This window comes from Nocardia sp. bgisy118 (assembly GCF_057708605.1).
Map to the genome: position 1 here is coordinate 224,988 of NZ_JBYISM010000002.1, position 55,085 is coordinate 280,072.

General features: G+C 68.9%; 57 protein-coding genes (2 of these 57 cut by a window edge). 29 read left to right on the forward strand and 28 right to left on the reverse strand.

Annotation, left to right across the window (positions count from 1 at the left end; genetic code table 11):
* Positions 1 to 763, reverse strand: partial view of a UTP--glucose-1-phosphate uridylyltransferase gene (locus AC3EO7_RS03320; protein WP_431964983.1) — the 5' portion only. The gene continues 194 nt to the left of window position 1, outside the view; only the first 763 of its 957 coding nucleotides appear in the window; it begins with the start codon at positions 761 to 763; the stop codon falls past the left edge of the window.
* Between the two features lie 78 nt (positions 764 to 841).
* Here AC3EO7_RS03320 and AC3EO7_RS03325 point away from each other — a divergent pair, with 78 nt between their 5' ends.
* From AC3EO7_RS03325 to mscL, 4 genes are all read left to right on the forward strand, one after another.
* A complete protein-coding gene (locus tag AC3EO7_RS03325) occupies positions 842 to 1,438 on the forward strand; it encodes a 5-formyltetrahydrofolate cyclo-ligase (protein WP_431964985.1) in 597 nt (198 codons plus the stop codon).
* A 68-nt stretch (positions 1,439 to 1,506) separates the two neighbouring features.
* On the forward strand, positions 1,507 to 1,800 hold the full coding sequence (locus AC3EO7_RS03330; RefSeq protein ID WP_431964987.1) for an FmdB family zinc ribbon protein: 294 nt from the start codon (positions 1,507 to 1,509) through the stop codon (positions 1,798 to 1,800).
* A gap of 103 nt (positions 1,801 to 1,903) precedes the next feature.
* On the forward strand, positions 1,904 to 2,572 hold the full coding sequence (locus AC3EO7_RS03335) for an SAF domain-containing protein (protein ID WP_431964989.1): 669 nt from the start codon (positions 1,904 to 1,906) through the stop codon (positions 2,570 to 2,572).
* Between the two features lie 145 nt (positions 2,573 to 2,717).
* Complete coding sequence (gene mscL, locus AC3EO7_RS03340) at positions 2,718 to 3,125, forward strand: large conductance mechanosensitive channel protein MscL (protein ID WP_431964991.1); 408 nt, start codon at positions 2,718 to 2,720, stop codon at positions 3,123 to 3,125.
* Between the two features lie 278 nt (positions 3,126 to 3,403).
* Here the strand turns inward: mscL and AC3EO7_RS03345 are convergent, their stop codons facing one another.
* From AC3EO7_RS03345 to AC3EO7_RS03370, 6 genes are all read right to left on the reverse strand, one after another.
* Positions 3,404 to 4,075 (reverse strand): MspA family porin, encoded by a 672-nt coding sequence (locus AC3EO7_RS03345; RefSeq protein WP_431964993.1) that lies wholly within the window; start codon positions 4,073 to 4,075, stop codon positions 3,404 to 3,406.
* 135 nt (positions 4,076 to 4,210) lie between these two features.
* Positions 4,211 to 4,885, reverse strand: a complete 675-nt coding sequence (locus AC3EO7_RS03350; protein WP_431964995.1) for an MspA family porin — start codon at positions 4,883 to 4,885, stop codon at positions 4,211 to 4,213.
* Positions 4,886 to 5,586: 701 nt separating this feature from the next.
* On the reverse strand, positions 5,587 to 6,156 hold the full coding sequence (locus tag AC3EO7_RS03355; RefSeq protein ID WP_431964997.1) for a MogA/MoaB family molybdenum cofactor biosynthesis protein: 570 nt from the start codon (positions 6,154 to 6,156) through the stop codon (positions 5,587 to 5,589).
* Entirely contained in the window at positions 6,153 to 7,568 is a 1,416-nt protein-coding gene (locus tag AC3EO7_RS03360; RefSeq protein ID WP_435590419.1) for a S1C family serine protease, read from the reverse strand. Before AC3EO7_RS03360 ends, AC3EO7_RS03355 begins: the two co-directional genes overlap by 4 nt.
* A 72-nt stretch (positions 7,569 to 7,640) precedes the next feature.
* Positions 7,641 to 9,125: a HAMP domain-containing sensor histidine kinase gene (locus tag AC3EO7_RS03365; protein WP_431965001.1), complete on the reverse strand. Its 1,485-nt coding sequence runs from the start codon at positions 9,123 to 9,125 to the stop codon at positions 7,641 to 7,643.
* A gap of 11 nt (positions 9,126 to 9,136) precedes the next feature.
* Positions 9,137 to 9,823, reverse strand: coding sequence for a response regulator transcription factor (locus AC3EO7_RS03370; RefSeq protein WP_431965003.1), 687 nt, complete (start codon positions 9,821 to 9,823; stop codon positions 9,137 to 9,139).
* Between the two features lie 356 nt (positions 9,824 to 10,179).
* Here AC3EO7_RS03370 and AC3EO7_RS03375 point away from each other — a divergent pair, with 356 nt between their 5' ends.
* The 7 genes from AC3EO7_RS03375 to AC3EO7_RS03405 all read left to right on the forward strand — a co-directional run bounded on the left by AC3EO7_RS03375 (position 10,180) and on the right by AC3EO7_RS03405 (position 16,728).
* Complete coding sequence (locus AC3EO7_RS03375) at positions 10,180 to 12,822, forward strand: sensor histidine kinase (protein WP_435590420.1); 2,643 nt, start codon at positions 10,180 to 10,182, stop codon at positions 12,820 to 12,822.
* The gene (locus tag AC3EO7_RS03380; RefSeq protein WP_431965007.1) at positions 12,819 to 13,229 is read left to right on the forward strand and encodes a roadblock/LC7 domain-containing protein; all 411 of its coding nucleotides are present in this window, start codon (positions 12,819 to 12,821) and stop codon (positions 13,227 to 13,229) included. Before AC3EO7_RS03375 ends, AC3EO7_RS03380 begins: the two co-directional genes overlap by 4 nt.
* An 8-nt stretch (positions 13,230 to 13,237) precedes the next feature.
* On the forward strand, positions 13,238 to 13,612 hold the full coding sequence (locus AC3EO7_RS03385) for a DUF742 domain-containing protein (protein WP_357452063.1): 375 nt from the start codon (positions 13,238 to 13,240) through the stop codon (positions 13,610 to 13,612).
* Between the two features lie 25 nt (positions 13,613 to 13,637).
* Positions 13,638 to 14,222, forward strand: coding sequence for a GTP-binding protein (locus AC3EO7_RS03390; protein ID WP_357452060.1), 585 nt, complete (start codon positions 13,638 to 13,640; stop codon positions 14,220 to 14,222).
* An 11-nt stretch (positions 14,223 to 14,233) separates the two neighbouring features.
* Positions 14,234 to 14,995: an MHYT domain-containing protein gene (locus AC3EO7_RS03395; protein WP_431965010.1), complete on the forward strand. Its 762-nt coding sequence runs from the start codon at positions 14,234 to 14,236 to the stop codon at positions 14,993 to 14,995.
* 41 nt (positions 14,996 to 15,036) lie between these two features.
* Entirely contained in the window at positions 15,037 to 16,077 is a 1,041-nt protein-coding gene (locus tag AC3EO7_RS03400) for a DUF1906 domain-containing protein (RefSeq protein WP_435590421.1), read from the forward strand.
* 429 nt (positions 16,078 to 16,506) lie between these two features.
* A complete protein-coding gene (locus AC3EO7_RS03405; protein ID WP_431965014.1) occupies positions 16,507 to 16,728 on the forward strand; it encodes a hypothetical protein in 222 nt (73 codons plus the stop codon).
* Between the two features lie 98 nt (positions 16,729 to 16,826).
* Here the strand turns inward: AC3EO7_RS03405 and rpmF are convergent, their stop codons facing one another.
* The 3 genes from rpmF to mrf are packed head-to-tail and all read right to left on the reverse strand — an operon-like array spanning position 16,827 to position 18,587.
* On the reverse strand, positions 16,827 to 17,000 hold the full coding sequence (rpmF, locus tag AC3EO7_RS03410) for a 50S ribosomal protein L32 (RefSeq protein ID WP_431965016.1): 174 nt from the start codon (positions 16,998 to 17,000) through the stop codon (positions 16,827 to 16,829).
* Position 17,001: 1 nt separating this feature from the next.
* The gene (locus tag AC3EO7_RS03415) at positions 17,002 to 17,268 is read right to left on the reverse strand and encodes a type B 50S ribosomal protein L31 (protein WP_431965018.1); all 267 of its coding nucleotides are present in this window, start codon (positions 17,266 to 17,268) and stop codon (positions 17,002 to 17,004) included.
* Positions 17,265 to 18,587: a ribosome hibernation factor-recruiting GTPase MRF gene (gene mrf / locus AC3EO7_RS03420; RefSeq protein ID WP_431965020.1), complete on the reverse strand. Its 1,323-nt coding sequence runs from the start codon at positions 18,585 to 18,587 to the stop codon at positions 17,265 to 17,267. Before mrf ends, AC3EO7_RS03415 begins: the two co-directional genes overlap by 4 nt.
* Before the next feature lie 141 nt (positions 18,588 to 18,728).
* Between mrf and rpmB the strand changes: the two genes are divergently transcribed.
* The 6 genes from rpmB (at position 18,729) to AC3EO7_RS03450 (ending at position 22,183) form a co-directional block, all read left to right on the forward strand.
* Entirely contained in the window at positions 18,729 to 18,965 is a 237-nt protein-coding gene (gene rpmB, locus AC3EO7_RS03425) for a 50S ribosomal protein L28 (protein WP_431965022.1), read from the forward strand.
* Between the two features lie 9 nt (positions 18,966 to 18,974).
* The gene (gene rpmG, locus AC3EO7_RS03430; RefSeq protein ID WP_067784286.1) at positions 18,975 to 19,145 is read left to right on the forward strand and encodes a 50S ribosomal protein L33; all 171 of its coding nucleotides are present in this window, start codon (positions 18,975 to 18,977) and stop codon (positions 19,143 to 19,145) included.
* Position 19,146: 1 nt separating this feature from the next.
* On the forward strand, positions 19,147 to 19,452 hold the full coding sequence (rpsN, locus tag AC3EO7_RS03435; protein WP_431965025.1) for a 30S ribosomal protein S14: 306 nt from the start codon (positions 19,147 to 19,149) through the stop codon (positions 19,450 to 19,452).
* Positions 19,453 to 19,484: 32 nt separating this feature from the next.
* The gene (gene rpsR, locus AC3EO7_RS03440; protein WP_011211513.1) at positions 19,485 to 19,739 is read left to right on the forward strand and encodes a 30S ribosomal protein S18; all 255 of its coding nucleotides are present in this window, start codon (positions 19,485 to 19,487) and stop codon (positions 19,737 to 19,739) included.
* Between the two features lie 443 nt (positions 19,740 to 20,182).
* Entirely contained in the window at positions 20,183 to 21,151 is a 969-nt protein-coding gene (locus AC3EO7_RS03445; protein WP_431965395.1) for a beta-ketoacyl-ACP synthase 3, read from the forward strand.
* Between the two features lie 39 nt (positions 21,152 to 21,190).
* Positions 21,191 to 22,183 carry an AvrD family protein gene (locus AC3EO7_RS03450; RefSeq protein WP_431965027.1) on the forward strand — a complete coding sequence of 331 codons (993 nt, stop codon included), beginning with the start codon at positions 21,191 to 21,193 and terminating at the stop codon, positions 22,181 to 22,183.
* An 11-nt stretch (positions 22,184 to 22,194) separates the two neighbouring features.
* On the opposite strand, the gene AC3EO7_RS03455 is transcribed toward AC3EO7_RS03450, so the two are convergent.
* Positions 22,195 to 22,773, reverse strand: coding sequence for a TetR/AcrR family transcriptional regulator (locus AC3EO7_RS03455; protein WP_431965029.1), 579 nt, complete (start codon positions 22,771 to 22,773; stop codon positions 22,195 to 22,197).
* 129 nt (positions 22,774 to 22,902) lie between these two features.
* On the opposite strand from AC3EO7_RS03455, the gene AC3EO7_RS03460 reads away from it, so the two are divergent.
* Genes AC3EO7_RS03460 through AC3EO7_RS03475 form a run of 4 tightly spaced genes read left to right on the forward strand, consistent with a single transcriptional unit; the run spans position 22,903 to position 26,667 of the window.
* On the forward strand, positions 22,903 to 23,529 hold the full coding sequence (locus AC3EO7_RS03460) for a hypothetical protein (protein WP_431965031.1): 627 nt from the start codon (positions 22,903 to 22,905) through the stop codon (positions 23,527 to 23,529).
* Between the two features lie 40 nt (positions 23,530 to 23,569).
* Positions 23,570 to 25,174: an MFS transporter gene (locus tag AC3EO7_RS03465; RefSeq protein WP_431965033.1), complete on the forward strand. Its 1,605-nt coding sequence runs from the start codon at positions 23,570 to 23,572 to the stop codon at positions 25,172 to 25,174.
* 2 nt (positions 25,175 to 25,176) lie between these two features.
* Complete coding sequence (locus AC3EO7_RS03470; protein WP_435590422.1) at positions 25,177 to 25,845, forward strand: HAD family hydrolase; 669 nt, start codon at positions 25,177 to 25,179, stop codon at positions 25,843 to 25,845.
* A 33-nt stretch (positions 25,846 to 25,878) separates the two neighbouring features.
* Positions 25,879 to 26,667 (forward strand): AAA family ATPase, encoded by a 789-nt coding sequence (locus AC3EO7_RS03475; protein WP_431965037.1) that lies wholly within the window; start codon positions 25,879 to 25,881, stop codon positions 26,665 to 26,667.
* 120 nt (positions 26,668 to 26,787) lie between these two features.
* On the opposite strand, the gene AC3EO7_RS03480 is transcribed toward AC3EO7_RS03475, so the two are convergent.
* A complete protein-coding gene (locus AC3EO7_RS03480; protein WP_431965397.1) occupies positions 26,788 to 27,366 on the reverse strand; it encodes a LysM peptidoglycan-binding domain-containing protein in 579 nt (192 codons plus the stop codon).
* A gap of 177 nt (positions 27,367 to 27,543) precedes the next feature.
* Here AC3EO7_RS03480 and AC3EO7_RS03485 point away from each other — a divergent pair, with 177 nt between their 5' ends.
* Positions 27,544 to 27,993 (forward strand): hypothetical protein, encoded by a 450-nt coding sequence (locus tag AC3EO7_RS03485; RefSeq protein ID WP_435590423.1) that lies wholly within the window; start codon positions 27,544 to 27,546, stop codon positions 27,991 to 27,993.
* A gap of 7 nt (positions 27,994 to 28,000) precedes the next feature.
* Here AC3EO7_RS03485 and AC3EO7_RS03490 read toward each other — a convergent pair whose 3' ends face one another.
* The 7 genes from AC3EO7_RS03490 to sucC form a co-directional block, all read right to left on the reverse strand.
* Positions 28,001 to 28,888, reverse strand: coding sequence for a TIGR01777 family oxidoreductase (locus tag AC3EO7_RS03490; RefSeq protein ID WP_431965041.1), 888 nt, complete (start codon positions 28,886 to 28,888; stop codon positions 28,001 to 28,003).
* A gap of 183 nt (positions 28,889 to 29,071) precedes the next feature.
* Positions 29,072 to 30,673 carry a bifunctional phosphoribosylaminoimidazolecarboxamide formyltransferase/IMP cyclohydrolase gene (gene purH / locus AC3EO7_RS03495; RefSeq protein ID WP_431965043.1) on the reverse strand — a complete coding sequence of 534 codons (1,602 nt, stop codon included), beginning with the start codon at positions 30,671 to 30,673 and terminating at the stop codon, positions 29,072 to 29,074.
* Positions 30,670 to 31,344: a phosphoribosylglycinamide formyltransferase gene (gene purN, locus AC3EO7_RS03500; protein WP_431965399.1), complete on the reverse strand. Its 675-nt coding sequence runs from the start codon at positions 31,342 to 31,344 to the stop codon at positions 30,670 to 30,672. Before purN ends, purH begins: the two co-directional genes overlap by 4 nt.
* Positions 31,345 to 31,490: 146 nt before the next feature.
* Entirely contained in the window at positions 31,491 to 33,068 is a 1,578-nt protein-coding gene (locus AC3EO7_RS03505) for a cell division protein PerM (RefSeq protein ID WP_435590424.1), read from the reverse strand.
* Between the two features lie 171 nt (positions 33,069 to 33,239).
* Positions 33,240 to 34,277 carry a DUF5336 domain-containing protein gene (locus AC3EO7_RS03510; RefSeq protein WP_435590425.1) on the reverse strand — a complete coding sequence of 346 codons (1,038 nt, stop codon included), beginning with the start codon at positions 34,275 to 34,277 and terminating at the stop codon, positions 33,240 to 33,242.
* Positions 34,278 to 34,443: 166 nt separating this feature from the next.
* Positions 34,444 to 35,358, reverse strand: coding sequence for a succinate--CoA ligase subunit alpha (gene sucD / locus AC3EO7_RS03515; protein ID WP_431965049.1), 915 nt, complete (start codon positions 35,356 to 35,358; stop codon positions 34,444 to 34,446).
* 11 nt (positions 35,359 to 35,369) lie between these two features.
* Entirely contained in the window at positions 35,370 to 36,536 is a 1,167-nt protein-coding gene (gene sucC / locus AC3EO7_RS03520; protein ID WP_431965051.1) for an ADP-forming succinate--CoA ligase subunit beta, read from the reverse strand.
* Between the two features lie 565 nt (positions 36,537 to 37,101).
* Here sucC and AC3EO7_RS03525 point away from each other — a divergent pair.
* Positions 37,102 to 38,406: a M23 family metallopeptidase gene (locus AC3EO7_RS03525; RefSeq protein ID WP_435590426.1), complete on the forward strand. Its 1,305-nt coding sequence runs from the start codon at positions 37,102 to 37,104 to the stop codon at positions 38,404 to 38,406.
* Positions 38,407 to 38,476: 70 nt separating this feature from the next.
* Entirely contained in the window at positions 38,477 to 39,889 is a 1,413-nt protein-coding gene (locus AC3EO7_RS03530; RefSeq protein ID WP_435590427.1) for a DUF1731 domain-containing protein, read from the forward strand.
* Here AC3EO7_RS03530 and AC3EO7_RS03535 read toward each other — a convergent pair.
* Complete coding sequence (locus AC3EO7_RS03535) at positions 39,886 to 40,272, reverse strand: hypothetical protein (protein ID WP_435590492.1); 387 nt, start codon at positions 40,270 to 40,272, stop codon at positions 39,886 to 39,888. The genes AC3EO7_RS03530 and AC3EO7_RS03535 overlap by 4 nt on opposite strands.
* Before the next feature lie 114 nt (positions 40,273 to 40,386).
* The gene (gene pcrA / locus AC3EO7_RS03540; RefSeq protein WP_435590428.1) at positions 40,387 to 43,068 is read right to left on the reverse strand and encodes a DNA helicase PcrA; all 2,682 of its coding nucleotides are present in this window, start codon (positions 43,066 to 43,068) and stop codon (positions 40,387 to 40,389) included.
* A gap of 384 nt (positions 43,069 to 43,452) precedes the next feature.
* On the opposite strand from pcrA, the gene AC3EO7_RS03545 reads away from it, so the two are divergent.
* A complete protein-coding gene (locus tag AC3EO7_RS03545) occupies positions 43,453 to 43,746 on the forward strand; it encodes a chorismate mutase (RefSeq protein WP_357451981.1) in 294 nt (97 codons plus the stop codon).
* Positions 43,747 to 43,879: 133 nt separating this feature from the next.
* Here the strand turns inward: AC3EO7_RS03545 and AC3EO7_RS03550 are convergent, their stop codons facing one another.
* Positions 43,880 to 45,334, reverse strand: a complete 1,455-nt coding sequence (locus AC3EO7_RS03550; RefSeq protein ID WP_435590429.1) for an NAD-dependent succinate-semialdehyde dehydrogenase — start codon at positions 45,332 to 45,334, stop codon at positions 43,880 to 43,882.
* A 120-nt stretch (positions 45,335 to 45,454) separates the two neighbouring features.
* Between AC3EO7_RS03550 and pgi the strand changes: the two genes are divergently transcribed.
* The gene (pgi, locus tag AC3EO7_RS03555) at positions 45,455 to 47,092 is read left to right on the forward strand and encodes a glucose-6-phosphate isomerase (RefSeq protein WP_431965064.1); all 1,638 of its coding nucleotides are present in this window, start codon (positions 45,455 to 45,457) and stop codon (positions 47,090 to 47,092) included.
* A 10-nt stretch (positions 47,093 to 47,102) separates the two neighbouring features.
* On the opposite strand, the gene AC3EO7_RS03560 is transcribed toward pgi, so the two are convergent.
* From AC3EO7_RS03560 to AC3EO7_RS03575, 4 genes are all read right to left on the reverse strand, one after another.
* A complete protein-coding gene (locus tag AC3EO7_RS03560) occupies positions 47,103 to 47,726 on the reverse strand; it encodes a potassium channel family protein (protein WP_435590430.1) in 624 nt (207 codons plus the stop codon).
* Positions 47,727 to 47,803: 77 nt separating this feature from the next.
* Positions 47,804 to 48,475, reverse strand: coding sequence for a nucleoside/nucleotide kinase family protein (locus tag AC3EO7_RS03565; RefSeq protein WP_435590431.1), 672 nt, complete (start codon positions 48,473 to 48,475; stop codon positions 47,804 to 47,806).
* Positions 48,476 to 48,499: 24 nt separating this feature from the next.
* On the reverse strand, positions 48,500 to 50,122 hold the full coding sequence (locus tag AC3EO7_RS03570; protein ID WP_431965070.1) for an acyl-CoA dehydrogenase family protein: 1,623 nt from the start codon (positions 50,120 to 50,122) through the stop codon (positions 48,500 to 48,502).
* Complete coding sequence (locus tag AC3EO7_RS03575) at positions 50,109 to 50,747, reverse strand: TetR/AcrR family transcriptional regulator (protein ID WP_431965072.1); 639 nt, start codon at positions 50,745 to 50,747, stop codon at positions 50,109 to 50,111. The genes AC3EO7_RS03570 and AC3EO7_RS03575 overlap by 14 nt, the downstream gene beginning before the upstream one ends.
* Positions 50,748 to 50,872: 125 nt before the next feature.
* Here AC3EO7_RS03575 and AC3EO7_RS03580 point away from each other — a divergent pair, with 125 nt between their 5' ends.
* Positions 50,873 to 51,634, forward strand: coding sequence for a crotonase/enoyl-CoA hydratase family protein (locus AC3EO7_RS03580; protein ID WP_431965074.1), 762 nt, complete (start codon positions 50,873 to 50,875; stop codon positions 51,632 to 51,634).
* A gap of 2 nt (positions 51,635 to 51,636) precedes the next feature.
* Positions 51,637 to 52,938: a hypothetical protein gene (locus AC3EO7_RS03585; protein WP_435590432.1), complete on the forward strand. Its 1,302-nt coding sequence runs from the start codon at positions 51,637 to 51,639 to the stop codon at positions 52,936 to 52,938.
* An 18-nt stretch (positions 52,939 to 52,956) separates the two neighbouring features.
* On the opposite strand, the gene AC3EO7_RS03590 is transcribed toward AC3EO7_RS03585, so the two are convergent.
* Positions 52,957 to 53,652 (reverse strand): TetR/AcrR family transcriptional regulator, encoded by a 696-nt coding sequence (locus tag AC3EO7_RS03590; RefSeq protein WP_431965078.1) that lies wholly within the window; start codon positions 53,650 to 53,652, stop codon positions 52,957 to 52,959.
* A 60-nt stretch (positions 53,653 to 53,712) separates the two neighbouring features.
* Here AC3EO7_RS03590 and AC3EO7_RS03595 point away from each other — a divergent pair, with 60 nt between their 5' ends.
* Positions 53,713 to 54,390, forward strand: coding sequence for a DUF4386 family protein (locus tag AC3EO7_RS03595; protein ID WP_431965080.1), 678 nt, complete (start codon positions 53,713 to 53,715; stop codon positions 54,388 to 54,390).
* Positions 54,391 to 54,419: 29 nt separating this feature from the next.
* Here AC3EO7_RS03595 and AC3EO7_RS03600 read toward each other — a convergent pair whose 3' ends face one another.
* On the reverse strand, positions 54,420 to 55,085 hold the 3' portion of the coding sequence (locus tag AC3EO7_RS03600; RefSeq protein ID WP_435590433.1) for a pyridoxamine 5'-phosphate oxidase family protein. The gene runs 24 nt beyond the window's last position; 666 of the gene's 690 nt are visible here — the last part of the coding sequence; its start codon lies beyond the right edge, outside the window; its stop codon occupies positions 54,420 to 54,422.

Here is a 55,085-nt window from a genome sequence, read left to right on the forward strand (position 1 = left end):
GCAGCGCGATGGCGTCGGTGAGTTGAAGCTCACCTCCGGCGCCCGGCTCGATCCGCCGCAGGGCGTCGAAGATGGCCCGGTCCAACAGGTATCGGCCCGCGGCCGCGAAGGTGGACGGCGCGTCGGCCAGCGCGGGCTTCTCCACCATTCCGTTGACCCGCAGCACGTTCGGGTTGGTCGCGTCGGGCACCGGCGCGACGTCGAAGACGCCGTACGCGCTGACCTCTTCCTTCGGCACGTCGATGGCGCACAGCACGGTGCCGCCGCGCTTGCGCCGCACCCGGCTCATCACGTCGAGCACGCCGCACGGCAGCACCAGGTCGTCGGGAAGCAGGACCGCGATCGCGTCCTCGTCGTCGTCCAGCACCTGCTCGGCCTGCGCGACCGCGTGACCGAGACCGAGCGGCTCCTCCTGCACCACCGAGGTGACATCCAGCAGGGCAGGAGCCTTGCGCACCTTCTCGAGCAAGTGGAATTTGCCACGCTCGGCGAGGGTGCTCTCCAGCACCAGGTCCTCGACGAAGTGCGCGACGACGCCGTCCTTGCCCGGTGAGGTCACGATCACGAGCCGGTCCGCGCCGGACTCCGCCGCCTCGCTCGCCACCAGTTCGATGCCAGGAGTGTCCACCACCGGCAGCAACTCTTTGGGCACCGTCTTGGTCGCGGGCAGGAAACGGGTCCCGAGCCCGGCCGCTGGCACGACTGCCGTGCGGAAACACGACATCAGTGCACCATCCGCGGACTGTCCTGCCATTGCTGTCATACGCATACCCTATCCATCCATCACACCGCCGACCGTCGTCGCGGCGGCCCGGCACTCGGTGAGCTTATGGTGATCCCCATGGAGATGCCCGGCGAGCGGGACAAACATGCATGGCGTGGCGAAATTCTCGCCCGACGGGCCGCGGTGTCCGCCGACGAACGCGCGAGCGAGGCGCTGGCCCTGGCCGAGGAAGTCGGCAAACTCGAGGTTTCCGGATGGGTGTGCGCCTACGTCCCGGTGCGCGGCGAACCCGGTTCGACCGCCCAGCTGGAGGCCCTTCGGGAGGCGGGTGCGCGCGTGCTGCTGCCGCTCACCGGCGGCGCGGAACCTCTGAACTGGGCCGAGTACACCGGCCGGGACGACCTGCGTAAGGCCCGGTACGGGCTGCTGGAGCCGAGCGGCCCCGCGCTGGGCGCCGACGCCGTCGCGCTGGCCGAGCTGATCCTGATTCCGGCGCTCGCGGTGGACCGGCGCGGCGTCCGGCTCGGGCGCGGGGCCGGGCACTACGACCGCACCCTCGGCGCGGCCCGGCCGGACGCCCGGCTGGTCGCGGTGGTGCGCGACGACGAATTCGTGGAACGGCTGCCCGAAGAACCGCACGACCTGCGGATGGGCTGGGTCCTCACGCCGCGCGGCGGATTACGGCAACTCGGCGGCGATCCGGTCGCGGAATGATCGACCGATTGGCGGCGTTGGCACTGTCAACTGTAGAGTGCCAGTTGACGAACCCTGCGGAGGATCCTGTGCCAACTTATTCATACGCGTGCACCGAGTGCGACAACCGGTTCGACATCGTGCAGTCCTTCACCGACGACGCACTGACGGTCTGCGAGAACTGCTCGGGGAAGCTGCGCAAGCTGTTCAACTCGGTCGGCATCGTGTTCAAGGGCAGTGGTTTCTACCGCACCGACAGCCGCGGCGGCGCGTCCACCGCGAGCGAGCCCGCGAAGTCCGACAGCAGCTCCAGCTCGGCAGGCTCCGACTCCAGCTCTTCCAGCAGCACGAGCTCGACCGCCAGCACGGCCGTCGCCAGCTGATTCCGCGGTAGTCCGAATCCCGGGTTGTCCACAGCCTCCGGTTGATCCACAACCCACCCTTTTCGCGCGCCGCGCGGTGTGATTCTGGCCATAGGATCCGGCCATGACTCGCGCACTCGCCGATCTCGGTCGCGGTAGCCCACTGCGCTTCGCGCTGTCGAACCGCCCGCCCTGGGCCGACGGCCTGCTCGCCCGCCGGGTGCTCGCCGCGGCGCTGACACTGCTGGCGGTCGTCCTGTTCGCACGCGGGAATCCCGGCGCGGTGCGGGCGGAGGTCGTCGTCGCCGGGCGTGATCTGCCGCCGGGCGCGGTGCTCGAGCCCGGTGATCTGAAGACCGTTCCGCGCGAAACGGGCACCCTGCCGGTCGGCGTGGTGCGCGATCCCGCGACGCTGCACGGCGCGACGACGACCGGCGCGATGCGAGCAGGCGAGCTGTTCACCGACCTGCGGGTGATCGGGCCCCGGCTGGCCGAGGTGGCCGTCGGCGCGCGCGATGCGCGCATAGTCCCGGTCCGGCTGGCCGACAGCGCCGTCGCGGAGATCCTGCGCGCCGGCGACCGCGTCGACGTGATCGGCGGCGAGGAGCAACAAGGGCCCGGCGCGCACCCGGCCCGCACCCTGGCGAGCGACGCCGCCGTCGTCCTGGTTTCCCAGCCTGGCGAGCGGCGCGACGCGACCGACAGGGTGGTGCTGGTCGCGATGGATTCCGAGCGCGCCGCGGTGGTGGCCGCGGCCTCCCTGCACACCGCGCTCACGGTGGTCTTCCATTGACAGACCGCCCCCCGCGCGGATTTATTCGCGACGCGAATATGTTCGCCGAACATTAACCGAATGGGTCGACTAGCATCCCCGATACCCGGCACGCAGATTCCGCCGAGTGTGACCGTAGCTGCCTTCCGAAGAGGAGAGATCGGCAATGCTCAAGGGATTCAAGGATTTCATGCTCCGTGGAAACGTCGTCGACCTGGCAGTTGCGGTGATAATCGGCACCGCGTTCGTCGCGATCGTCACCGCGTTCACCAACGGAATCATCAATCCGCTGCTCGCCGTTTTCGGCGGAAGCGACGAAATCGGCCTCGGTTTCTACCTGGTTGCCGACAAACCGGCGACATTCGTTCAGGTCGGCCCGATCATCACCGCGATCATCAATTTCGCCATCATCGCCGCTGTGTTGTATTTCGTGCTGGTGCTGCCCGCGGCGCAGATGAAGAAGCGATTCGGCGGCGACGTGGAAGAACCGCTGAGCGATACCGAGATTCTGGTTCAGATCCGCGATCTGCTGGCCGAGGGACGCGAGAGCGCCGGTGGACGGCACGAATACTGAACCGGGCGGAAGCGAGCCCTCGAGCAGCCGCCCCGGATACCCGCTCCCGTCGGGTCGTCCGGGTTGTCCCCTCCGAACGACACATCCAGCCTAGTCGCGCCCTAATGGACGCATGTCCAGTATCGGCATCGAATCGCCGCTACGGACGACAACGGGCCCGTCGCCGAAGCGACGGGCCCGTTCGTTCGGGTCATCGGGCGCACGACCCGACAGTCGGCGCGGCCCGATGGAGTCCGCCCGCACACCGACGATGATCGGAGCGCGGGCGGAGAGGCACATCAGCCGAGGCTGAACGGCTGGCCCCACAGCGTCACCCAGGTGACGACGTTGTCGGTCTCGACCTCGACGCTGACGAAGGCGCGGGCCTGCGCGTAACCACCGCAGCCCGACAGGCCGATGGTGGAGTCCGCCCAGGTGACCGAGCCGTTGCTGCCCTTGAACTTGTTGCGCTTCTTGTGCGCCTCGTTGCCGAAGTCGTCGGCCTCCTCGATGTCGAGGATGTAGAACGAGGTCGCCTGGCCCGGGCCGAGCGACAGGTTGCCGCCGCTGGTCGCGCCGATGCTCGGGCTCTCACCCTGCCAGTCGCTGCCGGCCTCGACGCCGCCCTCGGCGCCGCCGCCCGCGATGTTCACCTGGCAGCCGACGGTGTAGCCCGGGAAGATCTTGCCGCCGGCTTCCGAGCCGGTGCCGGACACCTCGACCTGAGCCGAACCGGAGACCCACGCGTTGCGGTGCACCGGGGTGGAGCCGAGGGACGGGCTGATGGTGGCGGACTCGCCGACCAAGCGGACCGTCACGACGGTGCCGTCGGACAGGTGCTTGACGATCTGGCCGCCCGGCAGCGGAACGAAGGTGTCGGCGTTGGCAGCGCCGGTGGAGAACAGGCCCATGGCGATGGTGGCGGCGGCACCGACACCGGCCACACGCGCCACGTTCTTACGGTTGATCATTTCGTTGTACCCCTCGAGGGTTGAATTCGCTTCAGCGAGAAGATTGTTCGTTGTTCGATCGGCGGCCTCGAACCGGCGACGATCGCTCGTGCGATCGATCGCGGTCCGCGCTCGCCGCGGTGGACTCGACAGACGTCAGCCGATGCTGAACGGCATCCCGTAGAGGGTGGTCTTCGAGTAGTGGTCACCGATGATCTCGACCACGGTGTAGGCGCGCGCCTGGGCGTAGCCCGCGCAGCCCTGGATCTCGATCTCGGCATCCTGGTACTCGACCGAGTACACGCCCGGCTTCAGGATGTCCTTGTAGTCGATCTGAACGAACTTCACTTCGCCAGGGCCGAGGTTCAGGCCGATGGAGCCGCCCAGGCTGAAGCCGTCGAGGTTGACGCCGCCCGACACGCCCGCGGAGATGGCGTCGTCGGCGATACTGACCTGGCAGCCGACGATGTAGCCGGTGCTCAGCTGGGAAGCGCCGTGGGTCGAGGAGTTGTTGGTGCCGGCGCCACCCGCGGGGCCGTTGTTCGGGCCGACCGTACCCTCGGGGGTCACGGTGACATCGGCGGTGGCGTTGCCCGAGACCCAGACGACGCGACCGGCGCCGTTGGCGGCAAGGGACGGCGAAATCAGGGCGTGCTCACCCGTGCGGGTCAGGGTCACGCCAGGACCCACCTTCTGACCGTCCGGCAACGGCACGAAGGTGTCGGCATTGGCAGCACCGGTCGACAGCAGGCCCATGGCAACGGCCGCGGCGGCGCCGACGCCCGCGACGCGGGCACCGCGACGCAGACCGTTGGTGCGGTTCTCGCTCATACTTCCCCTCATCAGGTTCAAACAGTCAACCTCGACCATCGAGGCTGGACAGTGGTCCATACTCAGGCCCAGCTCAGTTTGTCGCCCCTTTGTTGCCGATATGTAACCGGCTGTTATTTCGGCGCAACGCCCTCACTGGCAAATGGAACCGAGCCGGGTTCCGCCGGATCGACAACATACGTGCCGTATCCGGGCCTGCGGGGGACCTACGTTTGGGTGGCTCGAGGCGAAGATTAAACGGTCGGTAACTGCCTGGCAACGTAAAGAATTGTAAAGAACAATGTGATGTAGATCACTGGTGCTGACATGCCAATATCGCTTGACGTGCATAAATGCAGGCGGGAATGTCGCGCATTCGCCTGAACTGATCGACACGAGTCGCAACGACGCCAACCGCTACTTACGGGACAGGGCCGTATGAATAGCGCAGATCACAGTCCGTAATAGAAAACGGTGAGGAGATAACGCAGGAATATAGTCCTGAAGTACGGACTAAAATAGTAGAAAAGGCGCTCAGCCGTGATGCGGCGGAACCTGGGAGCGCAACCAGTCGTCGGCAGTACCACGGTCGGCCGGATCGTCACCGCGTTCGTCGCGGGTGGTGTCCGGGAGGGTGTCGCCGAAGATCCGCGCCAGACGCGCGGCGTCCCTCGCCCGGCGCGCGGCGGAGCGAGGGACGTCGGAGGAGTCGGCGGCCGGAATTATTCGGCCAATCCGGACAGTTCGCCGATCACTTTGCTGGCGAGCGGCGAGAGGGTTGCCATGCCGTCGCGGATGGCGGCGCGGGTGCCAGGCAGGTTGACCACCAGGGTGCTGCCCGACACGCCCGCCAGCCCGCGCGAGAGCCCGGCGTCCAGCGAGCCGGCGACCCGGCCGGAAGAGCGCAGCGCCTCGCTGATTCCGGGCAGTTCCCGGTCCAGCACCTGGGAGGTCGCCTCCGGCGTCACGTCGCGCGGCGACATCCCGGTACCGCCCACCGAGATGACCAGGTCGACGCCGCCGATCACGGCCGTGTTCAGCGCGTTGCGGATCTCCACCTCATCGGCCGACACCGACACCGACGCGTCGACGAGGAAACCCGCCTCGGTGAGCAGCTCGGTGACCAGCGGGCCGAGCGAGTCCACACCTCCATGCGCCGTTCGATCGTCGACGACCACCACCAGTGCACGCCCCGCCACAGGAGCATCGATTTCCATGGTGCTCACCGTAGCGCCTGTACCGAGCAACCCGGCGGCGGCGCTGGACAATTCCGCGTCACTCAGCCGCCTCATCGGCCACCGTCCGCGGGCACGCCGGTGAGAGTGACCTCGACCGTCTTGGGATTGTTGCCCTGTTCGTCGGTGTAGGTGACCTTCACCTTGTCTCCCGGTTGGTGCGAACGAACGGCGGCGATGAGGGCTTCGCCGGAGTCGATGGACCGGTCGTCCAGCTTGGTGATGACGACGCCCGCCGGGATGCCCGCCTTGGCGGCCGGGCCGTCCGGTGTCGCTTCCAGCACCAGTGCGGCGCTGTCCTGCGGCCGCAGCTTGATGCCGATCTGGGCGTAGGTGGCGTGGCCGCTCTTGATCAGCTGGTCGGCCACGCGGCGGGCCTGGTCCACCGGGATGGCGAAGCCGAGGCCGATCGAACCGCTCTGCTGGCCGCCCATCTCGCCGACGCCGAGGCTGGCGATCGCGGTGTTGATGCCGATCAGCTTGCCGCTGCCGTCCACCAGCGCGCCGCCCGAATTGCCGGGGTTGATGGCGGCGTCGGTCTGGATCGCGTCGATCACCGGCTGCGGGGCGTTGGGGTTCTGGCCGCCCTCGCCGCTGGTCGACACCGGCCGGTTCAGCGCCGAGACGATGCCGGTGGTGACGGTGCCCGCCAGGCCGAGCGGCGAGCCGATGGCGACCACCGGCTGGCCGACCTGGAGATTCGACGAGGTGCCCAGTTCGATCGGGGTCAGGTCGTTCTTGCCCTGCACCTTGATCACCGCGAGATCCGACACCGGGTCGGCGCCGACCAGCGTGGCGGGCGCGCTGCTCCCGTCGGAGAACATGACCTCCATCTTGGCGCCCGCGCCACCGCCGGAGGCCACGTGATTGTTGGTCAGGATCAGGCCGTCGGAGGAGAGCACGACGCCGGAGCCCTCGCCCTGGGCGCGGTTGCTCGCCACCTTGATCATGACGACGCTCGGCAGCACCTTCTGCGCCACCGCCTGGGTCGAGCCCGCCGGCGCGTTGGACGCGTTGCTGACATTGGGCTTCGGCGCGTCCAGCGCATTGGTCACCGATGCCCTGCCGTCGTCGGATCGGGTGACCAGTGCGCCGACCGCACCGCCGACGCCGCCGCTGACCAGTGCGAGCGCCACCGCGCCTGCGACGAGACCGGTGCGGAACGGACGTCGCGGCGGCTGCGGCGGCTGCGCGCCGAAGGCCGCGCCTGGCACGGCGTGCGGGGGCGGCGGCGGGCCGCCGGGAGCCCCGAATCCGTGACCCGATTCGGGGCCGGGGAACGGCTGCGTCCGATGGTGTTCACCGGGATGCTGCTGCGACTGATAGTGGGGCGTCTGGTGCGCCGCGCCGGGTGCGGCCCATGCCGCGTGCTCGGCCGCGCCCGCGGCAGGGAACTGCTCGGTCGGCCGAGGTCCGGAGGCATCCGCCTTCCCCAGCTCCACGTTGCGGTCCTGGAAATCCTCCGTCATGGTTTCTCGTTTCTCCTCACGTCTGCCGACCAGCGTGCCGACGACGGCTTAGAGCCGACTGAGACCGTGCTTTCAGTTCTCCGAGATCTCCTGAGCGGTCGCGGGGCCATCGCCCTCGCCATCGCCCTCGCCCGGTAACACGATACGGATCTGCGCGCCCCCGCGGTCGGACGTGTCGATCGTGATGGTGCCGCCGTGCTTGGTCACCACCTGCTTGACGATGGCCAGGCCGAGCCCCGATCCCGGCATCGATCGGGACGCGGTGGTCCGGTAGAACCGCTCGAACACCAGCTCCCGTTCGTCCGACGGGATGCCGGGGCCCGCGTCGTCCACCGCGAGTTCCAGCAGACCCCGTCCGGTCTCGCGCATGGTGACCAGCACCTGGGCGCCTGCGGGGCTCCACTTGGCGGCGTTGTCGAGCACGTTCAGCACCGCCCGCTCCAGTCCGGCCTCGTGGCCGTAGACGAACCACGGCCGCAGCTCGGCGACGAACTCGATGGACCCGCGCCTGCGCCGGGCGCGCTCCAATGCCCGCTCGGTCACCTCGCCGAGATCGATCCGCTCGTAGACCGTCTCGGGGGCGTCCTCGCGCGCCAGGTCGACCAGATCACCGACGAGGGTGGACAGCTCCTCGATCTGAGCCATCACGTCCTCGCGCAGCTCCGCCATGTCCTCCTCGGGAATCCGTGGCGCGCCCGGCCTGCTGGAGGCGATGAGCAACTCCATGTTGGTGCGCAACGAGGTCAGCGGCGTGCGCAGCTCGTGCCCGGCGTCTGCGACCAGACGCCGCTGGCGGTCGCGTGATTCGGCCAGCGCCCGCAGCATGGTGTTGAAACTGTCGGTGAGCCGAGCCAATTCGTCGTCACCGGTGACCGGGATGGGCGTGAGGTCGTCGGTGCGTGCGACGCGTTCGGTCGCGGCCGTCAGCCTGGCGATGGGTCTGAGCCCGGTGCGGCCCACCGCCGTGCCCGCCGCCGCGGCGAGCACCACGCCGCAGCCGCCGACCACGAACAGCAGCCAGGCGAGCCGGTCGAGCACCTCGCGGGTCGGCTCGAGTCGCTGCGAGATGACCAGCGTCGCACCGGAGTTCGTGCGCACCGCGAGCACGCGTTGATTGCTCACCGTGCGCAACGAGGAGGTCAGCGTGCCGTCGGCGACGGCGAACTCCTGCTCCCCCACCGGCGGAATCGTCTGCTGCGGCGGCATATATGGCTTGTGGTCGGCGAAGATCAACGCGACGCCGACATCGTTGGAGAACAGGCCGGCCAGGATGATCGACTGGAAGCCCATGCTCTCGAAGTTGTTGTCGATCATCGTCGAGGCACGCGCCCGCAATTGCGCGTCGACGTCCGCGTAGAGCGCGCGCGCCACCATCGCGTAGGCGGCGATGGACGTGAACGCGACCGCGATGGCCACCACCGAGGCGGCCAGCAGGGTGACACGCCAGCGCAGCGACACCGAGCGGGTCAGCGGCATCGGCGGCCGCATCTCGTTCGGGTCGGGCGGGCGGTGGCCCAGGGTGGCGATGACGGGTCGCCGGGGAACGCTTCGAGCCATTGTCGCGCGACCTACGGCGGAGTTTCGCGCAGCACGTAACCGACGCCGCGCACGGTGTGGATGAGCCGCGGCTCGCCCTCGGCCTCGGTCTTGCGGCGCAGGTAGCCGATGTAGACCTCGAGCGCGTTGCCCGAGGTCGGGAAGTCGTAGCCCCACACCTCTTCGAGGATGCGGCTGCGGGTGAGCACGCGGCGCGGGTTGGCCATCAGCATTTCCAGCAGCGAGAACTCGGTGCGGGTCAGGCTGATCGAGCGGGCGCCGCGGGCGACCTCGCGGGTCACCGGATCCAGGGACAGGTCCGCGAAGAGCATCGCTTCGGAGGTGTCGCCTTGTTCGGGCGCGCGGCGCCGCAGCAGCGCGCGCAACCGGGCGAGCAATTCCTCGAGAGCGAATGGCTTCGGCAGATAATCGTCGGCTCCGGCATCGAGTCCGGCAACCCTTTCGGAAACCGAATCGCGGGCCGTCAAAACCAGAATCGGAAGATCATCACCGGTGCTGCGCAGCCGTCGGCAAACTTCGAGCCCGTCCAATCTCGGCATCATCACGTCCAGCACGAGTGCGTCCGGACGTTGGACGGTGGCTTTCTCCAGGGCGTCCACACCATCCACCGCGAGATCGACCGAGTAGCCGTTGAAGGTCAGCGACCGACGCAGCGATTCCCGGACGGCGCGATCGTCGTCGACTACCAGAATGCGCATGCCACCAGTTTGACCGCATCGACTGAGAGCCGACTGAGAGGGGATGCCCGACACGCCGCGAACAGCGCTGGAGGGACGACACGCCAGAGCACCACCGATGACCTGGGGCTTTCATCGGCGCGCGCGGATTCCGGTCGTCGCGAGTCTCACTTCAGTACCGAAACTTGTTCTGCTCAGCCATATTAGAGGAATATCAAGTCGAGTGCCCCAGATTGCCGTTACACAGCCAGCACGGTATGTTCCCAGCGGTAAAAACAAGACCTCGAGTTGGTTCATCAGCGGGTTGGTCCCATACTTATGTGAAACAGCCACTAGCCATCCGGGGAAACCGCGCGGAGTGGAGGCGACGGAAGCGGATGGATGCAGCACCGCGTTCCCGGCAATTCAGGCTGTCGAACTGGTCCGTCACCCGCAAGGTCGGGATCGTGCTACTGCTGCCGGTGGTGCTCGCCTCGACGTTCGCGGTTTTGCGAATCAACGACGAGTTGAACACGATCGGCGACCTCGACGCGGCGACCGACCAGGCCAGGATCATCCGGCCGATGCTCGGTTTCGCCTCGGCCACCGAACAACTCGCCGTCACCACGGCGACCACGTGGGAGGACCACACCACCGACGCCGACCTGGACCGCATCGCGGGCCGGTTCGACCAGGCGGCCGCGGATCTCCAGACCTCGCTACGTTCGACGGGCGCGCCGGCCGACGTCGTCAACGAGCTCGACGCGGCGCTCACCGCGGGCCGCGCGATGCGCAACGGCCTGCGCAACAGCTCGCCGGTGGCGATCGGCCAGCAGGCCGACGAGGTCGCAGCCCGCATCGGCAACGCGATCGCGCGTTCGACGTCGCTGGAAGAGATCACCATTCAGCGGTACTTCCTGCAGCTCGGTGTGACCACCAACGCGCGCAGGCTGCACACCCAGCAGTACCTGCTGATCGGTTCGCCCGGCGCGGACCGCAACCCGGCCGTACGCCCCACCGTCTTGATCACCGCGGGTGGTGAGCTGGTGTTGCTGAGCCAGTTCGCCCAGCTGCAGCCGTCTTCGGCGCTCAACGCCAGCGTGCTGATCGACGCGGTGAACGTCCGGCTCGGCGCCTTCAGCCAGAACCTGGGCGACCCAGCGGGCAGCCAGCCGGTCATCGATTCGCTGCGCACCAGTGCCACCGCCTACGACCAGACCACCCTGAACCTGGTCGACACCATCGACGCGCGACTGGCCGACCGGACCGCCGAAGTCCGCGGCATCGTGTTGCGCGATATCGCGATCGTGGTCGCGACACTGCTGGCCGGTCTCGCCCTCGCGCTCGCGGTCGCCCGCTCGCTCGTCGTCCCGATTCGCCGCCTGCGGCACGGCGCACTCCAGGTCGCGCACGTCGACCTGCCCAACGAGCTCGAGGTCGTGCGTTCCGGCAACGCCACGCCGGAGCCGACCCGCGTCGACGTGCACACCACCGAGGAGATCGGCCAGCTGGCCCGCGCCGTCGACGACATCCACAACGCCGCGCTCCATCTCGCCGCCGAGCAGGCGCGTCTGCGCCTCCAGATCGGCAGCATGTTCGAGACCCTCTCGCGCCGCAGCCAGTCGCTCGTCGAGCAGCAGCTGACGCTGATCGAGGAGCTCGAGCACGACGAGGACGACTCCGAGCGCCTGCAGAGCCTGTTCCGCCTCGACCACCTCGCCACCCGCATGCGCCGCAACGGCGACAACCTGCTGGTGCTCGCGGGCACCGCGCTGCGCCGCGGCCACCTGCCGCCGGTGCCGCTGTCGGACATGCTGTGGAGCGCGGTCTCCCAGGTCGAGGACTACCAGCGCGTCGAGATCGGCAGCGCGCCCGACGGCATCGTGCCCGGTGAGCCCGCCGTCGACGTCGAGCACCTGCTGGCCGAGCTCATCGACAACGCGCTGCGCTACTCGCCGCCCACCACCCCGGTGGCGGTCTCGGTTGCGCGCGCGGTGGACGGCGGCTACCTGATCGAGATCATCGACCGCGGTCTCGGCATGTCGGCCGAGGACCTGCAGACGGTCAACGAGCACCTCGCCTCCGGTGGTGAGGTCACCGTCGAAACCGCGCGCCGCATGGGTCTTTTCGTGGTCGGCCGACTTGCCAAGCGGCACAACATCACGGTCAACCTGCGCCGCACCTCGGCGATGGCACAGCAGCCCGGTATCACGGCGAGCGTGCACCTGCCGGGCACCCTGGTCTCGCCGGTGCCGATCAGCGACAAGGCTCCGCAGCTCACCGCGCCGATGCCGCAGGAGAGTTCGCCCGAACCCACCGTGGCGCCGCCGCGGATGCTGGTGCCGGTGCCGAGCCTGGCGCTGCCCGAGCACACCTCGTCGTTCGAGATGAGCGGCACCGGCCTGCCGCAGCGCCGCCCGGCGATCCGGGTGGCCACTCCGGCCGATCGCGCGACGCCGGTGATCGATGCCGAGACCACCGATCCGGGTCGCGGCGGCCCGCTGCCGATGCGGATGCGCAACGAGAACGGCGCGCCCCGCTCCGTGGAGCCGCTCGCGCTGCCCGCGCCCGCACCGGCGCCCGCGCCCGAGGAACCCGTGCACGTCGATGTGTGGGCCGAGACGGCCACCTACGAGGTGCCCGAGCCCGCGGCGCTCGCGAACGCCGCGCAGGCCACGGTCACCGGGCTGCGACCGGTGAACCCGGAGTCCCCGACGCCCATCTACCAGCGCATGGTCTCGGAGTGGTTGGTCGAACCCGCTTCGGCCAATGCCGAGGACGACGGCAACAGTTGGACTTCCCCTGCCGACGTCGGCTGGGCCGCCGCCGCGGAGGCGAGCAACCCGACCAACTCCGGCCGCACCTCCGGCGGCCTGCCCATCCGGCAGCCGGGAGCGCAGCTGGTCCCGGGCGGTCTGGCGCCGGCCAACGAATCCAACACGCGGAATCCTGACGAGATCCGCAATAGCTTGACCAGGCATCTCAGCGGGGTCCGCAGCGGGCGGGCCGACGCCCAGTACAACGACGGAGGGCTTGCATGACCGACAAACCAGGCAACACCACAGACGAGAATCTGAACTGGCTGGTCACCCGCTTCACGCGGGACGTGCCGGGTGTCACCCACGCGGTGCTGGTGTCGGCCGACGGCCTGCTGCAGGCGACCAGCCCGCACCTGCCCTCGGACCGCGCCGAGCAGCTGGCGGCGGTCACCGCGGGTCTGGCGAGCCTGTCCGCAGGCGCCGCGCAGTTGTTCAACGGCGGCAAGGTGATGCAGTCGATCGTCGACATGCAGCGCGGCTACCTGCTTGTGATGACCGTCGGCAACGGATCGCACTTGGCTGTGCTCGCCAACAAGACGCACGACATCGGCCGGATCGGTTATGAGATGGCGCTGCTCGTCGATCGTGTCGGTTCGGTGGTCCAGGCCACCGCCCGGACGGCCGTATAGAGCGTGCGATGTCTACCCCATCCGGCGGGGGGCCGGGCACACCACCCACCCGCGTTCGTCCCTATGCCCTGACCTCGGGGCGTACCGAACCCGCGGTCGACCTTCCCCTGGAGGCGGTCATCGAGACCATCTCCTACACTGCCCATTTCGAATGGCCGGTCGGCGATATCCGCACCGATATCGTGCGGCTCGGCACCGCACGCCTCTCGGTGGCCGAGATATCGGCCCAGCTACAACGGCCGCTCGGACTGGTCCGGGTCGTGATCGGCGATCTCGTCGTCGCCGGGACGCTACGCGTGCATTGGACCCTGAGCGACCAGGCGAGCTACGACGAGCGCCGGTCTTTGATGGAGAGGACTTTGCGTGGACTCCGCGCCCTATAACTCCCAGCCGTACGGTTCGGCACCCATGGACAATCGCACCGCGTCGACGAAAATCGTTGTCGCAGGGGGTTTCGGCGCTGGCAAGACCACCTTCGTCGGCGCGGTGTCGGAGATCGTCCCGCTGCGCACCGAGGCGATGGTGACCGGCTTCTCCGACGGCATCGACGACCTTGCCGCCACGCCGGGCAAGGAGACCACCACGGTCGCCATGGATTTCGGCCGCATCGTGCTGCCGGGGAACCTGACGCTGTACCTGTTCGGCACGCCGGGCCAGCGCCGGTTCTGGTTCATGTGGGACGACTTGATTCGCGGCGCGATCGGCGCGGTGGTGCTCGTCGACACCCGCCGCATCGAGGACAGCTTCGCGGCCGTCGACTTCTTCGAGGCGCGCGGCCTGCCATTCCTGGTGGCGGTCAACCGTTTTCCGGATGCCCCGCGGTTCCCGGTGGGCGAGCTGCGCGAGGCGCTCTCGGTGCGGTCCGGGGTTCCGATCGTCGACATCGACGCGCGCAACGCCATGGAAGTGCGCCAATCCCTCGCCGCGGTCACCGAATACGCGATCCAGCGGCTCGCCGCACAGCAGCACGAGCAGCCCGTCGGACAGGTGTAAGGGTCGCTGTTTTGTCCTACTTCTCCATGGGTTATTGGGTGCTGGGCCTGTCGATCCTGGTGGCCATGGCGGGCGCGCTGATCGGAATGATCTGCATCCGTCAGTCGACCAAATCGGTGACGTCCAAGTTCCGCATGGTCTGGCTGGCCTCGGCCGCGGTCTCGATCGGCGGAATCGGTACCTGGCTGGCGATTTTCGTGACGATGCTCGGTGTCACGCCCTCGGGCGACACCATGATCCGCTACGACGTCGCCCGGCTCACGGGAGCGGCGGTGCTCGCCGTGCTCGCGGTCTTCGGCGGGCTGGTGCTCGCCGGGCGGACGCTGCAGCTGCCCCGCCTGCTCGGCGGCGGTCTGCTGATGGGCCTCGGCACGAGCCTGATGCTGGCCCTGGGTATGAGCGCCGTGCAGGTGCGCGGCGAGCTCGAGTTCGGGCTGTGGCAGGTGCTCGCGGCGGGCGCGCTCGGCATCGTGATCTCGCTCGCCACACTGTGGTTCGTGCTCCGCTCGTGGCCGACGTCCGCGGTGATCGGCGCCTCCGCGCTGTTCGGGTGCGCTGTCGTCGGGATGCACTATCTGCGGATGGCCGGCCTGGAGGTGCGGATCGACCCGCGCGCCGCCCTTCCGGCCGGTGAGGACTTGTTCTCCTTCCTGGTTCCGATGTTCGTCATCGGCATGCTGTCGCTGGCCGTGCCGATCACCGCTGTGCTGGTCGCTCCGGACCGGCGGACGCCTGCCGCGCTGCCGTCTCGGCAGCCCGAGCTGATGCACTGAACCCCGGCCAACCGCGCCGCCGACGTCTTACAGTGGGACACATGCGGTTCGGCCTGGACTATTCCGGTGGACGTCCGGGGGGCGCCGCCATCCGGGCGGCCGGTTTCGACTTCGTGGTGCGCTATCTGACGCCGGGCGGCCCGAGCCTGCCCGGCAAGCTGCTGACGCCCGCCGAGGCCGATGATCTTCGGGCGCACGGTATTTCCATCGTCTCCAACTGGGAGACCACCGCGGCGCGCATGCTGGACGGCTACAACGCGGGCATCGTGGACGCGCGGGCGGGCCTCGCGCAGGTGCTGCGCTGTGGCGGCCGTTCCGACCGGCCCATCTACTTCTCGGCGGATTTCGACGCCACCCCGCAGGACCAGGTGTCGATCAACGCGTATCTGGACGGGGCGGCGACAGTGCTCGGCGGCGCGAATGTCGGGATCTACGGCGGGTATTGGTCGGTGAGCCGGGCGCTGGACGCCGGCAGCGCGATGTGGGTCTGGCAGACGGACGCGTGGTCGGGCGGCAACGTGGAGACCCGGCGCAACATTCACCAGACACTGCGTCAGGTCCGGGTCAACGGCGTGCTCTGCGATGTGAACGTGGCCGAGACAGTGGATTTCGGCCAATGGGATTTCGTACAGGAGGAACCGGACATGACGCCGGAGCAGGATGCGGTGCTGCGCGACATCCAGACCCAGTTGCGCGGCCCCGGCCTCGCCGGGTGGCCGCAGCTGGGCACCGACGCCGACGGCAAGCACCTGACGCTGGTCGACGGGCTCGCCGCGGCGCTGAGCCGCATCGAGGAGATGCAACGCCGTATCGACGAGCTGCAGGGCGACAACGCGGCGCTGCACACCCAGGTCGGCGAATTGCGCACGGAGATCAGTGAACTGGAGGCCACGACCGCCGATCTGGTGGAGGAGGTGCGGCGGCTGGACGAGCATCGCTGGCCGTGGCCGTTCTCCTTGATCGAGGGCCCGGCGGAATTGATCGGCGCGCAGCTGGCGCGACTGGAGTCGCTGCTGCCGGATTTGCCTGGATTGCCGGGACATTCGGACGCGGAGCCGGTCGCACGAAACGGCAAACTCTAGCTCGCCGAACATCCTCGGCGAGAACGGTTTACGAGAGGGAATGGCCGAAATTGGCGATGAGCGGGTTCTTCCAAGAACCGGAAGAACCCGCCCTCTCGGATGAGGGTACCGGTGTGTGAGCACGAAATCATCACTGCACGGAGACTTTTAATACCCCGAAAAACCAACTCCAAGTATGTATTCCACGGCTCAGTTACCTTGTCGCACGCGATAATTCGGAAATAACGCCATGTGATGCACGCCACATTGGTAGCCAGACGGTTGCCGCCGCATAACGATCGCGACACCACCGGGTTCTGCCGCGACTCCGGCGAACGGGCGGCGCGTTCCGCACCCGCCGGAGCGTGGTGCTGGCTATGGTCGCCAGGCACGACGCGGTCGGGCCTGCGTTCGATCGCGGCACATCAGGTTCGACTCGAAGGAGTTCGCATGACCGTCAATGTGGTGCTCGACAAGTCGCTCGACAAGGCCTACGAGAACAAGTCGCTCGCGGAGATCATGTCCGCTCCGCCCTCGGCCCTGGCCGGCCTCACCCCGGAGCACGACAAGGTGCTCGAGGCACTGAAGATCAAGACCATCGCCGACCTCGGCACCAACAAGTACTTCCGGTTGGCCGCGGCGCTCGCCGACCTGGCGGGCAAGGAAGGCTGAGTTCGCCTCGGCGGCAACACGACAACGCGTCGGGCCCGGCGGATCACACCGCAGGGCCCGACGCGTTTGTCTCGCTCGCCGTCGGCGACGGCGCACGTTCAGAGCCGATCCAGGTCGACCAGTCCGCGGCGCACGGCCTGCACCAGCCTGCGCGGCACCTGATGGACCACGCCGCCGACGGTCACCGGCACCAGAGCCGGTGGTGTCGCCTTCCACTGGGCGCGACGGCTGCGGGTGTTGGACCGCGACATCCTCCGCTTGGGCACCGCCATCTCAGGCCTCCCGTCCGGCGCGCACGCGCCTGCCGTACTTGCGCTCGAACTTCTCGACCCGGCCCTGGGTGTCCAGCACGCGGTGCGCGCCGGTCCAGAACGGGTGCGAGTCGGCGGTCACGTCGACCACCAGCAGCGGGTACGCCTTGCCGTCCGCCCACTCGACGGTCCGCGCGCTGGTGGCGGTGGACCTGGTGAGGAACCGCTTGCCGGTGCTCGAGTCCTCGAACACCACCGGGTGATAGTCCGGGTGAATACCTGTCTTCACTTTCCTTCTCCTCTCCGACTCTCGGTCTGCGCGATCTCGTCGACCAGCCCGTCCTCGCACGGGTCGGCATGCCAGTCGCCGAAGGGGTCGTCCCACAGCGCGACCCGCTCGGGCGCCCGCTCGACCAGCCGCAGCTCGTCGTCCTCGACCAGCGCCCAGTGCAGCGCTTGGCGGATCTCGGCGGGATCGGCGTCGTGCGCGAGGATCACCAGCGAGACGTCCCGGTCACCGAAGCGGTCGTCCCAGCGCAACGCCGCGAGCGCCCGCCGGTCCGGATCCGCCCGCGCCACGTCGTCCTCGCCCATCGCGGCCAGCCAGCGGCCCGCGCCGCCGACGCGCAGCCCGCCGCCCGCGGACTCCAGCCACACCACCTCGTCGGGCTGGGTGGCCAGCCAGATCCTGCCGCGCGCCGTCACCACGCCCTCGAAAAGCACGTCGAGGGCGTCGTGCAACCTGCCGGGGTGAAAGGGCCTGCTCGCCGCGAACTCGATGAGGGTGACGCCGTGCTCGGCCACCAGCGGCGGCTGCCCGCGCAGCAGCGGCGCGTGCGCGTCCAAGGTCCGCCCACGGCGCGCCCCTGCCGGGATTCGCCCGAGCAAGGCGGCGACGTCCGCGGCGGCGAGGACGTCCAGGTCGTCGATCCAGGCGACGGGCGCGTCCGGAACCAGGCGGGTCAGCACGGCGGCGAGCCTGGCCTGTTCCATGGCGTCGAGCGCGGGGCCGATGGCCACCACCGCGTCGGCGAAGTCGACCTGGCCGACGGCAAGCTGCGCGACGGTGCGGTCGTCGTCCGCGGCGGCGAGGCCACGCTCGGCGAGGGTCTCGTCACCGGTGGCGTCGGCCAGCCACTGCGTGCTGTCCAGGCAGGCCAGCACCGCCTCGACGCGCACGTCCCGCCCGGCGGGTCCGTCCACCCGGCCGACGACCCCGGTCACCACGACATCGTCGATGGCGCGGCACACCGCCTCGGCCTCGAAGGCCGGATCGAGCGCGAGCACGATGCGCCGCACCGATTCTCGCGCGGCCAGCGTGCACAGCAGCGGAAGCAGATCGGCGCGCAGCGTGCAGGAGACGCAGCCGTGCGCCAGTTCGAGCACGGTGGTCCTGGTGTCCGTCGCGGTGCCGACCGTGCGGCGCACGATGCCCTCGCGCAGCTCGCTCAGCTCGTGGCGCACGACCACGACGCCGTCCCCGCCGAGCAGCGCGGCGGCGACACGGTCCACGCCCGCCGCGGCGCGTCCCGGCAGGCCGGCGACCAGCACCACCGGCGTCCGGCCGTCTGGCCCGGGTGGGAGCAGGGCGGGATCAGGCACTACCACCGAAACCCCTTTCGATAACGATTTTCATTTGCCGTTGCCCAACGCTACAGTGTCGAGCAGCCGTTGTCGAAAATGATTGTCAACTTCCCCGATCTGCCCCGCCGGCTCCGCCGGCCGCCATCCCCGAATGGAGGAAGCCCCATGTCGGCCCACTGCCAGATCACCGGGCGCAAGCCCGGATTCGGCAAGTCCGTGTCGCACTCACACAAGCGGACCAGCCGCCGCTGGAACCCCAACATCCAGCGCAAGACCTACTACCTGCCCAGCGAGGACCGCCGCATCACGCTGAACGTCTCGACCAAGGGCATCAAGACCATCGACCGGGACGGGATCGAGGCGGTCGTCGCTCGCATCCGGGCGCGCGGCGAGAAGATCTGAGGAGCTGCCATGGCCTCGAAATCCACCGACATCCGGCCGATCGTCAAGCTGAAGTCCACGGCGGGCACCGGCTACACCTACGTCACCCGCAAGAACCGGCGCAACGATCCGGACCGCATGGTGCTGAAGAAGTACGACCCGGTGGTGCGCAAGCACGTCGACTTCCGCGAGGAGCGCTGACGTGGCGAAGAAGTCGAAGATCGCCCGCAACGAGCAGCGCAAAGCCGTCGTCGCCCGGTACGCCGCCCGCCGCGCCGAGCTGAAGGAACTCGTCCGCGGACCGGCCACATCGGAGGCCGACCGGGCCGCCGCGCAGGCGGCACTGCAGCGACTGCCCCGCGATGCCAGTCCGGTACGATTACGCAACCGGGACGCTGCGGACGGACGTCCGCGCGGCCACCTCCGGAAGTTCGGTCTCTCCCGTGTGCGTGTGCGCGAGATGGCCCACCGGGGAGAGCTTCCCGGTGTGCACAAATCGAGCTGGTAAGAACCACCGATCCCGTAGAAGGAATCCCTGATATGGCAGTCAAGCGAGCACCGTCGAAGAAGGTCCGCGCGGAACAGGCCCGCCGCCCCAAGAAGAACCCGCTGATCGCCGCGGGGATCGAAACGGTGGACTACAAGGACGTGAACCTGCTGCGCACGTTCATCTCCGATCGCGGCAAGATCCGCAGCAGGCGTGTCACCGGGCTCACCCCGCAGCAGCAGCGCCAGGTCGCCGTCGCGGTGAAGAACGCCCGCGAGATGGCCCTGCTGCCGTTCACCAGCCGGTAGCGCGAGCCCTTCCAGCCTCGACGGCGGGGGCTCGGGTGTGTGACGCACCAGAGCCCCCGCCGTTGTCGTATCCGCCGGTCGTGGTCCGACGAGCCCCCCGAGGCCACACGACGGACAATCCACAGTTATCGATCGAGCGAACCGGCATCAATGGGCCTCAACTCGCACGCCGATCACTTCATCGAGTGAAAATCACTCGATTACCAATAAGTAGTTAATTAATGGCAAGCGCTCGGCAACGGGCCGGGCGATGGCCGGTAATCGAGCCATGTCAATAGTCTATGAAAAAACGTGACCTTCGTCACAGGTGCCTGTTATACAGGCGTTATAGCAATGTGATCTCACTCGCGAAATCTGGCCGAGTGATACATTCATTCATACAGAATTGACGCGTTCACCTCTCGGGGGTGGGAAGTATGACGGCATTACCTGCCGGAGTTTTAATGATCGGATCATACCGGCCCGATCGAATTGTTTCCAATTCCGACCTGGCCCCAGAATTGGGTGTCGACGAAGAGTGGATATCTTCGCGGACCGGAATTACCGAACGTAGATTCGCGGGGGATCACGAAACAGTAATTTCGATGGCCGCATCGGCCGCTCAAAAAGCGCTCGACGCCGCCGCAATGTCCGCTAGCCAGATCGACGTCGTGATGCTCGCGACCTCGACCCATCTCAACCAGACTCCGGCCGCCGCGGCCATCGTCGCCGCCGAACTCGGCTGTGCCGGACCCGCCGCCTTCGACATTTCGGCGGGCTGCTCCGGCTACGCGCACGGTATCGGCCAGGCCGCCGCGCTCGTCAATGCGGGCCAGGCCGACAACATTTTGGTCATCGGCTCCGAAAAGCTCAGCCACGTCATCGATCCCAGCAATCGGTCGGTGGCTCCCATCTTCGGCGACGGCGCGGGCGCCGCGATCGTCGGCCGCACCGAATCCGGGCACATCAGGCGCACCGTGTGGGGCAGCGACGGCACCCAGTCCCGCCTGATCAGGCAGGAACCGAGCTGGGAGGAGTTGCGCGCCGCGCCGACCACGACGGCCACGCCCTTCCTGCACATGGAAGGCACCGAAGTATTCCGCTGGGCGACCGGCGCGGTGCCCAAGATAGTTTCCGATATCGCACACGCCGGTGGCATCACGCTCGCCGACGTCGAGGTATTCATCCCGCATCAGGCGAATTTGCGAATCATCGACGGGGTTGTTCGCAAACTCGGCTGGCAGGACGAATCGGTAGTGATCGCAGACGACATCCGACGGGCCGGAAACACTTCCGCCGCCGCTCTTCCGTTGGCGATCGATGACCTGGTGTCTTCGGGCCGGGCAAAGCCGGGACAACTTGCTCTGCAGGTTTCTTTCGGCGCCGGCCTGTCGTATGCGGGACAGGTTTTCGACCTGCCCCAGGTTGCCTGAAACCGAATTTCGCGATCGCTCTTCGAAAGTTGCTCTGCCATGACCGTTTCTTTTTCCAGCTACGACGAGCCCCTCGGACCCCGGTCCGATCGATACTTCGGTGAGGGTTACAAAAAGGTCAGCCCGGAACTGACCGATCTCCAGATCCGCCGATCCACCCAGCTCGGCGCCAAGCACTCCGGTACCGCGCGGCTGAGCTACCCGGCCGCATGGTCGACCAAGAAGCACCGCGAGCTCGTGCCGCACGTCAGCAGCGTCGACACGGTCATGCTAGCCGCATCCCTATGCGACGCCGCGATCACCCACGCTCGCGATCTCAGCCCCGCCGAATCCTCACGGATGTGGGTGCGCCAGGCCGCCGTGCGCGCGGGCGCAGCACCGCACGAGGACCTCGAGCGCATCCCGGTCGAAGCGGAGGTCACCACCACCACCGCCGCGGACGACGCCGACGAGATCGAGACCGCCTTCAAATTCCGGGTCGGCAATCTGACCGGCACGCTGACCATGGTGCATCCGGCCGGTTCCGGCACGCTCGACGTGCCGGGCGTCGACCACATCGCGCAGCTCAGCGACATCTACGGACCGGCGCCGCACTTCTACCTGAACGGCGTGAAGGACCATACCCTGACCGCGACGGACCTGACCGTCGACGAGTCCGCCTCCCGTATCACCGGCAGGCAGCGGGTGAACACCGGCGTCGAGGGCGGTTACGTCGGCGCCGAATCGGTCTACTGGAACTCGGTCTCGCCGATCGACGCCATCGTCGGCGCGGCGCAGCTCTCCCAGATCCTGCTCTACGAGATGGACGGACTGGACCGGAGCAGCAGCAACACCCTGTGGATGCGCAAGCTCGAGTTCGTCACCGAGGGGCCGCGCCGCTCCGCCGCCGAACCCTTCGACGGCACCGTGGAGATCCGCCGCACCTCGACCATCGACCGCGGCGGCCAGCGCTGGCGCAGCGCGGATCTACTGATCAAGGAGTTCCAGGGCGTCACCGGGTTCTGCCTGCTGGCCCACCAGCTGCCCGACTAGGCATGCCCTGGTCACGGAACGTCGTCGAGCCCGCAGTCCTGGCCGAGCGCGCATTGCGCGAGCGCGGCCAGCGCGGGGTCGTCGGCGTGTTCGGTCGCGTTCATCGCCAGCAGCGCGTTGAGCAGCATGCCGTTGGCGATGAATTCCCGTGCCCGCTCGGGACCGCAACCCGTGCGCTCGACCAGCAGGGTGTACAACGCGGAGACGAAACGCCGTGCGGCGGCGGCGATCTGCGGATGACCGGCGGCCGCGCTGAACCCCTGCAACAGAACCACCAGCACGTCCCGATCCTCGACCAGCCGGGTATACACCCCGCCCAGCCGATCCCAGACCTCGGGCGAGGCGGCCACCTCCGGATCCTCCAGTTCGGCGGTGAACGCGGTGAGCAGGGCGGTGACGGCCCGGTCGAAGACCTCCTGGAACAGGTCGGCCTTGGTGCCGAACATGCGCACCACGTACGGCTGCGACACCCCGGCCTCCAGCGCGACGACGTCGGTGCTCGTGCCCGCGTAGCCACCCCGCGAGAACGCCCGCCCCGCGGCCTCGAGAATCATCTCGCGGCGCTCGGCCGCGCTCAGTCTGGGCCTCATGTTGACAAGTTATCACTTGATTACTAGATTTTCGATGAACCCGGTGAAACCGCATTCCGTGTTCGCGTATTCCGCTTGCCCACAAGGGGATACGCGAGAGTGCGGGCACCCGCAATACAAGGACGCCCGATGAAGGATGCACCCGCGCTACGACTGGCCGTGACCGGCGCACCGCGAACGGGTAAGACCACCGTTTGCACCGCACTCGCGCTGGCCACCGGCCTGGACTACGCGGCCATCTCCACCCACCTGGCCACCCCGGGGGCCGACCGCAGGCTGGCGCCGACGGTCGACGCCGCGGTGCGCGGCTTCGAACAGCGCGTGGATTCCGAAGCTCGGCTGACCTCGGGTTTCGTCTCCGACGGTTCGGTGCTCCAGGAATGGGTGGCGGCCGAGGCGCTGCGGCGGACCCGCAGGCTCCGGCACTGGCTGTGGAACCCGCGCGACCTGCCCTATCGCATCTTCGAGAAGCGGTACCTGCTGGCGCACGGCGGGATCGTGACGCGGCGGGCCAACGTCACCTACGACGGGTTCGTCCATCTCAAGATGGACCGCAAATCGGCCACCGAAGGCGATGACCGATACCGCACCACCATCGATCGACTCCTGCTCGACACCCTGTACGAAGGGACCGTCCCGTATCTGGTGATCGGGGGGTCCATCGAAGAAATCGTCACCCGGGTGGCCGGCATGTATCAGCTACCGCAGCTGATGCCGGTGCCCGACGCGGTCTCCGCAGCGTTGCAAGCCGCGTAAACAACAGCCGTCGCCGCATACCACCTGGAGGGGAATACCCATGGCATCCGCAGGCGCCTTGACCAAGACACCACAGCGATCGGACAGTGCGATCTGGACCCTGGTCGTCGTCGCACTGGCCACGTTCATGCTGATGCTCGACCTCACCGTCGTCAACGTCGCGCTACCCGACATCAGGGCGGCCTTCGATTCCAGCTTCTCCGCGCTGCAGTGGATCCTCGACGCCTACGCCCTCGGCCTCGCCGCGGTGCTGCTCGCGGCGGGCTCGCTGGCCGACCGCATCGGCCGCAAGAAGGTCTTCGACGCGGGCCTGGTGATCTTCGTGCTGTCGTCGCTGGCGTGCGGACTCGCGCCGAACGATTTCGTGCTGATCGTCGCCCGCCTCGTGCAGGGTCTCGGCGGTGCGATCCTCTTCGCGGTCGGCCCGGCGCTGCTCGGCCACGAGTTCCGCGGTAAGGACCGCGGCATGGCCTTCGGCGTGTTCGGCGGCGTCGCGGGTCTGGCGATCGCGTTCGGCCCGCTGATCGGCGGCGGGCTCACCGAAACCGCGGGCTGGCGCTGGATCTTCCTGATCAACGTGCCGGTGACCATCGCCGCACTCGCCGTCGGCTACCTGAAGATGCGCGAATCCCGCAGCGACACCCCGCCGCCCGTGGACTGGCCGGGCATGGTGACCTTCTCCGCCGGTCTGTTCTTCCTGGTGCTCGGCTTCATGCGTGGCGAGCAGGACGGCTGGACCAGCGCCCGGATCATCGGCTGCTTCGTGCTCGCGCTGGTGCTGCTCGTCGTCTTCACCTGGCTGCAGATCTCCCGGCCGACCCACGCGATGTTCGACCTCACCCTGTTCCGCAACCGCACCTTCAACGGTCTGTCCGTGGTGACCGCGCTGTGCGCGCTCTCGGTGATGCCCGGTCTGTTCCTGCTCATCTCTTACGTGCAGAACCTGCTCGGCTACTCGGCCTTCGCCAGCGGCGTCCGCTTCCTGCCGCTGACGCTGCTGCTGTTCGTCGCCGCCGCGATCGCGGGCAGCATGGTCGCCAAGCTGCCGCCCGCGATCCTGGTCGGCGCCTCGCAGCTGCTCATCGCCGCAGGTCTGTTCGCGGTGCTGCTCGTCGAGCCCGGCTCCTCGTGGACCGCGCTGATCCCCGGCATGGTGCTGATCGGCCTCGGCATGGGCGTGTTCAACCCGCCGCGCGCCGCGTTCTCCATCGCGGTGACGACCCCGGACAAGGCGGGCATGGCCTCGGGTGTGAACGAGACCTTCCAGCAGGCCGGTCTGGCGATCGGCATCGCCGCGGTCGGCGCGTTCTTCCAGAACCGGGTCGGTAGCGCCTTCACCGAGTCCGAGACCGCGCGCACGGTCTTCGCCGACAAGGCCGCCGAGGCGGGCGACGCGGTGGCGGCGGGCGGCCCCGCCCTCGTCGCGGCCCAAGTGCCCGAGTCGGTCGCCGAATCGGTCCGCGCCGCAGCGGAATCCGCGTTCGTCAGCGGCTTGGAGAACGCCATGGTGCTGGCCGCGGTGCTCGCGGCGATCTCCGGCGCGATCGCGTTCTTCACGCTGCGCAGCCGCGATCTGGACGAGGCCGCGCTGGCCACCCCCGGCGTGCCCACCGAAGGCGCCACCGAGCCCGCGCCGGTGGCCTGACCGTGCTGGCGACCAGGCCGCGCTTCGCGTTCACCGATGTGGACCACACCCTGCTGCGGATAAGCACACTGCAGCACTTCGCGCTGTACTTCTTCGAAGGCACGGGGCGTGCGGAGGTGCTGGCCATGCATCAGACGCGGATGCAACGCCTGGCCGCGACCGGAGCGCACCGGGAAACGCTGAACCGGAGCTACTACCTGCTCTGGGCCGACGTTCCGGTCCGCGAGGTCGAGGACGCCGCGCGCGCCTGGCACGAGCGGGTGCGGGCCGACGGGCTCTACCGCGAGCCCGTGGTGCGCCGCCTGCGCGAACTGCGCAAGCAAGGCGTGGAGACGGTGCTGGTGTCCGGCTCCTTCCACGCCTGTCTGCGACCCATCGAGCGGGAACTGGACTGCGCGGGCGTGCTGTGCACCGAGCTGGAAGAACGCTACGGCGTGTACACCGGGGCGGTGCGCAAGTCCCTCATCGGCGCGGCCAAGCGCGCCGAGGTCGAGGCGTTCGCGGCCAGATATCCCGAGCACGATCTGGCGGGCGATTTCGGCTTCGGCGACCATCTCAGCGACGTTCCCGTGCTGGAAACGGTCGGCCACCCGGCCGTCGTCCCGGTCGACCCCGCGCTGGAGCGGGTCGCCGCCGCACGGGGCTGGGAAGTGCTGCGTGACGACCACTGAGCGTGTCGTCCACCGATCGATCGGAGAAGGACCGTGTACCTAGTAGGCGGACAGCGCCGCGACAGCCTGAAGTTGGCCATCTCCGGCACCTACGGCGTCGGCAAGAGCACGACGACCGAGACGCTCTCGATCGCCACCGGCATTCCGCGCACGCACGCGCTCACCTCCCGTGAGCTCCTGATCGATCTGGCTCCCGGCAAGACGGTGATGGAGCTGAACTCCATCGAGCTGCTGCAACTCGGGCTGCGCCGTTTCGAGGAACGGGTGCACAACGAATCCGGCGAGGGCTCCTTCATTTCCGACGGTTCCGTGGTGCACGAATGGGTGTACGGCACCGCTCGGATGGCGGTCGGCATCAATCCCGGCGCCGGGCTGCTGCTGCGCACCGTGAAGGCCGCCGCCGGCATCGGGCGCAAGGCGCCGCTGCGGGAGTACACCGACATCATCGGCGACGTCGTCAAGGAAAGGGCCGCCCGGCTCTACGACGCCTATGTGCATCTGCCGGTAGAGTTTCCGATGAAGACCGACGGCCACCGCCCGGTGTCCGAACCGTTCCGCAAGCTCTCCGACGACACCCTGCTGCAGGTGGTCAAGGACGTCGGGCTGCCCTACGAAGTGGTGGGCGGGACCGTGCACGAGCGGGTCTCCCGGATCATCGAGCTGTTCGACCTGGAGACCGTGATGCCGGTCGACGAGGCGATCGCCGAGGCCCAACGCCGGGTGACGAACGCGACCGCGGTGCTGGAGGAGGACGACCGCTTCAAGGAAGCCCAGCGCAAGAAGTCGCTGTGGCGCAAGGTCTCCTACGCCATGCGGTACTGACCGCGAGCGAAAGACAAAGGCGCGCAAGCGCCCTCAGACCATTCACGCGAAAGACGTGGGCCCCCGAGAGCTAGTCCCGGGGGCCCACGTCGTTCTTCGACCGTGTACGCGGTGTGCCGCTTACGGGATGGTCAGCACCTGGCCGGGGTTGATCGCATCCGGGTTCGGGATGCCGCTGGCGTCGGCGATCTCCTGGTAGCGGTTGCCGTCACCGTAGAAGCGCTCGGCGATGGCCCACAGCGTGTCGCCCGGCTCCACGGTGTAGGTGCGCAGCTCCGGCGCGGGCGGCGGGGGCACCTCCTCGGCGACCGCGGCCACCGCGGGTTGCTCCTGCTCCTGCTCCGGCTCCGGTGCGGGCAGCGGGGTGTCGGTGTCGGTGCCCGACGCCCACAGCGCGCTGCCGTCGGCGCCGTACAGCACCACGTTGCGATCGGCCTGCACGACCAGCCGGTCCGCGTCCTGGTCGTTGGTCTCGGTCGACCAGGCGGCGCCCTCGCCCTTGTAGAGCACGAAGTTGCCGTCGTGCTGTAGAACCGCTCGCTCCACGCCCTGGTCGTGAGTCTGGGTGGCCCACACGACATTTCCATCCGGTTCGGACAGCACCAGATTGCCGTCCGATTGCAGGGTCAGGGTGTACGCACCGCCGGTCAGGGACTGGCCGAGTCCCAGTTCTTCGCCTACGCGCAGCGTGTCGCCCACGTTGTTCCTTTCGAAGATCACTGTGCAGAGCTTTCGACAGCGGTGCGCGCCGAAAGCCACTGGCGCGCACCGACGCCGAATCTACAGTCCGCCCGATGCGGGCACACGGATTACGCGCAGGGTTGGCGGAATGTTCACTGTGTGACCTCCGGGACATCGTCCCCTAGGGTGGTCGGCATGAATCGCCGACGCATCTCCCTCGCCGCCGCACTGCTGCTCGGTCTCGCCGTCGCGGGCTGCGGCGGCTCGGATGACGATGGCGCACAACAGAACACCTCCCCCGGCGCGACCACGTCCGCGCCCAGCACGCCGAGCGAGGTCGCGCAGGCGCAAGGCCAGCCGTTCACGCCCGATCCGACGATCGTCGGCGCGCACCCGATCCCGTTCCTGTCGTGGGCCCGCGTCGCCGACGACAGGATCGCCGTCAACTTCCAGACCGGTGCGCCGGAGTGTTACGGCGTGGACGCGGTGACCACCGAGACCGACACGACGGTCACGGTGGAATTGCGCGGCGGCACCCGCCCCGACGCGGTCGGGAAGATGTGCGTGATGATCGCGGTGTTCGGCACGATGGAGATCCCGCTGAAGGCGCCGCTGGGCGACCGGGCGGTGCTCAGCGCCGCCTGACGCAGGCTCAGCGCGTGGCGAAGGTGTACTTCATGGCCTGGTCCAGGGTGCCGTGCGTGAACTCGAAACCGTTGCCCACCAGCACCTTCGGCACCATCCTGTGCCCATGCAGCATCTCGGCGCCGCCCTCGCCGCCGATCAGCTTCAGCACCGCGCCCGGCAGCGTCAGCCGGGACCGCCGGTTCAGCGCCGTGGCGAAAGCGGTGGTGAACTCGGCATTGGTGACGGTCTCCGGTGCGGAGAGGTTGACCGGGCCCGAGACCGAGAAGGTCAGCAGCCAGTCCACCGCGGCGAGCCAGTCGTGCAGGGTGATCCACGGCAGGTACTGGCGGCCGGTGCCGAACTTGCCGCCCAGCCCGAGGCGGAACAGCGGGCGCAGCCGCTCGACCAGCATGGAGTCCGTGGAGAGCACGTTCGCGGTGCGCAGCTTCACCACCCGGACGCCCGCGGTGGAGGCGGCTTCGGTGGCGGCCTCCCAATCCCGGCACATGGTGCCGAGGAAGTCGGGTCCGTTCGGCGCGAACTCGTCGACGTCCCGATCACCGCTGTCGCCGTACCAACCCGCGGCCGAGGCGTTGAGCAGGACGGGGACGCCGGTCTCGGCCACCGCGCGCGAGAGCACCTCGGTCGGCACGATGCGACTGTCGCGGATCTCCTCCTTGTAGGCGGGCGACCAGCGCTTGCCCGCGACGGTGGCCCCGCACAGGTTGATCACCGCGCCCGCGCCCGCGACGATGCCGCTGTCGAAGTTCGAACCGTAAGGGTCCCAGCGGATTTCGTCCGGTTTCAGAGCTTCCCTGCGCACCAGGCGGACCACCTCGTGGCCGTCGTCGTTCAGCTTGGAGACCAGATACTTGCCGAGGAACCCCGATGTCCCGGCGACCACGATACGCATGCGTACATTCTGCACCATGGAAATACTATTCCGGGGATTCCATACCGGATAATGAGATCCAGACGTCCAGTTTGTTACCGAAAAGCCTTGTGGCTCCGGCACATCGATTGCTTCACAGCCCGTCTGAACACGAAAAACGCGGAGAGCGGACCCCTTCGGGATCGCTCTCCGCGTTCGTCCGGCTCAGTGCGCGAAGTGGCGAGAACCGGTGAGGTACAACGTCACTCCGGCTTCGCGGGCCAGATCGATGGTCTCCTGGTCGCGGACCGAACCGCCCGGCTGCACGATGGCGCGGATACCGGCCTGGATCAGCTGCTGCGGACCGTCCGGGAACGGGAAGAACGCGTCGGAGGCGGCCACCGAGCCCTTGGCCCGGTCCCCCGCCCGCTGCACCGCGAGCTGCACCGCGTCCACCCGGTTGACCTGCCCCATGCCCACGCCGACCGACGCGCCCTCGTGCGCGAGCAGGATGGCGTTGGACTTCACCGCGCGGCAAGCGCGCCAAGCGAATTCGAGATCGGCCAGGGTCTGCTCGTCCGCGGCCTCGCCGGCGGCGAGGGTCCAATTGGCCGAGTCGTCGCCCTCGGCGTCGAGGATGTCGCGCTGCTGCAACAGCGCGCCGCCGCTGATCGGGCGCAGCTCGACGCCCGCGCGCTGCGGCGGCTCGGCGACCAGGATGCGCACGTTCTTCTTGCGCTGCAACACCTCCACCGCGCCGTCGGCGTAGGACGGGGCCACGATGACCTCGGTGAAGATGTCGGCGACCTGCTCGGCCATCTCCACGGTGACCTCGCGGTTGGCCGCGATCACGCCGCCGAACGCGCTCACCGGATCGCAGGCGTGCGCCTTGCGGTGCGCCTCGGCGATGTCGGCGCCGACCGCGATGCCGCACGGGTTGGCGTGCTTGATGATCGCGACCGCGGGCGCCGCGTGGTCGTAGGCGGCGCGCCAGGCCGCGTCGGCGTCGGTGTAGTTGTTGTACGACATCTCCTTGCCGTGCAACTGCTCCGCCTGCGCGAGACCGACCGAACCGTCGTTGTTGGTGTACAACGCCGCGGCCTGATGCGGGTTCTCGCCGTAGCGAAGCACCGCGGCGCGCTCCCAGGAGCCGCCGATCCAGCCGGGGAACGGCGAGCTCGCCTGCTCCTCGGCCACGCCGGGAGCCAGCACACCGGTCATCCAGCTGGCCACCGCGACGTCATAGCTCGCGGTGTGCTGGAAGGCCTTGGCGGCCAACGCGGTCCGCTCGGCGAGGGTGAAGCCGCCGGACTTCACCGCGGCGAGCACGTCGTCGTAGTCGCCGCTGTCGACGACCACCGCGACCGAGGGGTGGTTCTTCGCGGCCGCGCGCACCATGGACGGACCGCCGATATCGATCTGCTCGACGCACTCGTCCGGGCTCGCGCCGCTGGCCACGGTCTGGGTGAACGGGTAGAGGTTCACCACGACCAGCTGGAACGCCTCGACGCCGAGTTCCACCAGCTGGTCGACGTGCTCCTGCTTGCGCGAATCGGCGAGGATGCCCGCGTGCACCCGGGGGTGCAGGGTCTTGACCCGGCCGTCCAGCGTCTCCGGGAACCCGGTCAGGTCCTCGACCTTGGTCACCGGGATGCCCGCGTCGGCGATCTTGCCCGCGGTCGATCCGGTGGAGACGAGCTCGATGCCCGCCGCGTGCAGACCGGTCGCGAGCTCGATGAGACCCGTCTTGTCGTAGACGCTCACCAGCGCCCTGCTGATCGCCTTGCGCTCGGCCGGAACCACGGTCGTTTCGCTACGCTCACTCACTGGCGCACCCGCTCATCTGGAATTACTGCCTTTCGTCCGTCGGAGACAATGCCTCGCGTCGCGACGGCGGCGACGACCTCCGCCAGCAACCGTCGCTCGACAATCTTGATCCGCTCGTGCAGGGTGTCCTCGTCGTCGTCGGGCAGCACCAGCACCGGCTCCTGCGCGAGGATCGGTCCGGTGTCGACGCCCGAGTCGACCAGGTGCACCGTCGAGCCGGTGACCCGCACCCCGTACGCGAGCGCGTCGCGCACGCCGTGCGCGCCCGGGAAGGACGGCAGCAGCGCGGGGTGGGTGTTGATGATCCGCCCGCCGAAGCGGTTCATGAACGCGGGGCCCAGGATCTTCATGAAACCGGCCGAGACCACCAGGTCCGGCGCGTAGGCGGCCACCGCGTCGGTCAGCGCGGCGTCCCAGGCCAGGCGATCCCGAAAGTCCTTCAGCGCCACCCGGAAGTGCGGGACGCCCGCGGTGTCGGCGTGATCGGTGGCGGCGCAGACACGGTCGACGCCCACCGCGACGATCTTGGCCGGATAGTCGGCGGCTCCCGCCGCGTCGAGGAGCGCACGCAGCAGCGACCCGGTGCCCGAGGCGAGCACGACTACGGTGGCGGGCGCCGCGGCGGGCACCCACTGGGCATGCGGAGACGTCAGCGCTCTACTCCTGCGTATCGGTCGGACGGCGGCCGGATCGGGGCGCCGCCGGAGTAAAGCCTAGTCGGTGGCCTGCGCGCGACTTTCCACCGGTGGCGGGCGCGCCGGGGCGGCCGGGATGCTAATACGCGCCTTCCACCGACGGGATCTCGCGGCAGCGCCCGCTAACGCCTGCCGTCGGCGCGGGGGTCGAAGTCCGAATCGGTCTCGACGACTTCCGCGTCGACGATGTCGGGAACCGCCTGGCGCGGGGCGGTGGCGCGGGTGGGCGGTTCATCGATGAGTTCGGCGTCGAGCGCGTCCGGGTCGTCGTCGTAGTACGAGTCGTGGTCGTAGTACCCGTCGTCGTAGGACCCGTCGTCGCGATAGTCGTCGTAGTCGTCGTCTTCGCGGTAGTCGTCATCCGCGTAGTCGCGGTAGCCGTCGGACTCGTAGTCGTCGTCGTAGTAGTCCGCGTCGGGGTCGTAGTCCCCGTCGTCATCGTCGTAGTAGTCCGAAACGGGAAGCGTCGCGCCGACCGGAGCGATGAAGTACCGGGCGCAGACCAGGCCGACATAGCCCGCCCCGGCCAGCCACGCGAAGCTCACCAGGGCGAAGATGGGCAGTTCCAGGCCGACCCGCCCGAAGGTGCCCAATTCCCCGCCCGCGAGCGCGCCGAACAGGACGAGCAGCAGGGTCGCCGCACCGGCGGAGGTCAGCGTAGCCCACGGGGCGGTGAGGCGGTCGCCCGAGGTGCGTCCGGCGTCGACGCCGCCGAGCACGCCGACCGCGGCGGGGATCACCAGCAGCGCCGCCCACCAGACCGACGCGGGACCGGTCGGCACCGCCGCCATCACCGGCACCGCCGGGACCGGCCCGCCGACCACGCCGAACAGACCGATCGAGGCCGCGCCGAAATTCGCGCCCGCGCCCATCAGCACGCCCACCGCGCCGAGCGCCACGTTGGGCAGGTAGGCCAGCGAGAGCAGCGTCAGACCGATGAATCCCCAGGCATTCCCGGCGGTGCGGTAGGTGTCGCCGATATCGGACCAGTGGGCGAGGAACGACACCAGCGTGACCGCGGCGGCGCAGCCGAGCAGCCGCAGCACGGTACGGCCCGCGCCGTAGATTCCCGCGATCACCCATTCCGGCGCCCGAAGCAGGTCGAACATCCGGCGTCGCATCCGCAGCGCGATACCCGCGCCCGCCGCGCCGAGATGCAGGAAGACGACCCAGCCGAAGGCGGCGAGGGTGTCCGGCGGTTGCAGCGCGACAACAGCGGAGGCGTCTTCGGCCACCGCCAGACAGACGGCGGTGAGCAGCAGCGGTCCGCCCAGCGCCGCGCCGACGACCCAGCCGATCTCGGTGCGCGAACTGTTCGGCGTCACCGCCCGATAGCACTCCCGGCCCGCCGCGCCGAGCAGCAGCGCGGTCGGCAGCAGCGGGAACAGGCCGAGCGTGGTCTTTCCGATCACCAACGGAACCTGGTGCAGCGCAAGCCAGCTCGCCGCGACGGCGCCCGTGGCGCCCGCCATCGCGCTGCGCGCGGCGAACAAGGTGACCAGCACGAGCACCACGATCGCGCTCAGCGCGAAGGCAGCGGGGCGGGCCGCGACCAGCAGCAGCACCCTGGCACGTTCCGGGGTCAGGGACAGGAACCCGGACTCGTCGGCCTCGGGCGGATGACCGCTACGCATCGGGGATTCCGATGTGTCGGAGCCCCAGCCGGTCCAGCGGGCGAGCGAGTTCCTCGGTGAGTTCATGCCTTCGCCTCGCTGACACTCGGCTCCGGCAAGCGCGAAACGCGCCGGCACATGATTCGCTCACTGCGTTCCCTCATGGCACTTCAGCGTGACACCTCTCCCGAGGTGAGCGGGTCAGGCGCGCCGCGAGCACCCACCCGGACGGGTAGGTGCTCGCGAAACCTGCGTCGATTACTTGTTGTTGTCGTCCGACGGACGGAAGGCCTGGGTGGCGTCGCTGGCCGGGTCGGAGGTCTTCTCGCCACCGAACGGCTGGCCCTGCTGGCTCTGGCCGTAGCCGGGAGCCCCGTACTGCTGCTGGCCGGGCTGAGCGCCGCCGAAGTGCTGCGTCGCGCTCTCGTCCGGACGCGGCTGCTGCTGCGCGGGCGCGGCGCCGTACGGCGAACCCTGCTGCGGCGCACCGTAACCCGGCTGCTGGCCGTAGGACGGCTGGCCGTAGGTCTGCCCCGGCTGCTGACCGTAGGCAGGCTGGCTCGGCTGGCTCTGGCCATACGGCTGCTGCTGCTGGTACTGCGGGCCGGTGCCGTAGCCCGCTTGCCCGTAGGACTGGCCAGGCTGCTGACCGTACACGGGCTGGCTCGGCTGGCTCTGCTGACCGTACTGACCGCCCTGGCCGAACTGCTGCTGGCCGTAGCCGCCCTGGGCCTGACCGCCGAAACCGCCCTGCGCGGGCGCGGGCTTCGGGGCCGGGGGCTTGATGACGCCCGCCTCGAACAGCACCGCGGCGATCGCGACACCGGTCTGCACCAGCGCGAGGAAGATCAGCACCCACGCGCCGAACTCGGTCGCCAGCGGATCCGGCAGCGAGATGGTCTGGAACAGCAGGGTGAGGAACCCCGCGGCCGACGCGGCGGCGGCCGCGCCCTTCCAATTCTGCTTCGGCAGCACCGAGACTCCCGCGAGCATACCGCCGAGTAGCAACAGCCCCAGCGCGGCGGTCGCGCCGAACGGCGTGAAGGCGTTGTAGCTGTCGCCGGTGATGGTGGCACCGGAGCGCTCGACCTCCTCCACCGAGAACGGCAGGAATCCGAGCAAGAAGTTGATCACGCCGAGCGCGGCGACACCGACCACCAGGAAGAACGGCAGGCCCTTGGCATCGGAACCGGAAGCGCTCGCACCTGTGCTGGCACCACTGCCCGTCTGGCCGAGGCTGGGTGCGGAGGGCGTCGCGGGTGTGTTGTACCCAGAGCCCCCGGTCGGGTATGACATGTCGTCGTCTCCTACGTCGAGTCGTTGTTCGCCTGGATCACTCTTGACGCTACTGCACCAGACCGTTCGGGTCACCCTCGAGCAGCAGGCCGAACGGCCTTGCCACCGCACGACGAAGGCCGCCCTCCCTGCGAAAAGGCGGCCCTCGTAACGATTTCGGACTGGATCAGGCGCTGATGCTCGCCTGCTCCAGGATCTCGCGAGCCAGCGCGGCGGTCTCGGACGGCGTCTTGCCGACCTTCACGCCCGCAGCCTCCAGCGCGTCCTTCTTCGCCTGGGCGGTGCCCGCCGAACCGGAGACGATGGCGCCCGCGTGACCCATGGTCTTGCCCTCGGGGGCGGTGAAGCCCGCGACGTAGCCGACCACCGGCTTGGTGACGTTGGCCTTGATGTAGGCCGCGGCCCGCTCCTCGGCGTCGCCGCCGATCTCGCCGATCATGACGATGAGCTTGGTCTCCGGGTCCTTCTCGAACGCCTCGATGGCGTCGATGTGGGTGGTGCCGATGACCGGGTCGCCGCCGATGCCGATGGCGGTGGAGAAGCCGAAATCACGCAGCTCGTACATCATCTGGTAGGTCAGCGTGCCGGACTTGGAGACCAGGCCGACCGGGCCCTTGCCGGTGATGTTGGCCGGGGTGATGCCGACCAGCGACTCGCCGGGGGTGATGATGCCGGGGCAGTTCGGGCCGATGATCCGGGTCTTGTTGCCCTTCTCCACGTTGTAGGCCCACGCGTAGGCGGTGTCCTGCACCGGGATGCCCTCGGTGATGACCACCAGCAGCGGGATCTCCGCGTCGATGGCCTCGATGATGGCGTCCTTCGAGAACTTCGGCGGCACGAACGCGATGGACACGTCGGCGCCGGTCGCCTTCATGGCTTCTTCGACGGTGCCGAAGACCGGCAGCTCGATCGCGTTGCCGTCCTTGTCGGTGTGCGCGACGGTGGTGCCCGCCTTGCGCGCGTTGACACCGCCGACGACCTGGGTGCCCGCCTTGAGCATCAGTGCGGTGTGCTTGGTGCCCTCGCCGCCGGTGATGCCCTGGACGATGACCTTCGAGTCCTTGTTCAGGAAGATAGACATTTCCGGTTTCCTTACTTGGCCGCTGCCAGTTCGGCGGCCTTGTCGGCGCCTTCGTCCATTGTCTGCGCAAGCGTGATCAGCGGGTGCGCGGCGTCGACCAGGATCTTGCGACCCTCGTCGACCTTGTTTCCGTCGAGACGGACGACGAGCGGCTTGTTCGCCTCGGGGCCGAGGATCTCCAGCGCCTTCACAATGCCGTTGGCGACCGCGTCACAGGCGGTGATGCCGCCGAAGACGTTGACGAACACGCTCTTGACCTGCTGGTCGCCCAGGATGACGTCGAGCCCGGCCGCCATCACCTCGGCCGAGGCGCCGCCACCGATGTCGAGGAAGTTGGCCGGCTTGACGCCGCCGTGGTTCTCGCCCGCGTAGGCGACGACATCGAGGGTCGACATGACCAGACCGGCGCCGTTGCCGATGATGCCGACCTCGCCGTCCAGCTTGACGTAGTTGAGGTCGTTCTCCTTGGCCTTCAGCTCCAGCGGGTCGGTCGCGTCCTTGTCCGCGAACGCCTCGTGTCCAGGCTGGCGGAACTCGGCGTTCTCGTCCAGGGTGACCTTGCCGTCCAGGGCGAGGATCTCGTCCTGCGGGGTGCGCACCAGCGGGTTGACCTCGACCAGGGTGGCGTCCTCGTTGACGAACACCTCCCACAGCTTCTGAATGGTCACCGCCGCGGCGTCCAGCACGTCGGCGGGCAGGTGGCCCTGCTCGGCGATCGAACGCGCGAACGCGAGGTCGACACCCTTCACGGCGTCGACGGGGACCTTGGCGAGGCGCTCGGGCTTGGTCGCGGCGACCTCTTCGATCTCCATGCCGCCTTCCACCGAGCACATGGCCAGGTAGGTGCGGTTGGAACGATCCAGCAGGAAGGAGATGTAGTACTCCTCCGCGATGTCCTTGGCCTCGGCGACAAGGATCTTCTTGGTGATGTGGCCCTTGATGTCCAGGCCGATGATGTTCTGCGCGTGCGTGAACGCGTCCTCCGGGGTACCGGCGTACTTGACGCCGCCCGCCTTACCGCGGCCACCGGCCTTGACCTGGGCCTTGATCATCACCGGCTTGCCGATTTCCTCCGCGATGGCGCGGGCGTCCTCGGCCGTGTCCGTGACGCGGCCCTCGGACGAAGGCACTCCGTGCTTAACGAAGAGCTCCTTCGCCTGATATTCGAAGAGATCCATGTACTCACCGTCTCGTCTGCGTTGTGATGACAACGTCTTTGTTGGCGGCCCGACGTCGGAAGCGGGTCGGGTCGGACTCTAACCAGTCACATGGAGTGCCAATCGGCCACGTTCATCCTAAGTGGCGCAGGTCACGGGCGGCGCCGCGGGCCGGAAAAACCCCTGGCCAACGCTACTGGCGAGTAGTTTGTTGTCGGTTTGCCAGGTAGAGCCACCCAAGCCGGGATCCGACGGCGATCTACTACGAATCGTCGTCGCTCAACCTCACTCGAGTGCCCCGAAAACAGTGAGTTATTCCGTGCTGTTACGGTGATCAATCTCACATGCTTGGACAGATCGTCCGCAACGCTTGCGGACCCCGCAATCGTTTCGTTACCGTAAATGCGGTCGATGTCACAACTATGTCACGACTCCGTTGTTCCAAAGATTCAGGAGGACGGCAAGCCTTGATGCAGCACAACGCTCCGCGGACGGTGAGTCAGCCTGCGGACGAGCTTTCGACGTCGACCCTCTGCCGATCTCTCGGCACCGTCATCATCTCCCGCTCCACGATGTGGCACCGCCGATGAACCATCGCTCCACCCTCGTTCCCGATCATCGCGCTCGCTCGGGACATCGTTATCGCGACGACGAATTCGCCCACGACGATCACGACAGACGCGCCTTCCCGTCGTCCAACAACCATTACGCCGCCGCCGCGGGTAGTGCCGCGACCGGATACGCCGCGAGCGGCGCGTACAGCGACGAGAGCGCCTACGGTTCCGAGAACGCCTACGGCGCCGAGAACACGTCCGCCTGGTCCGCGAACACCGAATGGACCGAGCAGGATTCGTGGTCCGACGGCGGCGCGTGGTCCGGGAACGACTCCTGGTCGCCGGACGCGGACGAGGCGTGGACGCCGCCCGCCGACAACGCGTGGACGCCCGACAACGGGTGGACCCAGCAGCCCGGCGCGGAATGGGCGCAGGAAACGGACGACTCCTGGGGAGCCGAGTCGAACAACGGCTGGTCGGCGGAGACCGACGGCACCTGGACGTCCGACGAGGACGACTGGGGCTCGGACAACTGGTTCGCCGAAGCCACCGAAGACAAGGTCGCGCCGACCGTCATCCCGGCGAGAGGCGCGAACAGACGTGGCGGTGGCGCGCACCGGATGCCCGCGCCGCCCGCCGCGCTGAAGGGCCGCGCCGCGGTCGTCGCCGTCGCCGCGGGCGCGGTCGTCGCCGCAGGACAGGCCGCGATGGCCTCGCCCGAGCAGCCTTCGCAGAGCATCGACTACGAGGCCGCCGGACAGATCCACGAGATCGCCGCCCAATCGGTCAGCCTGGCCGACCCGAATTCCGCGCCCGGCTCGCCGCAGGTGCTGAACGTCTCCACCCCGGCGAACCTCGGTCAGTTCAACGACATCCTGGAGAAGGGCCGCAAGTACGCGGAGGATCTCGCCGCCGCGGAGGCCGCGAAGCTGCGCCCGCTGTTCGCACGGTTCGCCGCGGGCAACTTCACCTCCGGCTTCGGCGCCCGCTGGGGCGTCCAGCACCTCGGCATCGACGTCGCGGGCCCGATCGGCACCCCCATCTACGCGGTCGCCGACGGCACCGTCATCGAGGCCGGTCCGGCCGCCGGATTCGGCATGTGGGTGCGCGTGCGGCACGACGACGGCACCGTCACCATCTACGGCCACGTCGATACCACAACGGTCTCGCAGGGCGAACGGGTGCTGGCGGGCGACCAGATCGCCACCATGGGCAACCGCGGTTTCTCCACCGGTCCGCACGTGCACTTCGAGGTCTGGCTCAACGGCGTCGACAAGGTCGACCCGCTGCCCTGGCTCGCGACCCGCGGTATCGGCCTCGGCCCCCAGCGGGACTGACCCGGCGCGACCGGCACGCGTGAGCAACGGCACGCTTCCCGCGCCGTCGTCCGCGTTCTAGCGTCAGGGTATGGCTCGTACAACGAGGTACACCCAATTCATCGCGCTGCCACCGGAACTCGTGTGGCAGGTAGTGAGCGATCCCGCTCGGTGGCCCGAGTGGAACCCGGCTGTCGCCTCGGTCCGGCTGCACGGCCCCGTCGAGGTCGGCTCGACCGGCGACTATCTACCGCGCGGACGTTTCGTGGGCGCGATGCACGGCCGTACGGCGCCGCCGTTCGCGATCACCGTCCTGCGCCCGCAGCGCGAACTGACCATCGAGCAGCCGGAACCGGCGGGGCGGATGCGGCTGACCTGGCGCCTCACTCCCGTCGCAGGCGGCACGAACCTCACCCAGGAACTGACCTTCTCCGGACCTTCGGCCACGGCGGCGCGCACCGTGGTCGCCCGTCTGCTGGAACAGGATTCGCGCGTCTGCTTCGCGCGACTGGCCCGACTGGCCGGTCTCGCTCCGGAACCAGACGCACTGACGGTCGTGATCGCGGGCGGCACCGGCGCGCTCGGCAGGCAGCTCGCCGCCGACCTCGTCTGCCGCGGACAGCGAGTCACCATCCTGACCCGTCGCCGCGATCCCGCGCTACCGTTCGAGCAAGTCGAATGGGACGGCATGTCCGTGGGTAAATGGGTTGCGGCACTTGATAATCCAGGACAGACTGCGATCGTCAACCTGGCGGGCAAGCTGGTGGATTGCCGCCCGACCGAACGTAATGTCGCCGAATTGCGCAGCAGCCGAGTCGATCCCACGAGCGCCTTGGTCGCCGCCGCGGCCGCCCTGCCCGCACCGGTCGACTACTGGGTGCAGGCCAGCACCACGGCGATCTGGTCCGACGCGGGCGAGATCCGTTGCACCGAAACGACTCCGCTGCCCGTCGGTCTGCCGCAGATGACCGGCGTGGCCGAACCATGGGAACGCGCCTTCGAAGGCGCGAACACCAAGCGCCACACCATCCTGCGCACATCCATCGTGCTCGACCCGCACGCACCCGCGCTGCGGCGGCTCTGCCAGCTGACCAGCGCCGGCCTCGGCGGGCGAGTCGGGCACGGAGACCAGTGGTTCAGCTGGATCCACATCGAAGACTGGTTGGGCATCGTCCGCGCGGCACTCGGGCTGGACCCCGAAGTCATCCTGCCGGATGGAATCCTGGTGGCCGCCACCGACTTCCCGGTGCGCAACCGCGACCTGATGGCCTCGCTCCGCCACCACCTCCACCGCCCGCCCGCACCCCCGACTCCGGCACCGGTACTGAAGCTCGGCGCGGTCTTTCTGCGGACGGATGCGGCGCTGGGGTTGACCGGGCGGCACGCTACGTCGGCGGTGCTCGATGAGGCGGGGTTCCGGTTTCGGTATCCGCGATTGGATGACGCGTTGAGGGATCTACTGCCGCATCGAGGTACCGCCGACCTGGAATCCGGCAACACCTAAGGCGCGGCGGTGATCGCCAACCCCACGAGCGCCACCACCTTCGCGACTTCCAGCCCGATGTACCAGTAATGCGCGTGCGAGCGGGGCAGTTCCTCGCCCGCGAGCACTCGGTCGGAGCGGCGGGTGAGGGGCGGGCGGACGACGAGGATCTGGACGGCCAGGATCGCCACGGCGATGCCCAGCCACACCCAGGTCGCCGTCTTCGGCCCGAGCACCACGCAGGAAAGCACCAGCGCCACCGCCAGTGCCGTTTCCGCGATGTTCAACGCGCGGAACACGATTCGCCCGATTCCGAGCCCTAAGGCCAGCGTCACCCCTGGCGCGCGGAATTTCAGCGGCGCTTCGAGGAACGAGATGGCCAGCACCATGCCGAGCCACAGCATGGGCAGGAACCACACCAGATGTTGCGCGATGATCTCCACCCGCCGGACGCTACCGGGTTCCCGCGGCGTCCTGCAGGGCCGAACGGCACCTGGCGATGGGCCGACCCGCAGGTGTCAGAGCTTCACCAAGGTCCGGCTGTACTGCGGGATGAGACGGATCTTGCCCGCGGTGCCGAAGTCGATCGTCACCGTCGCCAGCGGGCCGAAGCCTTCGGCGGCGATCACGCGGCCGAGGCCGTACTTGTCGTCGCTGACTCGGTCGCCCACCGCCAGCACGAGATTGGTGTTGTTGCGTGCGGCGCCGCCGGGAGCGGGGCGGCGCGGACCCCGATCGGGGCGCACGCCGGGACGCTCGGACCAGCCGTCGCCGCGCGTCCAGTCCCGTTCCAGCCCGTCGTCGTCGCCGCGCCTCCGGATACCTCTGGACGCCGAGGAACTCGCGGGTTCCAGTCGCCGCCAGTCCATCAGATGGCCTGGGATCTCCTGGAGGAAGCGCGACTCCGGGTTGGACACCGGCTGCCCCCAGCCGGAACGGACCACCGCGCGAGTCACGTAGAGCCGACGCCGGGCCCTGGTGATGCCGACGTACGCGAGGCGGCGTTCCTCGGCCAGCTCGGTGGGATCGCCGAGCGCGCGCATGTGCGGGAACTGGCCGTCCTCCCAGCCGGTCACGAAGACCACCGGGAACTCCAGGCCCTTGGCGGTGTGCAGCGTCATCATGGTGACCACGCCGGAGCCCTCGTCCGGAATCTGGTCGGTATCGGCGACCAGCGAGACGCGTTCCAGGAACGCCGCGAGCGAGCCCGGGTCCGGTTCGCCGTCGCCGAGCTCGGGCACCAGGCCCTCCTCGCGCGCCGCGACGGCGTTGTTGTACGCCTCGGAGCTGAACTCGCGCGCCACGCTGACCAGTTCGTTCAGGTTGTCCAGCCGGGCGCCGTCCTGCGGGTCGTCGGACGCCTCCAGTTCGGCGCGGTACCCGGTGCGATCGAGCACGGCCTCCACCACGTTGCCCACGTCGGGGAAGTCGGCGTCGGCCTGCACGCCCGCCGCCCTGATCTCCTCGAGCAGCTCGAGGAATCCGGAGATCGCCCGCTGCGCACGGGTGTTCAGCAGCGCGACCTTGCCGTCGGCGGCATCGCGCAGCGCCGCGGCGAAACCGATCTCGCGCTGTTCGGCGTGCACGGCCACGCACGCCTCGGCGCGGTCGCCGATGCCGCGGCGCGGGGTGTTGAGGATACGGCGCAGGCTCACCGCGTCGTCGGGGTTCTCCAGCACGCGCAGGTAGGCGACAATATCGCGCACTTCTTTGCGCTCGTAGAACCGGACGCCGCCGACCACCTTGTACGGCAGGCCCATCCGGATGAAGATCTCTTCCAGCGCACGGGAGTTGTTGTTGGTGCGATAGAACACCGCGACATCGCCGTAGTTGGCCTCGCCCTGATCGACGAGCCGGTCGATCTCGCGGGCCACGAACGAGGCCTCGTCGTGCTCGTTGTCGGCCACATAACCGACGATCAGATCGCCCTCGCCGGAATCGGTCCACAGCCGCTTCTCGCGCCTGCCCTCGTTGCGCGAGATGACCGCGTTCGCCGCCGACAGGATGTGCTGAGTGGAACGGTAGTTCTGCTCGAGCAGAATGGTCTCCGCGTCGGGGAAATCGCGCTCGAATTCCTCGATGTTGCGAATGGTCGCGCCGCGAAACGCGTAGATGGACTGGTCGGCGTCGCCGACGACGCACAGTTCGCTGGGCGGCGCTCCCGCGTCGTCCTCGTCGCCCTGTTCCGCCTGTGCGGTGTGATGGCCGACGAGTTCCCGCACCAGCACGTACTGCGCGTGGTTGGTGTCCTGGTACTCGTCGACGAGTACGTGCCGGAACCGACGGCGGTAGTACTCCGCGACCTGCGGATGGTTCTGCAGCAGCGCGACCGTCTCGCCGATCAGGTCGTCGAAGTCCAGCGCGTTGGCCGCGCGCAGCCGCCGCTGGTATTCGGTGTACACCCGGGCCACCAAGCCGGGCAGTTCGGTGTCGTCCGATTCGGCGTCCGCGGTGGCCCGCTCCGGCCCGATCAACTCGTTCTTCAGATTCGAGATCGCGGTCGCCAGAAGTCGCGCGGAGTATTTCTTCGTATCGATGTCGAAGTCGCGGCTGATCATCGTCAGCAATCGCCGCGAATCATCGGCGTCGTAGATCGAGAAATTGGAATTCAAGCCGGGCAGCAGGGCCGCCTGCATACGCAGGATCCGCACACAACTGGAGTGGAAAGTGGAAACCCACATGTTGTTCGCGCGCGGTCCGACCAGCCCGATCACCCGCTCCCGCATCTCGGCGGCAGCCTTGTTGGTGAACGTGATCGCCAGGATCTGGCCCGGCGTGACGCCGCGCGCGGCGAGCAGATAGGCGATGCGGCGGGTCAGCACGGCGGTCTTTCCCGAGCCCGCGCCCGCGACGATGAGCAGGGGTGAACCGCTGTGCACGACCGCGGCCCGCTGCTGCGGATTGAGCCCGTCGAGCAGTCGCTCGGTCTCCTCCGCGCGCTGGCGATCCCGCTCGGCCCGACGCTCGGCTTGCTCGTCGGCGCGACGCTGCGCTTGCTCGGCCAGCGACACTGGAGCCTGTTCGCCGAGAGAACGTGCGCCTTGTTCGGCCGACGACCGTGGGGCTCGTTCCGCCGAAGATCGCGGCGCGTCGGACTGCTCCGCTGCCGCGGCCGCATCGGCCGCTAGCTGCGGAGTTGGGTTCACGTCCTGATGCCGATTCCGACCGGCCTGCGTCTGGGGAGCCACCGTGATGTCCATTGCCCATCCACGCTACCGGCGGCCACCGACACAAGCGAAGCCCCCGGGTGCGCTCCCGGCCGCGCGACGGCCACCGGCTAACATTCAGTGAACACCTCCCGGCGCGAGACCACGCAAAACTGCCCGACTCGTTCTCAGCAGATTCACAAAATCAGACGTTTTGCATTGGTTCGGCCGCGTGGCAGACTGGCCCCATGGTCAGCGTTACCGCGATGTGTCCGATTCGGTTATCCTCCGGAAATCGGTCTCGCGGAGCCTTGTAGCCGACCACACGCTTCTGGGGGGACTATAGAAGCCCACCAGGTCTGTTTCACGGTGAAAGAACGGGAAGGTAACGCGCCGCGCGCACCCGCCGATCCACGTTCTGACACGAGGAGATGAATGATGAGCACCCCTGCCACGACCACCGGGTCCGACGCGGCGCTGCCGCAGACCGAGGCGGAGATCGACAAGCTCCGCAAGGAGATCGACCAGCTCGATGCCGAGATCCTCGCCGCCATCAAGCGACGCAGCGAGATCTCCCGGTTGATCGGACGGACTCGGATGGCCTCCGGTGGCCCGCGACTGGTGCACAGCCGCGAAATGAAGGTGCTGGAGCGCTTCAGCGAACTCGGCCAGGAGGGCCATACCCTCGCCATGCTGCTGCTGCGTCTCGGACGCGGCCGCCTCGGCCACTGACCCCTCGTTCTCCTGCCGCCTCGAGCGGCACGCGAGCCTTGCGGTGATCGCAAGACCACCGCCTCCACAGGCCGCCCCGGGTGTCCGAACCCCGGGGCGGTCCTTGCGTTTTCAGGTCACCTCGGCGCGCCGGTCAGGTCAGCGCGATGTACTTCGTCGACAGATACTCCTCGATGCCCTCGATGCCGCCTTCGCGGCCGAACCCGGAGGCCTTCACGCCGCCGAACGGCGCGGCCGGATCGGAGATGACGCCGCGGTTGACGCCCACCATGCCCGACTCCAAGCCCTCGGCCACCCGCAGCGCGCGGTCCAGCGTCCGCGTGTACACGTAGGCGACCAAGCCGAACTCGGTGTCGTTGGCGGCGGCGAGGCCCTCCTCCTCGGTCTCGAAACCGACGATCGGCGCGACCGGGCCGAACACCTCCTCGCGCAGGATCCTGGCCTGCGGCGGCACGTCGCTGAGAATGGTGGCCGGGTAGAACCAGCCGGGACCGCCGGGCGCCTTGCCGCCGAGGCGAACCCGCGCGCCCGCCGCGACCGCGTCGTCGACGAGTTCGCTGACGGTGGTGAGCTGGTCCTCGTTGATCAGCGGGCCGAGAGTCGTCTCGGGGTCGGTGCCGGGGCCCATGGTGACCGAGTTCGTCATCGCCTCGGCGAATTTGGCGGTGAACTCGTCGAGCACTCCGTTCTGCACGTGGAACCGGTTGGCCGCGGTGCACGCCTCGCCGCCGTTGCGCAGTTTGGCCAGCATCGCGCCCTGCACCGCCGCGTCGATATCGGCGTCGTCGAACACCACGAACGGCGCGTTGCCGCCGAGTTCCATCGAGGTGCGCAGCAGACCGTGCGCGGACTGCTGCACGAGTTTCTTGCCGACCTCGGTGGACCCGGTGAAGGTGAGTTTGCGCAGTCGCGGGTCTTCCAGCAGCGGCCCGGTCACCGCGCTGGAACGGCTGGTCGTGATGACCGAGAGCACCCCGTCGGGCAGTCCGGCCTCGCGACACAGCTGGGCGAGCAGCAGCATCGTCAGAGGCGTCTCCGAGGCGGGCTTGACGATCATGGTGCAGCCGGCGGCCAGCGCGGGACCGATCTTGCGGGTGCCCATGGCCAGTGGGAAGTTCCACGGCGTGATGGCAAGGCACGGACCCACCGGCTGCTTGTGCACCATGATCCGGCCGGTGCCGGAGGGCGCGTGCAGGTAGCGCCCGTGCACGCGCACCGCCTCCTCGCTGAACCAGCGGAAGAACTCGGCGCCGTAGCGCACCTCGTTGCGGCTCTCCGGCAATGCCTTGCCCATTTCCAGAGTCATCAGCAGCGCGAATTCCTCGGCTCGCGCGGTGATCTGCTCGAACACCGCGCGCAGGATCTCGCCCCGCTCTCTGGCCGAGGTCGCGGCCCATTCGGCCTGCACGGCGGCCGCGGCGTCGAGCGCGCGCACCGCATCCTGCGGGCTCGCGTCGGCGACCTCGATCAGCACCTCCCCGGTCGCGGGATTGTGCACCGGAAAGGTGGCGCCGCCCTCGGCGTCGACGGGCCCACCGATCCACAGCTGCGTCGGTACGGATTGGAGTAGTTCGCGTTCGGACACCATGTCGCCAGCCTAGGCCGCGGCCCGGCCCGCCATGCCGGACTCGAACCGGAAATCGACGCGACCCGAGATTGCCCGCCTCAGCCGTGCGTCGGTGCCGCACGGTGAGTACGCTCGGCGGACGTGAGCAGCGACATCACCGCATCGGCGGCATGGCGGAAACTGCACGATCACTACAGCGCCGTGGCCGAGCGACACCTACGAGAGATCTTCGCGGACGACCCCGACCGCGGTCGTGAGCTGACCGTCCAGGTGGGCGACCTGCACATCGATTACAGCAAGCACCGGGTCACCCGGGAAACCGTGCAGCTACTCGTCGAATTGGCGTTCGAGGCGGGGGTGGCCGAGCGGCGCGACGCCATGTTCGCCGGCGCGCACATCAACACCTCCGAGGACCGCGCGGTCGGCCACGTGGCCCTGCGCCTGCCCGCGGGCGAGTCGATGATCATCGACGGCGCCGACGCGGGCGCCGAGGTGCACGAAGTGCTGCGCCGAATGGGTGAGTTCACCGACGAGCTGCGCTCGGGCCGGTGGCGCGGCGCCACCGGCGAGCGGATCGCCACCGTGGTGAACATCGGCATCGGCGGCTCGGACCTGGGCCCGGTGATGGTGCACCAGGCGCTGCGCCACTACGCCGACGCGGGCATCGGCGCCCGCTTCGTCTCGAACGTCGACCCCGCCGATCTGGTCGCCGAGCTCACCGGCCTCGATCCGGCGACCACGCTGTTCATCGTTGCGTCCAAGACGTTCTCGACGCTCGAGACCCTGACCAACGCCACCGCCGCGCGCCGCTGGCTGGTGGCCGCGCTCGGCGAGGACGCGGTCGCCAAACATTTCGTCGCGGTCTCCACCAACGCCGAGCGGGTCGCCGAATTCGGCATCGACACCGCGAACATGTTCGGCTTCTGGGACTGGGTCGGCGGCCGCTATTCGGTGGACTCGGCCATCGGGCTTTCGGTGATGGCCACCATCGGCAAGGAGCGCTTCGCGGAATTCCTGGCCGGAATGCACGCCGTGGACGTGCATTTCGCGTCCGCGCCGCTGGAGGCGAACGCGCCGGTGCTGCTCGGCCTGCTCGGCGTGTGGTACTCGAATTTCTTCGGCGCGGAATCGCGCGCGGTGCTGCCGTATTCGAACGACCTGGCGCGTTTCCCCGCCTATTTGCAGCAGCTCACGATGGAGTCGAACGGGAAGTCGGTGCACGCCGACGGTACCCCGGTCACCACCTCCACGGGCGAGATCTTCTGGGGCGAGCCGGGCACCAACGGCCAGCACGCCTTCTATCAACTGCTGCACCAGGGCACCCGGCTGATTCCCGCCGACTTCATCGGATTCGCCCGTCCCACCAGTGATCTGGCGACCCGCGACGGCACCGGCAGCATGCACGACATCCTGATGAGCAACCTGTTCGCCCAGACCAAGGTGCTCGCCTTCGGCAAGACGGCCGAGGAGATCGCGGCCGAGGGCGCCGACCCGAAGGTGGTGCCGCACAAGGTGATGCCGGGCAACCGCCCGAGCACGACCATCCTCGCGCCGCAGCTGACGCCCTCGGTGGTCGGCCAGCTCATCGCGCTCTACGAGCACCAGGTTTTCGTGGAGGGCAGCATCTGGGGCATCGACAGCTTCGACCAGTGGGGCGTCGAGCTCGGCAAACAACAGGCGCTGGCGCTCGCTCCGCTGCTCACCGCCGCTGAAGACCCCGCACCGCAGGACGATTCGTCCACCGACGCGCTCATCCGCTGGTATCGCGCCAACCGCTGACCGGAGACGTTCAGCGCCCGTCCGGCAGGGGATCTTCGCCCTTACCGGAGGCCGGGCGGCCACCGGGTTCGGCCTCCGTGCCATCCGAGGCCGTGGCATCCGGAGTGCGCATCGCGGCCGCCTCCAGCCGCCGAGAGATACCGGTGGAGACGATGGCCAGCAAGCTGCCGATGACGACCAAGTCGAAGACGATCTGCACCATGGTGGCGATGCGCGCGGCCTGTCCGACGGCATGGACGTCGCCGTAGCCTACAGTGCCCAGCGTGACGACGGTGTAGTACAGCGCGTCCGTGCGGGTCGACAATCCCTCGAACTGCCCGGGGTAGTGCACCCCGAGCCGGTAGTAGAACAGCGCGAAGAACATCGCCACCACGCAGAGCAGCAGCAGAATGCCGTCCACTCGGCCGCCCGTCATGTTCGGCGCGCGCAGGTAGCGTTCGATGCGACGCACCGTCAGCCAGATGAGCCCGCCGACGCCCGCGAGGAACGCCGCGAAGCCGAGGATTCTGCCCGGCATGTCGACGTCCATGTCCCAGTCGATCGGGACACCGTAGTAGAACAGGAGCGCGCACAGCAGCGCGGCGGCGTTCCGCAGTACGTGCACGCTCCCCGAAACCCGCTGCGACTCCGTCATGGGTCAATGATCGGCGCGGGCCTGTGGTTGCGGCGTCACACGCGCCGGGTGATGCGAGATTCGCGGTGGAGCCGCGATCAGCCGACGACGAAGTACCGTCCGTCGAGCTCGCGCAGCACGAGGTCGGCGCGCTCTCGCGTCGCGCCGACGAGGTCCGCGTTGCGCAGGTCGCTCTCGTGCACCTTCGTCCTGGCGGCCTCGGCGCTGCGTCCGCCCCGCAGGTGCCGGTCGAGCAGCCGGTCCGCCAGCACGCCGCGGTCGGCGTCGAGATACCAGCATTCGTCGAGTTCCGCGCGGACGGCCGACCAGCCGTGCCCGGCGGAGTCGTCGAGCAGCAGGTAGTTGCCCTCGGCGACGGCGATCGACTGGTCGGTGAAGACGACGCCCGCCGGTGTCGGCTCGTCCGTGACGCGATCGAACGTCGGCCACGGCACCGGCGTGCCGCGCGGGGTGTCGCGCAGGCGGCGCAGGTTCGCGACGAACCCCGCGACGTCGAAGGTGTCCGGTTCGCCCTTGCGCGCCTGGCTACGCGCCGCGCGGAGCCATTCGTTGGACAGGTGATAACCGTCCATCGGCGCGATCTCGGCCGCCGCGGCCGGGAACGCGTCGCGAAGCAGTACCGAGAGCGTGGATTTCCCCGCTCCGGGTGGTCCCGCGATGCCGAGCAGATACCGCCGCTCCGGACGTTCGGCCGCGCGACCCAGCACCCTGCGCACCAACCGGTGCAGCGGAATCTCGACCTCGCTCACCGCGGAGACACTACCGAGCGCCGGTCATGCGACGAAGGCGCGTTCGATGATGGCGCCGGTGTCGACGCCGGTCGGCAAAGTCCCGAAGGCGATGCCCCAGTCGTCGCCGAGCCGGGTGTCGCAGAAGGCGTCGGCCACCGCGGGGTGACCGTGCCGAACCAGCTGCGCGCCCTGGAGGACCAGCGCCATCAGCTCCACGACGCGCCGGGCGCGGTACTCGATGTCGCTGAGATCGGCCAGTTCCTTGCCGACCTTGGCGATGGCGTCGTCCAGGCGCGGGTTCGCGCCCTTGGCCAGCGTCACCTCGTTGAAGAAAGCCTCGACGGTCTCCGGCTGACGGCCCATGGCGCGCAGCGCGTCCAGCGCGGCCACATTGCCCGAACCCTCCCAGATCGACATCAGCGGCGCCTCGCGGTAGAGCCGCGGCATTCCCGACTCCTCGGCGTATCCGTTGCCGCCCAAGCACTCCAGCGCCTCGGCGGCGTGCGACGGAGCCCGCTTGCACACCCAGTACTTGGTGACCGCGAGCGCGATCCGGCGCAGCGCGGCCTCGGCGGGATCACCGCTCGCCCGGTCCGTGGCGCCCGCGAGCCGCATCATCACGGTGGTCGCCGCGTCGGATTCGATCACCAGGTCGGCGAGCACGTTGCGCATGGCGGGCTGGTCGATCAGCTCGGCGCCGAACGCCGCTCGATGCCTGGCGTGGTGCACGGCGTAGACGGTGCTCGCCCGCATGTTGGTGGCAGAGCCGATCACGCAGTCCAGCCGGGTCATGTTCACCATCTCGATGATGGTCTTGACGCCAGCGCCTTCCGCCCCGACCAGCCAGCCGGTGGCGTTCTCGTACTCGATCTCCGAGGAGGCGTTGGACTTGTTGCCCAGCTTGTCCTTGAGCCGTTGGATGCGAATGGGATTGCGGGCGCCGTCCGGCAGCACCCGCGGCAACAGGAAGCAGGACAGGCCTCCCGGCGCCTGGGCCAGCGTCAGGAACATGTCCGACATCGGCGCGGAGGTGAACCACTTGTGCCCGACGACACGGTAGCTGCCGTCCGGCTGCGGGGTCGCGGTGGTGGTGTTGGCCCGCACGTCGGAGCCGCCCTGCTTCTCCGTCATCGACATGCCCGCGATCAGCCCGGCCTTGGTGGACGGTTCGCGGAGCCCGAAATCGTAGGTGCGCGAGGCGAGCAGCGGCTCGTATCGGGCGGCCAGCTCGGGGTTGTGGCGCAGCGCGGGCACGACCGCGTAGGTCATGGAGATGGGACACATGTGGCCCGCCTCGGCCACGCCCCAGGTGTAGAACTTGGCGGCGCGGGCGGTGTGCGCGCCGGGCCGGTCGTCGGTCCACGCCGAGCCGTGCAGACCGTGCTCGACCGCCACCCGCATCAGATCGTGCCAGTGCGGGTGGAACTCGACCTCGTCGACGCGGTTGCCGTAGCGGTCGTGGGTGCGCAGCACCGGCGGGTACTCGTTGGCCAGCCTGCCCCACTCCTGCGCCGCGAAACCGCCCGCGAGCCTGCCGAGTTCGTGGACCTCGTCCTCGGCCCAGCCCGCGCCCTCGCGGTGCAGGCCCTCCAGCAGCGCCGGGTTACGCCCGGCGTCGAAGGGCACGATGTTCGGGACCTGGTTGAAGACCTCATGAGTCTGCATCGGACACTCCTGTTTTCTCGGCGCTCGCCCCCGGCCGCACGCCGAGCGCGCGGATCGCGAAGGCGACGAGTTGGGGGACGACGGATTCGGCGTGCGGCGCGGCGGCGAGCGGGCCGACCAGCACTTCACCGATGGCGCCGACCAGTGCGGCGGCGCTGGTGCGCGGGTCCTGCGCGGGCAGTTCGCCGTGCGCGACGCCGTCGGCCACCGCGGATTCGAACGCCTCGGCGAAGGCGCGGCGGAAGTGCAAGCGCTCGGCGTCGACCACGGTGTCCACCGGCTCGACGAGCAGCACGTAGGCGAGCTTGGGGTTCTTCATGGCGCGTCCGGCGAAGGTCTCCACGGCCGCGGTCACCCGTTCCACCGCGGTCCCCTTCTCGGCCGCCGCGGTGACGGCGGCGACCTCCCTGGCGACGACGGTGCGGAAAACCGCGGTCACCAGATTCGCCTTGCCGTCGAAGTGCTTGTACACGGTTCCGGTGGCCACTCCGGCACGGTTCGCGACCGCGGCCATCGACAGGCCGGCGAACCCGGCCTCGGAGAGGACCTTGGTCGCGGCCTGCACGATCAGCTGCTCCTGGGCGTCCAGGCGGGCCTGGACGGCAGGGGTCCTGCGGTACGCCACGGAAGAAGTGAATCACGAATTCACTTCTTCACACAAGGGCCGGGCCGTCGTATGGTCGAGAGCGTGAGCCAGCTAGGCAGCACCCCTCTCCGCGCGGGGAGGGACGGCGATACGGAGGGGCGACAGTGAGCGTTCGCGTCGAGAAGAACGGGCCCGTGACGACGGTGATCCTGCACCGGCCGCAGGCGCGCAACGCGGTCGACGGGCCGACCGCACAGGCGCTTGCCGACGCCTTCCGCGAGTTCGACGCCGACCCTACGGCGGCGGTCGCGGTGCTCTGGGGCGAGGGCGGGACCTTCTGCGCGGGCGCCGACCTGAAGGCGCTCGGGACGGAGCGGTCCAACCGCGCCGAGGAGGACGGCGACGGCCCGATGGGCCCGACCAGGATGACGCTGTCCAAGCCGGTGATCGCCGCGATCTCCGGTTACGCGGTGGCGGGCGGACTCGAGCTGGCGCTCTGGTGCGATCTGCGAGTCGCCGAGCAGGACAGCACCTTCGGCGTCTTCTGCCGGCGCTGGGGCGTGCCGCTGATCGACGGCGGCACGATACGGCTGCCGCGGATCATCGGCATGGGCCGCGCCATGGATCTGTCGCTGACCGGCCGAGCTGTCAGCGCGCCCGAGGCGTTGCAGATCGGGTTGGTGAACCGGGTCGTGCCCACCGGACAGGCGCGCGCCGCCGCCGAGGACCTGGCGGCCGAACTCGCCAGGCTGCCGCAGACCTGTCTGCGCTCGGACCGGATGTCGATGCTCGAGCAGGACGGCATGGACGAGGCCACGGCCCTGCGCAACGAATTCCGGCACGGACTCACCGCCCTGGCCGACGGCGCGCTCGCGGGCGCCCAACGGTTCGCCGCGGGCGCGGGGCGGCACGGAGCGTCCGGCTGAGGATGGACCGCCTCGGCGTCGTCGACGAGATCTTCCTGCGCACCCACCGCGGGCTCGGCACACCCATCGCCCTCCAAGGGCTGTGGCGCACCGTCGACCGTGTCGAACCCGCACTGCTGCATCGCATCCACGGCGCGCTGCGGCCAGGCCCCTTGGGCCGCAGGGTGATCCGTTCCCGCGTGCCCGGCGCGCGTCGCGCCTGGCAGCCGAACGTCCGGGCTCACCCTCTCGACTTCATGGAAAGCACGCTCCCCCTCGACGAATTACTGCCGTGGGCGGACACCCTGGGCGCGGGCCTCGACCCGGAATTCGGCCCGGCGTGGCGGCTCGCCGCCCGCTGGCTCGCCGACGGCGGATCGGTTGTGGCGCTGACCTGTTCGCATGCGCTGGCCGATGCGCGCGGACTGGTGCACGCGGTGGATGCCGCGCTGCGCGAGGTGGTCGACGGAGCGGCTGCCGCTCATGCCGTGTCGGCCGATGCGGGGCGTCCCGAGGCCGAAATCGAAGCGGGTGACGCACGGTCGCGCTGCGCTCGGGAGTCCGAGTGGGCGGACGCGTTTCGTCAATGGTCGACCGTGGTGGGTGGCACGATCCGTGCTCTGCGCCATGGCATTCCGGAACGGCCCGCACCCGAGGAACCCGTGCGCGCGGGCGCGGACGAACTGCGCGTGCACGGTGCGGTCGTACAGTTCCGCGCCGACGAATGGGACCGGGTGGCCGGAGAACAGGGCGGCACCGCGAACAGTCTGTTCATCCACCTGGTCGCGACACTGTTGTGGGACATCGGCTTTCCCCTTCCTGCCATCGCGGCGAGCCTCCCCGTCGACACCCGCGACGAGCCGCGCGTGGACAACGACCTCGCGATGACCGAGATCGTCGTCGATCGCGCCGACACCCCCGCGACGCTGCGCAAGAAGGCCCGCGCCGCGTACGAGCACCGGATGTCCAGCCCCGGCGGCATGCCCGAGCAACTGCTCCAGGTGATCCCCGACCGCTGGGCCCACGCCCTCGCCAAGGGCGCGGGCGAGCGAGACATCTTGTGCTCCAACATCGGAACTCTCCCCGACTCGCTGCGCACCATCGGCGGCCACCCCTGCGTCGGCGTTGCCGCCCGCGCCATCCACCCCGGCCTCACCGCCGCCCGTCTTCCGCGCACCCGCTTGTCCGGCTACCTGTGCCGCAGCGGTGACGGCTACATCCTGTCCCTGATCGGACTCGACCCCGGCATCGAATCCGGCTCGGCCCTGGCCGAACTCGCCGTCCATGCCGCCTCCCGCCTCGGGCTCGACGGCCACCCGTGGTGATCTGCCCGAGGCCGCGCATCACCCCACGGGCAGCCCGTCCAACAACGCACGCAGACTCCAGGCGAACTGCTCGGAACCTATCCATTGCGCCATGAGGTCGCGACTCTCGTGGGTGTGCGGCCAGCGCTCGGCGGGAATCTCCGCCAGGGCGGCGCGGCGTTGCGCGATGCGCTCGGATTCGGGCGGCAGCGGCGGGCGGCCGTCGGTCTCGGCGACCTCCATCGCGATCGCACCGATCACCTGGACCATGACGGCGTAGGCGGCGCGCGCTCGGTGGTCCGGGGACAGGCCGCCCCTGGCGAGGCAGGCCAGCAGGGCTTCGCCTACGTCGCGGGCGGCGGGGCCGTCCATGGGCGCGGTCATCATCAGCGCCGCGACCGCCGGGTGTTCCAGCACGCGACGGCGCAGCTCGACGGCGAATTCGACAATGGCCGAACGCCATTCGACGTCGGCATCGGCGAGCACCGTCAACGGCACCGAGCCGAGCACCCGCTCGATCACCGCGCGCTCGAGGTCGGCGCGGCTGGCGACGTAGGTGTAGACGGCGTTCGGGTTCACCCCGAGCCGCCCCGCGACCGCCCGGATCGAGACCGCCGCCGCGCCTCCCTCGTCGAGCAGCAGCAATGCGGTGTCCACCACCTGCGCCTCGGTGAAGGAGCGGCGCTCGGGACGGATTCTGCGTTCCCCCTGGGGCATTGACTTCGCTGCGGACACGCGCTTGACTGTACCGCGTACAGCTAGCTGTACTCCGTACAGCCAGAATGGAGTGAAACCGTGTCCACCAGGCCTTGGCCGACCATTGCCCTGCTCGTCGCCGCCCCCGTCGCCCTGAATGTCGCTTTCCTCGGACTGGGCGCCGTCTTCGACTACCCCGATGTGTTGCAACAGCCCGCCCCCGACGTGCTCGAACTGTTCCGGGCGAACCGATTCGCGGTGATCACCTGGTTCGCCGTCCTCGCCGCGGCGGCACTCGCGCTCGCCCCGCTCGCGATCCGAATCGGCCGACTCGACAACTCGCCGATCATGCGCCGCGCCGTCCACCTCGGGGTCGCGGCCGCCGCAGTCCAGGCGATCGGGCTCTTGCGCTGGCCCCTGCTCGTCCCGGTATTGGCCGACCGCGCCGCCGCGGAAGGGCCCGGCTCCTCCGCGGTGCGCACCTTCGAACTGCTCGGCTCGATCCTGGGCACCGCGCTCGGCGAAACCCTCGGCTATCTGCTGACCGCCGCGTGGATCACCCTGGTCTGCCTCGCTTTACGGCAGACCTTCCCGCTCTGGTTCACGACGCTCGGCTACGCCTGCGCCGCCTCGATCGCGCTGGGCGTCCTCATCCCGCTCGACCTGCCCTACGTGGACACCGCCAACTTCCTCGGCTACATCCTGTGGAGCGCGTGGCTACTCCTCTTCGCGGCGCTGCTCACCGCCCGCCCGCAACCCGCCGAAGCCCCCGCCTGAATCCAGGCCCCCCGCACAGCTCGAATTCCTCACCGCGCCAATGAAACCCCCAACGCACTCCGCTCCAGCACATCGGCGGGAACCCCGATCCCGTCCGCCAGGTCCGGCGAATCGATCGGCGCGTCCCACACCTGACGCAGCGGCAGCACGCCCGCCCAGGTCGGGCTGTCGGCATCGGTCGGATCGTCCAGCGGCCCGCCCGCGCGGACCTTGACCGACGCCTCGGTCAGGTCGAGCGCCAGCACCATGGTGGCGGCGAGTTCCTTCTTGTTCGGCGGGCGCACGCGGTGCCACGCACCGGGGGCGGCGTGCTCGACGATCACCCGCAGGGCCAGCGCGCGCGCGTCGGGATCGGTCAATTCGGCTGCCCGGCCGTGCACGACCGCGGAGCGGTAGTTCATCGAGAAGTGCATGGCGGAGCGGGCGTAGACGACGCCGTCGACGTGCGTGACCGCGACGGAGATGTCACCGGCCAGAGCCGCGCGCATGCTGCCCGAACCGGTCGATCCGTGCAGGTAGAGGGTGTCGCCGTCGCGACCGTACGCGGTCGGCAGCACCACGGGGCTGCCGCCGAGGACGACGCCGACGTGACAGATCAGACCGGCGTCGAGCACGGCGTCCAGTTCGGCGCGGTCGCTGCGGCCGCGTTCTTTCGACCGCGTCAGCGTGCTGCGCGGGGTCGGGGACAAGGGCGG

Bases quoted from the DNA above. Each gene is read 5' to 3' on its own strand.
- AC3EO7_RS03325 (WP_431964985.1), top strand. From the start codon at position 842: ATGGAGATGCCCGGCGAGCGGGACAAACATGCATGGCGTGGCGAAATT.
- AC3EO7_RS03335 (WP_431964989.1), top strand. From the start codon at position 1,904: ATGACTCGCGCACTCGCCGATCTCGGTCGCGGTAGCCCACTGCGCTTC.
- mscL (WP_431964991.1), top strand. From the start codon at position 2,718: ATGCTCAAGGGATTCAAGGATTTCATGCTCCGTGGAAACGTCGTCGAC.
- AC3EO7_RS03345 (WP_431964993.1), bottom strand. From the start codon at position 4,075: ATGATCAACCGTAAGAACGTGGCGCGTGTGGCCGGTGTCGGTGCCGCC.
- AC3EO7_RS03350 (WP_431964995.1), bottom strand. From the start codon at position 4,885: ATGAGCGAGAACCGCACCAACGGTCTGCGTCGCGGTGCCCGCGTCGCG.
- AC3EO7_RS03355 (WP_431964997.1), bottom strand. From the start codon at position 6,156: ATGAGGCGGCTGAGTGACGCGGAATTGTCCAGCGCCGCCGCCGGGTTG.
- AC3EO7_RS03360 (WP_435590419.1), bottom strand. From the start codon at position 7,568: ATGACGGAGGATTTCCAGGACCGCAACGTGGAGCTGGGGAAGGCGGAT.
- AC3EO7_RS03365 (WP_431965001.1), bottom strand. From the start codon at position 9,125: ATGGCTCGAAGCGTTCCCCGGCGACCCGTCATCGCCACCCTGGGCCAC.
- AC3EO7_RS03370 (WP_431965003.1), bottom strand. From the start codon at position 9,823: ATGCGCATTCTGGTAGTCGACGACGATCGCGCCGTCCGGGAATCGCTG.
- AC3EO7_RS03375 (WP_435590420.1), top strand. From the start codon at position 10,180: ATGGATGCAGCACCGCGTTCCCGGCAATTCAGGCTGTCGAACTGGTCC.
- AC3EO7_RS03380 (WP_431965007.1), top strand. From the start codon at position 12,819: ATGACCGACAAACCAGGCAACACCACAGACGAGAATCTGAACTGGCTG.
- AC3EO7_RS03385 (WP_357452063.1), top strand. From the start codon at position 13,238: ATGTCTACCCCATCCGGCGGGGGGCCGGGCACACCACCCACCCGCGTT.
- AC3EO7_RS03390 (WP_357452060.1), top strand. From the start codon at position 13,638: ATGGACAATCGCACCGCGTCGACGAAAATCGTTGTCGCAGGGGGTTTC.
- AC3EO7_RS03400 (WP_435590421.1), top strand. From the start codon at position 15,037: ATGCGGTTCGGCCTGGACTATTCCGGTGGACGTCCGGGGGGCGCCGCC.
- AC3EO7_RS03405 (WP_431965014.1), top strand. From the start codon at position 16,507: ATGACCGTCAATGTGGTGCTCGACAAGTCGCTCGACAAGGCCTACGAG.
- rpmF (WP_431965016.1), bottom strand. From the start codon at position 17,000: ATGGCGGTGCCCAAGCGGAGGATGTCGCGGTCCAACACCCGCAGCCGT.
- rpmB (WP_431965022.1), top strand. From the start codon at position 18,729: ATGTCGGCCCACTGCCAGATCACCGGGCGCAAGCCCGGATTCGGCAAG.
- rpmG (WP_067784286.1), top strand. From the start codon at position 18,975: ATGGCCTCGAAATCCACCGACATCCGGCCGATCGTCAAGCTGAAGTCC.
- rpsR (WP_011211513.1), top strand. From the start codon at position 19,485: ATGGCAGTCAAGCGAGCACCGTCGAAGAAGGTCCGCGCGGAACAGGCC.
- AC3EO7_RS03445 (WP_431965395.1), top strand. From the start codon at position 20,183: ATGATCGGATCATACCGGCCCGATCGAATTGTTTCCAATTCCGACCTG.
- AC3EO7_RS03450 (WP_431965027.1), top strand. From the start codon at position 21,191: ATGACCGTTTCTTTTTCCAGCTACGACGAGCCCCTCGGACCCCGGTCC.
- AC3EO7_RS03455 (WP_431965029.1), bottom strand. From the start codon at position 22,773: ATGAGGCCCAGACTGAGCGCGGCCGAGCGCCGCGAGATGATTCTCGAG.
- AC3EO7_RS03460 (WP_431965031.1), top strand. From the start codon at position 22,903: ATGAAGGATGCACCCGCGCTACGACTGGCCGTGACCGGCGCACCGCGA.
- AC3EO7_RS03465 (WP_431965033.1), top strand. From the start codon at position 23,570: ATGGCATCCGCAGGCGCCTTGACCAAGACACCACAGCGATCGGACAGT.
- AC3EO7_RS03485 (WP_435590423.1), top strand. From the start codon at position 27,544: ATGAATCGCCGACGCATCTCCCTCGCCGCCGCACTGCTGCTCGGTCTC.
- AC3EO7_RS03490 (WP_431965041.1), bottom strand. From the start codon at position 28,888: ATGCGTATCGTGGTCGCCGGGACATCGGGGTTCCTCGGCAAGTATCTG.
- AC3EO7_RS03505 (WP_435590424.1), bottom strand. From the start codon at position 33,068: ATGAACTCACCGAGGAACTCGCTCGCCCGCTGGACCGGCTGGGGCTCC.
- AC3EO7_RS03510 (WP_435590425.1), bottom strand. From the start codon at position 34,277: ATGTCATACCCGACCGGGGGCTCTGGGTACAACACACCCGCGACGCCC.
- sucD (WP_431965049.1), bottom strand. From the start codon at position 35,358: ATGTCTATCTTCCTGAACAAGGACTCGAAGGTCATCGTCCAGGGCATC.
- sucC (WP_431965051.1), bottom strand. From the start codon at position 36,536: ATGGATCTCTTCGAATATCAGGCGAAGGAGCTCTTCGTTAAGCACGGA.
- AC3EO7_RS03525 (WP_435590426.1), top strand. From the start codon at position 37,102: ATGAACCATCGCTCCACCCTCGTTCCCGATCATCGCGCTCGCTCGGGA.
- AC3EO7_RS03530 (WP_435590427.1), top strand. From the start codon at position 38,477: ATGGCTCGTACAACGAGGTACACCCAATTCATCGCGCTGCCACCGGAA.
- AC3EO7_RS03535 (WP_435590492.1), bottom strand. From the start codon at position 40,272: ATGCTGTGGCTCGGCATGGTGCTGGCCATCTCGTTCCTCGAAGCGCCG.
- pcrA (WP_435590428.1), bottom strand. From the start codon at position 43,068: ATGGACATCACGGTGGCTCCCCAGACGCAGGCCGGTCGGAATCGGCAT.
- AC3EO7_RS03545 (WP_357451981.1), top strand. From the start codon at position 43,453: ATGAGCACCCCTGCCACGACCACCGGGTCCGACGCGGCGCTGCCGCAG.
- AC3EO7_RS03550 (WP_435590429.1), bottom strand. From the start codon at position 45,334: ATGGTGTCCGAACGCGAACTACTCCAATCCGTACCGACGCAGCTGTGG.
- AC3EO7_RS03560 (WP_435590430.1), bottom strand. From the start codon at position 47,726: ATGACGGAGTCGCAGCGGGTTTCGGGGAGCGTGCACGTACTGCGGAAC.
- AC3EO7_RS03570 (WP_431965070.1), bottom strand. From the start codon at position 50,122: ATGCAGACTCATGAGGTCTTCAACCAGGTCCCGAACATCGTGCCCTTC.
- AC3EO7_RS03585 (WP_435590432.1), top strand. From the start codon at position 51,637: ATGGACCGCCTCGGCGTCGTCGACGAGATCTTCCTGCGCACCCACCGC.